This is a genomic window from Tsukamurella sp. NPDC003166, assembly GCF_040611135.1.
Classification (GTDB): Bacteria; Actinomycetota; Actinomycetes; order Mycobacteriales; family Mycobacteriaceae; genus Tsukamurella.
In genome coordinates this window covers 1-57,529 of sequence record NZ_JBEXNL010000007.1, presented here as the reverse complement: position 1 = coordinate 57,529, position 57,529 = coordinate 1, and the positions used below count along the sequence as shown (strand labels likewise).

Below are 57,529 nucleotides of genomic sequence, written 5' to 3'. Positions count from 1 at the left end.
AGAACAGTGACAACCCGGACCCGCGGGGGAGGAAGCGCGCGGCCTGCTCGAGGACGATCACTTCGGCGCCGGCGCGCTGCAGGCCCGAGGCGGCGGCCAGCCCGCCGATGCCCGCGCCGACGACGGCGACGCGCAGCGAGTTCGTCCTCCACATGACCTCGACGCTAGTAGTCCGGGCGCGTCCTGTCACCGAGGCGTGGGCCACGTGACATGCCGTGTTGTCACCGGGGTGCGCTGGTTTTGGGATCGCACCCGAATGCCGGTTATGCTTGAACGTCCCTCGAAGGTTGAAATGAGGGCTGGCGTTCAAGGAGTGGAGACGTGGCCGTCGCCGACGGGTGGGAGATCTGGTTCCCCGATGCCTACGAGATCGGTGCGGAATCGGTGCGGTCGTTCGCGCGCGCCATTCGCAGCTGGGACGTCCCGTACGCCGCCAGTCGCGTGCTGCCCGACGATGTCGCGGTGCCCGCGACGATGCTCGGCGCGCCCATGCTGCAGGGCGCCTCGGCGCTCGTGGCCAAGGTGATCCCCGGCTGCAACCTGTCGGCGATCATGCACGCCGGCCAGTCCTTCCGGTACCTGCGTCCGCTGCACGTCGGCGACGTCCTGAGCCTCGGCGTGCGCCTGACCTCGCACATCGTCAAGGCCGAGACGGACCTCGTCGTGGTCGAGTGCATGGTGTACGCGAACGGTGAGCCCTCGCTCGACGCGGAGATCTTCATCGTCCACAGCCAGCGCGAGACCGGCATCGACCTGGAGGCCGCCGACAGGTTGGCCGACGAGGTCATGATGACCGGTACCGGTCCGTCCAGCAGCGACGAGTACGCGGCGAACGTCGCGGCGTCGAGCTAGAAGATCGCCGGTGCGTCCGAGCCCAGGACGCCCTCGAGGGCGCGTGCCATGTCCGTGGCCTCGATCCGCATGAGCGCCGCCTCGTCGATGCCGGCCAGGTCGATCCCGGAATCGGCGAGCCGCAGTTCCCGCTCCTCCTCGGCGGCCTCGATCACGTTGCGCACGAACCGCCCGTTGCCCAGGCGGTCCAACCGGTCGACGATGCCGGCGCAGCACGCCTCGAGGACGGCCGCCGCGTCGCCCGTGAGGACGGCGTCGCGGGAGCGTGCCAGCGCCGCACCGATCTCCGCGAGCTCGCCGGGCGAGTAGCCGGGGAACCGGATGCGGCGCGCGAACCGTGATGCCAGGCCCTCGTTCGAGGCCAGGAACCGATCGATCTCGGCGTCGTAGCCGGCCACGATCACGACGAGGCGGTCGCGGTCGTTCTCCATCCGGGCGAGCAGGGTGTCGATCGCCTCCTGCCCGAACGCGTCGCCGCCCGTGAGCCCCTCCTGGACGAGCGTGTAGGCCTCGTCGATGAACAGCACACCGTCGAGCGCGGAGTCGATCACCGCCGAGGTCTTCTGCGCCGTGGCGCCCAGGTACTGGCCGACGAGGTCGCGCCGCGAGCACTCGACCACGGTGTCGCTCGCGAGCAGGCCCAGCCCGCAGTACATCCGCGCGACGATGCGCGCCACCGTCGTCTTGCCGGTGCCGGGCGGACCGGTGAACGCGAGGTGCAGCGACCGGCTGCCGCTGGCCAGCCCGCGGTCCGCGCGGACCCGGGCCAGCTGCATCGTGGTGCGCAGGCGCGTGACCTGCTCCTTGACGTCCCGAAGTCCCACCTGCCGGTCGAGTTCGGCCGCCGCCTCGGCGAGCAGGCCGGCGCCGTCGTCGGGAGCGGCGCGGACGGCCTCCTCGGCTGCGGCGGGGCCCTCCACGACCAGGCGGTGGCCCGGGTCGCGGAGCGCGGCCTCCGCGGGCGGGTACGACGGTGCCGCCCGCTCCAGCAGCTCGCGGGCGCGGTCCTCCTCGCCCTGTTCGCGCAGCACCAGGGCGTGGCAGTACCGGGCCGCGGCGGCGGCGCCGGGCACCGGTCCCGCGGCGGCGGTGGTGAGCAGCCGGGCCGCTTCGGCGAACCGACCCAGTTGCGCCGCAGCGGAACCGGCGACGGTGGCCGCGGCGGCGGCGAGCACGGGGTCGTCCCAGCCGGCGTGCCCGTCGAGCGCCGCCAGGACGTCGGGCCACCGTCGGGTCCGGGCGGCCGTCACGGCGCGCTGATACCGCTCGATCGGACACCTCGGCGCAGCGTCGAGGACCCGCACGGCCTCGTCGGGCGCATCGTCGGCGAGGAGCCGCGCGGCGTACGCCACGTGCGCGGTGGCGGCGTCGCGCAGCGGATAGTCCACGTACAGGCCGGTGCTGAAGACGGTGGACAGCGCGCCCGGCGGCAGCCCGACCCGCCGCGACGCGGCGCCGATCGCGTCCGCCGAGCGGTGCAGGGCCGCGAGCACCTCCGCGGTGGACTCGCCGGTGGCCGCGCGGCCCAGCCAGGCGTCGGCCATTGCCGGGTCCGCGGCGGTGGCGGACTCGAAGGCGCGCCGGGCCGAGGCCGGGTCGCGCGGGGCGGCCTCGAACTCGCCGAACCCGATGCCCAGCGCGGAGACGCCCGCCCGGAACGCGTGCAGTGCTCGCAGCGACGGATGCGCCGCCGGCGCTGATCTGGTCATGGTCCCCCCGAACCCGGAGGATCCCCCGATCCCCCTGTGGACCACGGTAGCCGCGGTCAGCGCGCGAGGAGCGCGATCTCGCGGATCTCCTTGAGATCGGGCCCGTACTCGTCGGAGGACCAGAACCGCAGCCGCCACGTGTCGGCGCCCTCGCCCGCGTGTCGCGCCGCGGCCTCGACCTCGTAGAAGCCGCGGGCCATGGGGAACTCGATCACGTCGTCGGGGGCGGCACCGTCGTGCTCCGGGCCCGGGGAGAACCACTCGACCGATCCGGAGGTGTCGACGCAGAGCTGGGTGCGCAGCACCGTGTCCCAGACGCCGTCGTCGGGCGGCACGCCGTCCCAGTGCTCGAGCTCCACGGGCATCGCCGACTGCGCCCGCGAGGGCGAGGCGAAGCCGGCGGTCGCCCGGTTGGTCGCGGCGCCGTGCACCGTGACGGCGGCGAGCAGGTCGTCGGGCACGCGATGGCCGAAGCAGCTGCCGAAGAACTTCCCGTCGCGCAGGTCGAGGACGCCGGACAGGTGCACGAGGATGCGGGATTCGAGACGCATCGGTCCATCATCCCCGAGTCACGCGCTCGTGTCTCCGGGAGCGGTCCGCCCCGCAGCCGGCGGAGGGACCAGGGTTCTTCCCGATGTCACAGGCGACACATTTCTGGCATTCTCGTCTGTATGACACAGATGCCCGGCCAGGAGATCTCGACGGCGAACATCGCCGTCACCGGGGTCGCGGCGCGGGCCGCGAACCTGACCAAGGTGTACGGCGAGGGCGAGGGTGTGGTGCACGCGCTCGCCGGCGTCACCGTCGACTTCCTGGCCGGGGAGTTCACCGCCATCATGGGGCCCTCGGGCTCCGGCAAGTCCACGCTCATGCACTGCCTCGCGGGCCTGGACGCGGCGACCGGCGGATCGGTGCTGGTGGGCGGCACCGAGCTCACGTCGCTGAACGACAAGCAGATCACCGCGCTGCGGCGCGATCGGATCGGCTTCGTGTTCCAGGCGTTCAACCTGGTCCCCACGCTGACGGCGATCGAGAACATCACGCTGCCGCTGGACATCGCGGGCCGCAAGCCGGACCAGCAGTGGTTGGACACCGTCGTCGACCGGCTGGGCCTGCGGGACCGGCTCGATCACCGCCCCACCGAGCTGTCCGGCGGCCAGCAGCAGCGCGTCGCGTGCGCCCGTGCGCTGGTGGGGCGCCCGGAGATCATCTTCGGTGACGAGCCGACGGGCAACCTCGACTCGCGCTCCGGCGCGGAGGTGCTCTCGATCCTGCGCGCCGCGGTGAACGACTTCGGCCAGACCGTGGTGATCGTGACGCACGACCCGCGCGCCGCCGCCTACGCGGACCGGGTGGTCTTCCTCGCCGACGGCCGGATCGTCGACGAGGTGCGTCGTCCGACCGCGGAGCGCGTGGCGGAGAAGCTGATCCACCTCGACGAGCTCGTCGCCCGCTGATGGCGAATCCGATGCGGCGCGTCGCGCTGCGGAACCTCATGGCGCACAAGGGGCGCCTGGTGCTGACGGTGCTCTCCGTGCTGCTCGGGACATCCTTCATCGCCGGGTCGATGGTGTTCACGGGCACGCTGTCGAAGGCCTTCGACGGGATCTCCGACAAGATCGCCGTCGGCGTCGATGCGCGGGTCTCCCCGAAGAACGCCCAGGGGCAGGGCGGATTCGGCCCCGCCGGGCCGGGCGTGCCGCTGTCGGTCGTCGACCAGATCAAGGCGGTCCCCGGTGTGCGCGTGGTGGTCCCGGCGATCACCGGCACCATCGCCCTGCGCGACGGCAAGGGCGAGGTCGTCTCGCCCACCGGCGCCCCGCAGGTCGGCGGCGCGTACCTGCCGCCCGGCGAGAACCTCGACCCCGACGGCCTGAAGCTCACCTCCGGCAGGGCACCGACGGGCCCGAACGAGATGGTGCTCAACGAGTCCGCCTCCGACCGGCTCGACCTGCCGGTGGGCGCGAAGACCACGGTGGTCGCGCCGCACTCGCCGGGCCCGATCGACGTGACGATCGTCGGCGTGTACACGATCTCCACCGATTCCGGCGGATACCTGGGCGCGCTGTTCGCGAAGGACGAGGCGCAGAAGCTGTTCGGTGACGGGGCCACCGCCCCGTACATCGAGGTCGGCGCCGCGTCCGGCACCACGCCCGAGCAGCTGCGCGACGCGCTCGCCGCCCGCCTGCCCGACCTGAACGTGCAGACCGGTGCGCAGGTGCGTCGGCAGTTCTCGGACACGATCGACCAGGGGCTGAGCTTCGTCAACTACTTCCTGGTCGCGTTCGGTCTGATCGGCCTGCTCGTGGGCGTTTTCATCATCTACAACACCTTTTCGATGCTGGTCGCGCAGCGCCTCAAGGAGCTCGCGCTGCTCCGCGCTATCGGCGCCGGCCGCGGCCAGGTGCGCAACTCCGTGGTGCTCGAGGCGCTCGTGGTCGGCATCGTCGGCAGCGCGCTCGGCCTGGCCGTCGGCATCGGCCTCGCACTGCTGCTGCGGGTCGGCGTGACGGCAGCGGGGGCGGGCTTCCCCGACGGCGGCCTCGCCGTCAGCCCCGCGGTGGTGATCACGGTGATGGTCGTCGGCACCGTCGTCACGGTGGTCTCCGCCCTGATCCCCGCGGTGCGCGCCTCGCGGGTGCCGCCCGTCGCCGCCATGCGCGCGCAGGACGGCGGCTCCGCGCAATCGGTCATGGTGCGCGGCGCGGTCGGCGCGGCGCTGCTGCTCTGCGCGATGGCGCTGCTGTTCGTCGCGACCACGGAGGTGGGCGCCGGTGCCGCGATCGTCGTCGGCATCGCCGGCTTCGGCCTGATCCTCGCGGTGGTGATCGGCGGGCCCGCGCTCGTGGCCCCGCTGCTCGGCGGCATCGGCCGGGTCATCGCCGCGCCCTTCGGCCCGGCGGGCCGCCTCGGCCGCACCAACGTGATGCGGAATCCGCAGCGCACCACCGCGACCGCGTTCGCACTGGTCATCGGCGTCGCACTCGTCGGCATCATCGGCACGCTGGGCGCATCGATGCAGAAGTCGATCGACGCGCAGGTGGACCAGGGCATCCGCTCCGACCTCGTGCTGCAGGCGCCGCAGTTGGGCATGCCGCCCGCCGCGTTATCCGCGATCAAGGACGTCCCGGGGATCGGCGAGAAGACGGTGCTGTACGGGGTACCGGTGCGGATCGGGGGCGATCGGGAGAGCACCCTCGCGGTCGACGGTGCCGTCGGTTCCGCCTTCAACCTGACCCGCGTGTCGGGCGACATGACGCTCAAGGCCGGCGGTCTCCTCGTCGACGACAAGGCGGCCCGCGAGCGGGGCTGGGAGGTCGGTACGAAGGTCGAGCCGATGTCCGCCGTCGGCGGCGCGAAGACCACCCTCACCGTCACCGGGATCTACGAGGCGAAGGGCGGCATGCTGTCCGGCCCCGTGATCACCGCCGCGGAAATGAACACGCTGTACCCGCCCGCGAGCGGGGCCACGGCGCCGATCGTCACCCCGCAGTCGGTGTTCGTGAACGCCGCCGCGGGCACCTCCGTGGGCGAGCTCAAGGACCGGCTGCGGGAGGCGGTCAAGCCGCTGCTGGTGGTCAACGTCGACGACCAGCAGGATCTCAAGGACCAAGCGGGGCAGGCGATCACGGCGCTCATGGGGGTGCTGTACGCGCTTCTCGGGCTGGCGGTGGTGATAGCGATCCTGGGCATCGTCAACACGCTGGCGCTGTCCGTGGTGGAACGGCGCCGGGAGATCGGCATGCTCCGTGCGATCGGTCTGATCCGTGCGCAGGTGCGCCGGTCGATCTACCTCGAGTCGATGCTGATCGCGATCTTCGGCGCGGCCCTCGGGCTCGTGCTGGGGGTGCTGCTGGGCGTTTCGCTCGTACACGCCCTCCGCGACCAGGGGCTCGGCTCGGTCGTGGTCCCCTGGTCGACGGTGATCGTGATGCTCGTGGCGTCGGCGTTCGTCGGCGTCGGTGCCGCGATCCTGCCCGCCATCCGCGCGGCCCGCACCCCGCCGCTCGCGGCCATCGCCGAGGGGTGATCGGGGAGCGCGGACCTCGCCGACGCGGCCACTGCCGAGGGGGCACGATCGCGCTAGAATTCTGTACATGACTACGTTGCCGCTCGCCGAGGTCCGGGCGAATCTGTCCAAGCTCGTCGACTCGGCCGTCCGCACCCACGAGCGGATCGAGGTCACCCGCCAGGGCCGGCGGGCCGCAGTGCTGCTCAGCGCCGAGGACTATGACTCCATGATCGAGACCTTGGAGATCCTCAGCGACCCCGAACTCGTGCGCGCGATTCACGAATCCGAGGCGGAGATGGACGAGGGCGAGGTCTACTCGCTGGAGGAGGTGGCTGAGGCCATGCGGGCCGCCGGAAGGCTGCCTCGTTGACCTATCGGATCGAGTTCTCAGCCGCGGCGCGGCGTGCGCTGGCAGAAGATCTGCCGGAAGCGGTGGCGGCGGCGTGTGTCGAGTTCATTCGTGGCCCGTTGGCGGAGAACCCGCGGCGTGTGGGAAAACCACTGCGGGCCGAACTGGACGGGCGGTATTCCGCGCGGCGCGGTGAGTTCCGGATCGTCTACTCCATCGTCGAGAGTCGAATCGTGGTCCGGGTGATCCGTATCGCGCACCGCCGCGACGTGTACCGGTAGCCGACCTGTCACAGATCGGGCGTGGCCGGTGTCCCATGTGCGGAAGAGAAGTTCATCGCATGAGGAGGCAATCATGAAGGTCGTCGTGATCGGCGCGGGCTACGCGGGCACCATCGCCGCGAATCGGCTGGTGAAGAAGGCGGATGTGGACGTGACCGTCGTGAACCCGCGGCGCGAGTTCGTTGAGCGGATCCGGCTGCACGAGCTCACCGCGGGCAGCGGGGCCGCCACTGCGCCGCTGGCCGACGTTCTCGACCCGCGGATCCGGCTGGTGGTCGGAGCGGTCGAGAAGATCGGAGACGGGGTGCTCGCTCTCGCCGGTGGCGGCGAGCTGGACTTCGACCGCGTCATCTACGCGGCGGGTGGGGCGATCACCGCCCCGTCCGGCACGGTCGCGATCGGCGGGCTCGAATCCGCGCGCGAGGCGCACCGGGAACTCGCTGCACTGCCCGACGGTGCCGCGGTCACCGTCGTGGGCGGCGGACTGACCGGCATCGAGACCGCCGCGGAGGTGGCCGAGGCACGCCCCGATCTGCGGGTGCGACTGCTCAGCGACGGCGAGATCGGGCAGTCCCTCGGGGCGGGCGCGCGGGCACGGGTCCGCCGGGAGCTCGACAGGCTGGGTGTGAGCGTCCAGCGCGGCCGCTACGCGGGTGCAGACGGTGCCGACCTCGTGCTGTGGGCGATCGCGACGCAGGTCAGCGATGTCGCGGCGCGCAGCGGGCTGCAGGTGGACGACGACGGCCGCGTGGTCGTGGACGGATTTCTGCGGAGCGTGAGCGACCCGCGGGTGTTCGCGGTCGGCGACGCCGCGGCGGTGCCGGGCTCGCGGATGAGCTGCCAGGCCGCGATGCCGCAGGGCGCGTACGCGGCGGACACCCTGGTGCGTGAGTTGGACGGGGTGCCGCTGATGAAGGCGTTCTCGATGGGGTTCACCGGGCAGTGCGTCTCGCTCGGCCGGGCCGCCGGCGTCGTGCAGGTGTCGCGCCGTGACGACTCGCCGACGGCGCTGTACCTGCGTGGCCGGGCCGCTGCGTTCGTCAAGGAGCGGGTGTGCCGGTTCACGCTCAGTGGCGCGCGCTCGCCGCGGTACTACGCGTGGCTGCCGGGGCCGAAGTGACCGACGCCGCAGAGGTCTTCGCCGAGCACCGTCCGCTTCTGTTCTCGGTCGCCTACGAGATCCTCGGCGGGGTCGCCGACGCCGAGGACGTCCTGCAGGAGAGCTATCTGCGCTGGCGCGACGTGGACCTCGGCACCGTCGGGAATCCTCGCGCGTACCTCGCGCGGATCGTCACGAGGCAGGCGCTCAACGCGCTGCGCAGCGCGGCCCGGCGGCGTGAGGAGTACGTCGGCCCGTGGTTGCCCGAACCGCTCGAGGCACCGTCGGGCGACGGGCCCGCGGAGCACGTGCTGACCGGCGAGGCGGTGACCACGGCCATGCTGCTGGTCCTCGAGTCCCTGACGCCCACCGAGCGGGCGGTCTTCGTGCTGCGCGAGGTGTTCGACTTCGGCTACCCGGAGATCGCGGAGGCGGTGGGCAAGTCGGAGGCGACCGTGCGGCAGACCGCCCATCGCGCCCGCGAGCACGTGCGCGCCCGGCGACCCCGGGAGGTGGTCGCACCGTCTCAGGCGCAGACCGCCGCGGAGAGCTTCCTGATCGCCGCGTCGACGGGCGACATCCGGACGTTGATGGAGCTACTGGCACCCGACGTCGTCTACTTCGGCGACGGTGGCGGTGTGGTCTCGGCAGCGCGCCGCCCGGTGACGGGGGCCGAGCGGGTCGCCCGGCTCATGGTGGGCTTCCTGCGCAAATCCGCGGACATGGGCGAGCTCGGCCTGAAGTTCGGGGTGTACAACGGCATGCCGTCGATGGTGGTCAGTTTCGACGGGGTGCTCGACCAGGTGACGTCGATCGAGGTGCAGGACGGCCTGATCTCCGCCGTCTACACCGTGCGCAACCCGGCCAAGCTGGCCCACGTGCGGTGACCGGCTCAACGTTTCCGGAACACCAGGACCAGGTTCGACACGAGGACCTCGCGCAGGATCGGCACCCGGACCGTCCACCACGCCCACGACGGGTGGTACCGCGGGAAGGCGGCGACGAGCTCGGCACCGTCGACGGTGCGGGCCCAGGCCAGGCCGTCGGCGGCGCCCACCTTGAACAGCGATGTGCCGTAGAGGTTCTTGGGCGGGTGCCCGTGCCGGCGCGTGTACCTCCGTGCGGCGCGCTCGCCGCCGAGGTAGTGGCTCAGCCCCATCTCGTGGCCGCCGAACGGCCCGTACCAGACCGTGTAGCTGAGGATCACCATGCCCCCCGGACGGGTCACCCGGAGCATCTCGTCGCCCATCGTCCGCCAATCGCGCACGTGCTCCGCGACGTTCGACGAGAGGCAGACGTCGACGGCGCCGTCGGCGATCGGGAGCGCGAGCCCGGAGCCCCGGACGCCCCGCGAGGAGGTGATGCCGGCGGCGTGCGCCTCGGACGGGTCGGGCTCGACGGGGACGTAGACGGCGCCGTGCTCGGCGAACGCGTCCTCGAAGTAGCCGGGGCCGCCGCCCACGTCGAGCACGAGGGCACCGTCGAGATCCCCGAACAGGTCGCCGGTCAGCTCGACGGTGTCCCGGGCGAGCGAACCGTAGAAGCGCGCGGGCTCGGACTGCTCGAACCGGAAGTCGGAGAGCAGCCCGACGGAGCGGCGCAGGGTGGCGCGCCGCCGCAGCCGTGCCGTCGCGTTCTTCCAGGTAGCGGGGTACACGTGACCGGACGGTACCCTAGAACGTGTGCGTGAGGTCCTCCTGCTGTGTTGGCGTGACACCCGCCACCCCCAGGGCGGCGGTAGTGAGCTGTACCTCGAACGCGTCGGCGAGGAGTTGGCCGCGCGCGGTGTGCGGGTGACGCTGCGCACCGCGATGTACCCGGGGGCGGCCCGTTCGGAGACCGTGCGCGGCGTGCGCATCTCCCGTGGCGGCGGCCGGTTCACGGTGTATCCGCTGGCGCTGGTGGCGATCGTGGCCGCGCGGTTCGGGCACGGCCCGCTGCGCGGCATCCGCCCCGACGCGGTGATCGACACCCAGAACGGCATCCCCTTCTTCGCGCGGCTGGTGGCCGGCGTGCCGGTGACGGTGCTCGTGCATCACTGCCATCGTGAGCAGTGGCCGGTGGCGGGGCGGCTCGTCGCGCGGGTCGGCTGGTTCATCGAGTCGCGGCTCTCGCCGTGGGTGCATCGCGCGTCGCAGTACCTGACCGTGTCGCTGCCATCGGCGGAGGAACTGGCCCTGCTCGGCGTGGGGGCGGAACGGGTCGCCGTGGTGCGCAACGGGATCGACGCGGTCGCACCCGGTGTCGCGGACCTGCGTGCCTCGTCGCCCCGGATCGTCGTGCTGTCACGGCTGGTGCCGCACAAGCAGATCGAGGACGCCCTCGACGTTCTCGCCCGCCTGCGCCGTCGCGTCCCCGACCTGCACCTCGACGTGATCGGTAGCGGCTGGTGGGATTCCGAGCTCTACGAGCATGCCGCGAAGCTCGGCGTGCTGGACCGTGTGACCTTCCACGGCCACGTCACCGAGGAGCGCAAGCACCGGCTGCTGTCACGGGCCTGGGTGCACGTCATGCCCTCCCGGAAGGAGGGCTGGGGCATCACGGTGATCGAGGCCGCGCAGCACGCGGTCCCCACCGTGGGATACACGTCGTCGCGGGGCCTCACCGATTCGGTGGTCGACGGTGCCACCGGCCTGCTCGTCCGTGACCTCGCGGGGCTGACGGAGTCGGTGCACCTGCTGCTGCGCGATGCGCTGCTCCGCGAGAAGCTGGGGGCGAAGGCGCAGGAGCGGGCGGGCGAGTTCTCCTGGCCCGCCACCGCCGACGGTGTCGCCCGGGTGCTGTCCGCGTCCGTGGCGGGGGAGCGCGTGGGCGGGCTGGTCTGATTCTGCGGCGTGCATCGGTCCGGACGTAGACAGACGTGGCTCCGAGAAGCGATGCGTGGGAGGCATCGCTGCATTTCTGCAGGTCAGTGCCCCCCACCACGTACAGGTCCGAGACATCGTTGAGTCGGGCCCGTGTTCGGGCACATGGGTCCGGCACCGCGGTCAGATCCATCCCCAGCGGACGCGCTCGGCGTCTGGTGGGGGAGCGAATGCCGCGCGGGGGTCGGTCGGTCCCCCACGGGACGCGCTCGACGTCTGGTGGGGGAGCGAATGCCGCGTGGGGGTCAGTCGGTCCCTCACTGTAAGACCGGCTTCCGGTAGGGGCTCGAATGTAGGGCGGGCGGATCGGCGTCGAGCGGGGGGCGACATCCGGTGGTGACCACCAGCCATCGGGAGTGGCGTCCGCCGGGCGTGACACCGGCGTTGCTGTCCAGAGGCTCGCCCGACGAGTTACTGCTGTCGGCCGGCCACCCGTCGATATCCATTATCATGAATTCGTGATCAGGCAACGCGAGGTGACGCAGCGGATGGCTGCGTAGGGCGAGGGGGAGGCGCGATGTCCAAGCCTGCTGAGACGGAGACCAGGGTGATTCCCGTCGCGGCGCTCAGAGCGGCGGCCGGGATGTTGCTCGTCGTCTGGGCGACCATGATGGTCGCGTTCGCGCTGCAGAAGTGGCCGTACGACGGGCCGTTGCGGCAGCGCATCGCATACGGGGCGATGCTGGCCGCGAGTTTCGCGCTCGCGGCGACGGTCGGCTGGACCTGGCGGATCGCCGTCGGCATGGAGACAGTCCCGAGCCCGCGGGATGCGCGGTACCAATTGGCGGGGTACGCGCTGGCGATCCCGGCGGTGACGGTCTTGTTCATCAGTACCCTCGATTGGGCACCGTGGCGGATCGTGGCGCTCGTGGTCCTGGCAGCGGCAATGATCGTGCTGACGGTGCTGAACCTCCGGGGTCGACGTCGACACCGGGGTGACATCACCTCTCCGATCGTGACGCGCGCGGCGCAGACGCCGCAGGGGGTGCGGATCGTGCGCGTGGCGCAGCCGGAACTCACCGTGGCGGGATGGGGGACGAGGTGGTCGGTGGGCGGGGCACCGTCGGGCACGGTGGAGAGGATCTCGTACGGTCCCGACGCGTGGGTTCGCTCACAGCTGCACTCGCCGACGTGGAGGCGGCCACCGTCGTAATCTGACAAGGTGACCGAACCCGAGAAACGGCGCCCCGCGATCCTGACCGTCGACGACGATCCGAGCGTGTCCCGCGCCGTGGCCCGTGACCTGCGGCGCAAGTACGGCAGCGACTACCGGATCGTGCGCGCGGAGAGCGGGCAGCAGGCGCTCGAGGCGCTGCGCGAGCTCAAGCTGCGCGGCGATGTCGTGGCGGCCATCCTCGCCGACTACCGGATGCCGGGCATGACGGGGCTGGAGTTCCTGGAGTCCGCGATGGACGTCTACCCGGGCGCGCGGCGCCTCCTGCTCACCGCCTACGCGGACACGGGTGCGGCGATCGAGGCGATCAACGTCGTCGACCTGGACCACTACCTGCTCAAGCCGTGGGACCCGCCGGAGGAGAAGCTGTACCCGGTGATCGACGCCGAGCTGGAGGCGTGGGCGCGCAGCGACTACCGGCCCGTGCCGGAGACGAAGGTCGTTGGCCACCGCTGGTCCTCGCGGTCCTCCGAGGTGCGGGAGTTCCTCGCACGCAACCAGATCCCCTACCGCTGGTACACCTCCGAATCGCCGGAGGGGCAGCGGCTGCTGGCCGCCGCGGGCAGCGACGGGCAGGATCTGCCGTTGGTGGCGGCGGCGGACGGGACGGTGTTGACGGCACCGTCGGACAGCGAGCTGGCGCAGCACGTGGGACTGTCCACGGCACCGTCGGAGGACTTCTACGATCTCGTCATCGTGGGCGGCGGCCCCGCCGGCCTGGGCGCGGCCGTGTACGGCGCGTCGGAGGGGCTGCGGACGGTCCTCGTCGAGCGGCACTCCACGGGCGGCCAGGCCGGGCAGAGCTCGCGCATCGAGAACTACCTGGGCTTTCCCGACGGGGTGTCCGGCGGGCAGCTCACCGAGCGGGCGCGCCTGCAGGCGGGCAAGTTCGGCGCCGAGGTGATCACCACCTCCGACGTGACCGCGCTGGAGATCGCGGGGGCGGGGCGCACGGTGCGGTTCGCCGACGGGACGTCCGTGGGGGCGCACACCGTCATCCTCGCGACGGGCGTGTCGTACCGGCGGCTCGACGCGCCCGGGTTGGACCGGCTCACGGGCGCCGGCGTCTACTACGGCTCGGCGCTCACCGAGGCCCCCGCGTGCGCCGATCAGCACGTCTTCATCGTCGGTGGGGCCAACTCCGCGGGCCAGGCGGCGGCCTACCTCTCGCGCAACGCCTGCTCCGTGACGCTGTTGGTGCGCGGGGCCTCGCTCGAGGCCTCGATGTCCTACTACCTGATCCAGCAGCTCGCGGCGATCGAGAACGTGCACGTGCGCACCGGCGTCGAGGTGATCGAGGCGCAGGGCGAGGAGCACCTGGAGGCGCTGACGCTGCGGGACCGCGCCGCCGGGACCGAGGAGACGGTGCCGGCGGACTTCCTGTTCGTGTTCATCGGCGCCGAACCGCGCACGGACTGGCTCGACGGCATCGTCGAGCGGGACGGCAAGGGCTTCGTGCTGACGGGGCCCGACCTGCGTCCCGAGGACGCCCCGTCGGTCTGGGAGCTCGACCGGCCCCCCTTCCATCTGGAATCCAGTGTGCCGGGCGTGTTCGTGGCGGGCGATGTCCGGTCCGAATCCGCCAAGCGCGTCGCCTCCGCGGTGGGCGAGGGCGCGATGGCGGTCATGTTCGTCCACCGCTATCTGGAGGGTATCGACTCATGACCGAGACCAGTGCGAACGCGCCGGCGGGCCTGACCGCGCGGGTGGACGGCACGCCGAGCGAGCACCCCTGCCTGGTGGACGAGCTGCGCACGCTGTTCCTCTTCGAGAAGCTCTCCGGCGAGCAGCTCGAATGGCTCTGCGAGCGGGGCCGTATCGAGGACTATCCGCAGGGTGTGGTGTACGGCGAGGGGGACACCGCCGAACTGCTGTTCGTCCTGCTCTCCGGCACGATCGCCCTGAGCCAGACGGTGGGCGGTCTGCCGGTGGAGACGACCCGTACGGACCAGCGCGGCGTGTACGCGGGGGCCTGGGCGAGCTTCCTCGGCGAGAAGATGGGCGGCAAGTACAACGCGTCGATGCGGGCGATCACGCCCGCGCGTTTCTTCGTGCTTCCCTCCGCCGACTTCAACGAGCTGATGCAGCAATGGTTCCCGATGGCGCTGCACCTGCTGGAGGGAGTCTTCTACGGCGGCAAGCGGCAGCAGCAGATGATCGGTGAGCGGGAGCGGCTGCTCGCGCTCGGCTCACTCTCGGCGGGGCTCACCCACGAGCTGAACAACCCCGCCGGAGCGGCGGTCCGCGCGGCCGACGAGCTGCGGCAACGGATCGCCGGCATGCGGGACAAGTTGGCGCACATCGCGAACGGCACCTGGCGGCACGAACAGCTCGTCGACCTCGTCGACCTGCAGCGGCAGGCCGTCGAACTGGTGGCGAAGGCCCCGTCGCTCAGCCCACTCGAGGCCTCGGACCGGGAGGACGAGATCACCGACTGGCTGGAGGACCACGACGTGGCGGACGCCTTCACGCTCGCTCCCGCGTTCGTGGCCGCGGGCGCCGACGAGGACTGGTTCGAGGGCGTGCTCGCCGAGGTGGGGCCCGAGATGCTGCCGGGCGCGCTGAAGTGGTTGTTCTACACGGTGGAGACGGAGCAACTACTCAATGAGATCACGGACTCCACGACCAGGATCTCCACGCTGGTCGCCGCGGCCAAGCAGTACTCGCAGATGGACCGCGCGCCGTTCCAGGAGCTGAACCTGCACGAGCTGATCGACAGCACGCTGGTGATCATGGGTAAGAAGCTGGGCAAGGGCATCACCGTGGTCAAGGAGTACGACAGCACGCTGCCGAAGGTCAGCGGCTACGGCGCCGAGCTGAACCAGGTGTGGACCAACCTCATCGACAACGCGATCCAGGCCATGGACGGCCACGGCACCCTGACGGTCCGCACCCGGCGGGAGGACGAGTGCGCCGTGGTGGAGATCGGCGACACCGGCTCCGGCATCCCGCGCGACGTGGTCGGGCGCATCTTCGAGCCCTTCTTCACCACCAAGGGCATCGGCGAGGGAACCGGTCTGGGACTGGACATCTCGTGGCGCATCGTGGTCAACAAGCACCAGGGGAACCTCTCCGTGACCTCGGAGCCGGGAACGACGGTGTTCACCGTGAAACTGCCCATCGCCGGTCCGCAGCGCGCGCCGGCCGCCCCCGAGGAGAAGGACGAGTCATGAGCGATCCCATCGATCCGAGCGTTCCGCCCAGCGGCACCGGATGCGTCGAGTGCGATGCCACCGGCGGCTGGTGGTTCCACCTGCGCCGGTGCGCGCAGTGCGGGCACATCGGCTGCTGCGACTCGTCGCCCTCGCAGCACGGCAGCGCCCATGCCCGCGCGGCCGGGCACCCGATCGTGCAGAGCTTCGAGCCCGGTGAGGACTGGTTCTGGGACTACGCCACGCAGGGCTACTACGACGGTCCGCGGCTGGCCGATCCGCAGGCCCACCCCGCGTCCCAACCCGTACCCGGCCCCGAGGGGCGCGTCCCGGACGACTGGATGGATAAGGTGCACTGATGCCGCAGACCGTCAGAGGAATCATCGCCCGCGCCCAGGGCGAGCCCGTCGAGCTCGTCCCGATCGTGATCCCGGACCCGGGGCCCGGCGAGGTGGTGGTCGCGATCCAGGCGTGCGGCGTGTGCCACACGGACCTGCACTACCGCGAGGGCGGCATCAACGACGAGTTCCCCTTCCTGCTGGGGCACGAGGCGGCGGGTGTCGTCGAAACCGTCGGTGCGGGAGTCGATCACGTCGCGCCCGGCGATTTCGTTGTGCTCAACTGGCGGGCCGTGTGCGGGCAGTGCCGCGCCTGCAAGCGGGGGAAGCCGCAGTACTGCTTCGACACCTTCAACGCCACGCAGAAGATGACCCTCGAGGACGGCACCGAGCTCTCGCCGGCCCTCGGCATCGGCGCGTTCGCGGACAAGACGCTCGTGCATCAGGGCCAGTGCACCAAGGTCGATCCCGAGGCCGACCCGGCCGTGGTGGGCCTGCTCGGCTGCGGTGTGATGGCCGGGCTCGGCGCCGCGGTGAACACCGGCGGCGTGTCGCGCGGCGACACCGTCGCCGTGATCGGTTGCGGCGGTGTGGGAGACGCGGCGATCGCGGGCGCCCGGCTGGTGGGAGCGCGCACGATCATCGCCGTCGACCGCGATCCGCGCAAGCTCGAACTCGCGCGCGGGCTCGGCGCCACCCACACCGTGAACGCCGCGGAGGTCGATGCCGTGGAGGCGATCCAGGACCTCACCGATGGCTTCGGCGCGGACGTGGTGATCGATGCCGTCGGGCGCCCCGAGACCTGGATGCAGGCCTTCTACGCCCGCGACCTGGCGGGCACCGTCGTCCTGGTGGGCGTGCCGACGCCGGACATGACCCTGGACATGCCGCTTATCGACTTCTTCTCGCGCGGTGGGTCGTTGAAGTCGTCGTGGTACGGCGACTGCCTGCCGGAGCGGGACTTCCCGCAGCTGGTGGACCTCTACCGGCAGGGTCGCCTCCCGCTGGAGAAGTTCGTCACGGAACGGATCGCACTCGACGAGGTGGAGCGGGCGTTCGAGACCATGCACCGCGGCGAGGTCCTGCGCTCGGTGGTGGTGCTGTGACGCTGCGGGTCGAACGTGTCGTCACCTCCGGCACGTTCAGTCTCGACGGCGGGAACTGGGACGTCGACAACAACGTGTGGCTCGTCGGCGACGACAGCGAGGTCGTGGTGATCGACGCCGCGCACTCGGCGGACCCGATCGTGGCCGCCGTGGACGGCCGGACGGTGCGCGGGATCGTCTGCACCCATGGGCACAACGACCACGTGACCGTCGCGCCGGAGCTCTCGGAGCGGCTCGACGCGCCGATCCTGCTGCACCCCGGCGACGACGTGCTGTGGGACATGACCCACCCCGGCGTCGCCCACGAGGACCTCGCGGACGATGCCCGGATCACCGTCGGCGGCACCGAGATCCGGGTGATCCACGCGCCGGGGCACTCGCCCGGGTCGGTGTGCCTGTATCTGCCCGAGGCGGCGCAGCTCTTCAGCGGCGACACGCTGTTCGCCGGCGGCCCGGGCGCCACCGGCCGGTCCTTCAGTGACTTCTCGGTGATCATCGAGTCGATCCGCGACCGCCTGTTCGCGCTGCCACCGGAGACGGTCGTGAACACCGGTCACGGCGACGGCACGACACTGGCCGCGGAATCCCCGCAGCTCGAGGAGTGGATCCGCCGCGGGCACTGACGTCTACGCGGCGGTGAGGGCCGGGCGACGCTCGGCGACCTCGACGATGCGGTCGCGGAGCAGGCGGAACACCGTGTCGACCGAGCGGGCGGCCTGCACGGTGTCGGGGTGCATCGCGTTGAAGTCGAGCCCCGACTCGTCGCGGTTGAGCCACACGAAGACCTCGCGGGAGGGCGTGGCGTTGGCGAACACCGAGAAATCGTGCTGCCGCGCCAGTTCCGCGCCGGGAACCCGCGTGACGTCGATGTAGGAGAGCATCGGCGAGCTGAAGCCGTGCTCCACGGGGAAGTCGGGGTCGTCGGCGAGTAGGTCGATGACCGGGAACACCGGCGTGCGCTCGAGATGCTTGGCCACGGATACGGCCTCGTGCGCGTTGCGGGCCACCTCGTCGAAGTCGCCACGTGCCGAGAACTGCACGGGGACCAGGGTGACGTACCAGCCGACGGCCATCGCGTCGCCCGCGCCGGACCGGTCGGCGCGCGGGATGAGCATGGTGAACAGCTCTTCGCCGGTCAGGTTGTGGTGCACCTGGCCGAGCACGGCCAGGAGGGCGCTGCTCATGTTCGCGCCCGCGCGCTTGGCCGCCGCGGCGAACCGGGCCGTCCGATCCGCGTCGATGAACGAGCCGTGCACGGCGATCCGGCCCGGCGCCGCCTCGCCCTCGGCCAGGCCCAGGGGGAGCGGGAAGCGCGGCATCCCGCCGGAGCGGCGGAGCGTCTCGCGCCACTGCACCACGTCGGGATGGGTCGGCGTGAGGGTCGCCGCCAGCGTGCGCTGCTCCCGCGTGAACTCGCTGTACGGCCGCACGGGCACCGCGGTGAACGGCCGGCCGGTGCGGGCGGCGGTGTAGCGAGTGAGGAGCTCGAAGAAACTCACGGCCTGCGAGACGCCGTCGGTGAACATGTGGTCCGAACAGACCACCACCTCGAAGCGCGGCGCCGGGGAGTCCGTCCGGGCCTGCTCGATGCCCGTGACCGCGAAGGCGAAGGCCGCCCAGTCGTGCAGCTCCGGCACGGACGCGAGTAGATGATCCTTCACGCTGACGCCCGGATGAGAATTCGATGAGGCCGTGATCGCGAGGTCGATCTGCTCCGGCGCGAGGGTGCGACCCCGCGGATCGGGTTGCGTCGACACCGGGAAGGCGGTGTGGAAGACATCGTGCGTACGGACGAAATCCGTGAACACGGCGGCGATCAACGATTCGTCGAAGACATCGTGAATCGTGAATGTGGTGAACACGAGCCGGCGCGTGCACGCCTCGCCGTCGATGCCGCTGCGGAGGTGGTCGGCCTGGATGAAGGACGATCTCACGCCCAGTTCGGGGGCGGTTCTCATCGCCTCCCTGGTGGTCGCGTCGGGGGCCCAGACGGCCCACTCGCCCGCCGGGCACTGCCACTGTTCCGAGAAACCCGAGATCATGCGCACCATGATCCCGAAGTGGATAGCGGCGCAAAAGACCCGGGAACAGTGAGATAACCGACATCGGTGAGGGGTTCTCATTTCGCCACAAAGGGTGCATCATGCGCGGCGCTAATTATATGAAGAAATAACAGACATGAAGCTACAAACGTAATCGCAAATCCATCGAACGTGTACGGAAAGTCGGGCGCGCTCAGCGGTCGTCGTCGCCGTCGACGGCCACGGAGCCGGCGGCGGACCGTCGGACCGGGGAGGCCGCAGCGGCGCCGCCCAGCAGCACCGCGGCCCACAGCAGGTGCGCGGCCCATGCTCCGGCGCGCTCCGACGGCGCTGCGGCCGCGGTCGTGATCGCGCCCGGGACGCGATAGAGCCGCAGCTCGGGCGTGTCGACGACGAGTGCCAGGCCCGGCAGGGGCACCGTCGGGAACACCGCTCCGTCGTCGCCGGACACCGCCTCCACGAGCACCCAGCCGACGCCCAGCTGCGCCAGCCGGCCCGCGAGGGCGCCGCCACCCGCGGCGAGCGCGTCCTCGGCGTCGGCCGCGATGCCCGGCACGCGGTCGATCGACCGGCCACCCACGCGCAGTTCACCGGTCTGCAGGACGGGCGCGCGTAGCATCCGCGGCGCCGGGTCCAGCACCGGCGCCGGCGGGCCGTAGGCGTACGTCCGGAACATTCCGGGAGGCAGCACCGCGACCGCCCCGCGGTCCGCCGGCACGGCCTCGGCGACGGCGCGCCACGACGCCGGGTAGGTCACCGGCGCGAGCGCCCCGCCGGCCCCCCACGCGAGCCCCGGCAGGACCGCGACCGGCAGCGCGACGGCCGCGACCGCCGCCGCCGCGCGGGCGGGCGCGGGCACCGCGGCGACCAGGGCGGCGGCGCAGGTCGCGACGAGCGGCACCGCGAGCGCCACCCACTTCTGGCCGTCGCGCAGCAGCCCGCTCCCTGGGATCGCCTGCACCACGGCCTCGAGCAAGGACACCCCCGGCCCGGTCGCCGCGAGCGCGGGCAGGACCACCGCACACAGCGCGAGCAGCGCGATCCGGCTCAGCGGCGGGGAGAACAGGCGCGCGCGCAGCACGATCAGCCCGCCCATTAGCACCGCGAGGGCGAGGACGGTCCAGAGCCACGGCGCACCGTCGGGGACGGCCTGCCGGTTCCAGATCCCCCCGAGCCCGACCAGCGACCCGATGGTGCCGAGTCCGGGCTCGGCCCGCGCGGCGAACACGGCGACGCTCGCCGGATCGGCGCGGACACCGTCGCCCGACACCAGCGACGGATACACCCACGGCGCGGCCGCGCACGCGAACAGGCCCAGCAGCCACGCCCAGCGCCGCGGCGCGGCGACGAGACCCGCGATCAGGGCGAGCACGGCGCCCGTCGGCGTGAGGCCGCCCGCGGCGAGGGCGGCGGCGAAGGCGCCCAGCTGCCGCCGGCCGGACAGTCGGAGTCCGGCGACGACCATCCACCCGATCGCCGCGTACCCGGCCAGCAGACTCCAATGCCCCTGCAGCAGGCGCTCGGCGACGAACGGGTTCCACAGCCCCACCGTCGCCCCGGCGAGCCCCGAGCCCAGACCGGCGGGCCGGCCCACCGCGTCCAGCACCGCGAGCGCGCAGCGCCCGAAGCCCCACCCCGCCGCGACCAGCGCGACGAAGAGAATGGTCGTGACCAGGAGGCCACCGTCGACGACCTGGGAGCCGAGCGCCAGCAGCCAGTCCTGTGGGGTCGCGCGCGCGGCGTTGCCGCCGAGGCCGAGCGCGGCGTCGGTGAGGTGCGAGCGCGGGGTGGACACGGCGTCGCGCAGCAGCAGGTACCGCCCGCCCACCGCCAGCGGGCCCAGGATCACGAACGCGAGCGCGGCCGACCAAGCGGCGAGGGCAGCGTCGCGCGATCTCACCTCCGCCACCCTACTGACAGAATGTGCGGGTGAGCGGTTTGGCGTGGGTGACGGTCGGCTCGATGCTGGCGAACCTCTGCTCCTACTTCGTGCACCTGCCCGCGAGCCGCTGGCTCGGGCCGTCCGGGTACGGCGAGTTCGCCGCCCTGCTGCAGCTCGTGCTCGTGCTCGCGGTGCCGGCACTCGCGCTGCAGACGGTGGTCGCGCGCCAGGTGGTGCGTGGCGCGGGTGCAGCGCAGATGCGCCGCCTCGGCCACGTGATCGCGGTCGGCGCGACGCTTCTCGCCGCGGTCGCGGTGCCCCTGGCCGCCGCAGGACTGCACACTCGGGCGATCACGGCCGCCGCCGCGCTCGCCGCCGCGCCCGCGCTCGTGCTGCTCGCCGTCGAGCAGGGCGTCCTGCAGGGGGAGCGGCGGTTCGGCCGGCTCGCGGTGCTGCTCGCCGTCGCGGGCCTGGGGAAGCTGGCGTTCAGCATGCCGGGGCTGCTGGTGGGACCGGGCCCCGCGCTGCTCGGCACCACGGTCGGCGCCCTCGTCGCGGCCGGGCTCGGCCGGGTGCTCGCCGGCTCGCCGCCCGGGTCCGACGGTGCGCCGCCCCTCGCCCCCGTCGCCGGGGTGCGGGCCGTGCTGGGCGCCAGCTCGGTGCAGCTGGTGCTCGCGGTGTTCGCGTCGCTGGACCTGCTGCTCGCCCGGCCCGTGCTGGGCGCGGCCGCCGGCGGCACCTACGCGCTGGGCGCGGTGGCCGCGAAGGTCGCGTTCTGGCTGCCGCAGGCGGTCGGGGTGGTGTTCTACCCGCAGCTCGCCACGCCCGAACGGGCCCGGGGCGCGCTGCGCACCGTGCTCGCCCTGCTGACCGGGCTCGGGCTCGTGTGCGCGGCGGGGGCGGCGGTCTGTGCTCCGCTCGCCACGGCGCTCGCCGGCGAGGAGTACCGGCCCGTGCAGGGGCTGCTGTGGCTGTTCGCCGCGCAGGGCGCGCTCATCGCGGTGCTGCAGGGGCTGCTGCTGTACGCGATCGCGATCGAGCGCACCCGCATGGCGGGTTACGCCTGGGTGGTGCTCGCTGTCGAGGCGGCCGTCCTGCTGACCTGGCCGCGCACGCCCGCCGAAATGATCACCGCCGCGGCGCTGTGTGCGCTCGCGGCGGTGATGGTGATCGGTGCTGTCGCGGCGATCAGCGCCTGTCGTCCCGTTTCCGGAAGTCGATCGCCTCGGTCCGGGACTCGTCCGGCCGCGGCTGAGCGCTGAAGGCCTCGGTGGCCGGGTCCGCGTCGGAACCCAGCGGCGCCGTCGGATCGTCGCCGCCGACGTGCGCGGTGGGCTCGTCGTCGAGCGGGGCGCTCGGGGCGGCGCCGTCGTAGCTCCCGCCCCCCGAGCGCCCGCCCGCCGCAGGAGCGGCCCGACGGCCCAGGACGAGCGCGAACGCGCCGAGCCCCAGGGCGATCACGCCGAGCACGCCGCCGGCCGCCGGAACCACGTACTTCGCGACCGCGATCCGGTTCTGGGCCGACTTCGCGGCCTCCGCCTGCGAGCGGACCGTCGCATCGACCCAGCGCTGCTGGGCGTCGAAGACCTCGAGGCGGAAGTCGCGGACCGGCTTCGCGGTGTTCGGCGAGACCTGCGCCGGGGTGCGGAACTGCTGCGTGTAATGCAGCGACTGGTCGACGATGATGCCCGACTTCGGGTCCACCCACAGGTCGACCGAGGTCTTGGCCCAGCGGTTGAGGGTGATGTCGTCCTTGGCGTCGACGCCCGGTCCCTCGATGCCCCACCAGCCGGCGGTCTTGGTGAGCACCGTGCCGAGGGTCGCGTCGCTGCCGTCGCGGATGGTCGAGAGGTCGACCCAGTCCTGGGTGCCTTGGAAGTGCAGCGTGTTGGTCCCGCTGACCTCCTTCTCCTCGACGAACTTCAGGCCCACGTTCTTGCGGGTGACGAGGTCGAAGAACGAGTACTGGCCGTCCTGCGTCGTGTCCGCGGGGAAGCGGTACTGCAGGCCTTGACGATCGGCGATCTTCACCGCGGGGGCGCTCTCGCCGGGCGAGTAGGTGGCCTCGGAGATCTTGTCGGTGGGCTTGCCCGTCTCGCGGTCCAGCGACACGCGGTCGAGCCACGCCTGCACCAGTCCGTCGTCGCAGGGGCGCTCGTTCTTCGCGGCGCCGGTCAGCTCGGGGTGCCGGGGCTCGCCCTTGGTCTTGATCGAGGGCACCACCATCGACATGCCGGACTGGACCGTCATCGTCTTCTTGTCCGACGGCGAGGTCACCAGCGTGCGGGTCTGCGTGGTCACCGAGACGTCGTTGACGACGGCCTTCGGCTTGGTGAACGAACACAGATCGAGTTGGCGCGCGGGGAACTGTGCGTCGGCCTGCGAGTCCGCGGGCTTCTCCGACCGCGCCACCGTGGTGATGTCCAGGTTCAGCGGGATCGTGGTCAGCTTGCCGGCCACGTAGACCGGTCCGGCGATCGCGGACGTGATCAGGAGCGCGCCCACGAAGATCAGGATCGGGCCGATAACGCGCGCCAGCCTGCTACGGCCTACCGCCATCGAAGTGTCTCCTCACATCTTCTACGGGGCGCATGCGTGGTCGCACGCGCCGGTTCGCTGTGAGGGCACGCACCGGCGCACCCGTCTACAAGTACCCGAGCCTACAGGTGCGTCCGGCGTGACACCGGTCGCGCGCGCGGGGCGAGCCGGAATCGCGGGTAGATTCTGTGGACGATGAGCACAGTCGGCACCAGCGATTTCGAGACTGCAAAGCCTGCGGGTGCGGCCGGTTTCGTGCCCGCACTCGAAGGAATGCGGGCGGTCGCGGCTGTCGCCGTCATGCTCACCCACACGGCCTTCCAGACCGGTCAGGTCGGACATTCGGTGATGGGCCGGGTGTGGGGCCGGTTCGACATGGCGGTCGCGCTGTTCTTCGGGTTGTCGGGATTTCTGCTGTGGCGCGCGCACGCTCGGGCCGCGTGGTCCGACGGTGCCGGGCCCGCGACGGGGCGCTACTACCGGTCGCGGATCGTGCGGATCGTGCCCGCCTACCTGGTGGTCGCGGTCGTGGCGCTGGCACTCCTGCCGCGGGCGGACCCGCCGTCCGGCTCGACCTGGCTCGCGAACCTGACACTGACGCAGGTCTTCGTGCCCTATTCACTCACCGACGGGCTCACTCAGATGTGGTCGCTCTCGGTGGAGATGCTGTTCTACCTGGTGCTGCCGCTCGCTGCGCTGGCACTTGTGCGGGTGCGCGGGGCGCGAGCGCCGTGGCGGATGCCGGTCCTGCTGGCGGTGGCGACGGCGTCTCTGTCGTGGGCCTGGGTGGGCGCCGCGTTGCCCCTGCCGCCCGGCGTGAACCACCACAACTGGTTGCCCTCGTACGTGGCGTGGTTCGTGGCGGGCATGGTGCTCGCGGAGATGGTCTGCGCTCCGGTGTCGCGGTACGCGCGTGCGCGGCGGCTGGCGCGGCGGCGGATCTGCTGGCCCGCGGCCCTGGGCGTGTTCGCGGTGATCTGCACGCCGCTCGGCGGTCCGGTGACGCTGGACACCCCCGAGTCCTGGCAGTTCGCGGTCCGGATGGGGCTGGGCGGGGTCTTGGCCTTCCTGCTGCTGGCCCCGCTCGTACTCGCGCCCGCGGGGGCGCCGTCGCGGTGGCTGGCATCGGGTCCGATGTTGGCGCTGGGGCGCTGGTCGTACGGGATCTTCATCTGGCACCTCGTGGTGCTCACCGCGATCTTCCCGCTGTTCGCGATCGTGCCGTTCCACGGGAACATGGTGACGGTCACGCTGCTGACCCTCGTCTTCTCGATCGCCGTGGCCGCGCTGAGCTACGCCTGGGTGGAGGAACCGGCCCGCCGCTGGTTGGCCCGGCACGAGGCCCGACGGTCCGCCACCGCGGTCGGGTCCGAAGGCGGGGTGGACGGTGCGGTGGGTGGCACGGCCGGGGCAGGGCCGGCCGGGGCGAGGGCGAGGTGTCGTTCGGAAAGGGTATGCACATAGCGTATATCCAAGTAAGTGCAGGTCAGGCGGGTATGTGTTGGTGGGGGATATGCGCGGGACGTATACCCCGCGGGTTTCGAGGTGGGTGCGTCGCGCGCGGCTCGCGCGTTCTCGAGCACTCCCGGCTCGCAGCTCCAGCCCCCGGCTTGCGGCTCGCGTCTGTGAGTTTGCGGCTCGCCGCTCCAGTCCTCCGCTCTCAGTCGGGGCCGAACGACTCCGCGCGGGTGTCGGCGATCGGCTGGATCCATGGCGCGCCCGACCGGGATATGCGTGAAGTGCATGACCCTCTGCGTCAAAAACATCATCTGAACTGCATGAATGTGGGGTATGCGTAAAGCGCATGCCCTTCTTGATCGACTACTGCTCCTCGTCGGAGCGGGGCTTGACCGCCGTCCCAGCCGTCGCTGCCTCACCGGATCGGGCGCGACGACGGCCCGGCAGGCGGAGGGGCGGCACCGTCGACCAGGCCATCAGCAGGACACCGACGAGGGCGAGGCCCTGGGGCCAGGGGCCGTGGCCGACGTAGCCGGTGTCGGCGTGCCAGGGGCCCGTCGCCAGGAGCAGCATCGCGGCGAGCACGAAACCCGCCGCGCCGAACACCCGCAGGGCGGCGCGGCGCTCGGCGGACACGTGCAGTGACGAGAGCACCCAGGTCGCCGCGCCGGTCGCGCCCAAGATCGCCAGTCCGGGCCAGCCGCTCAGTACGAACGCCGCCGCGCCCACACCGAGCCCCGCGAGCCACCCCGGCTGCCAGGCGCGCACGGCGGCGGAGGCGCCGGGCCGGTGACCCGGCGCCAGCGCCAGCGCGGCGAGGATCACGAGCAGGAGCAGCCCGCCGAACAGCCCGATGCGGTACGGCGCGTTCAGCGAGAACCGCAGCGTCACAGCGCCGTCGGTCCCCGCGGGAACCACCCAACCCTGCTGCCACCCGTTCACGGTCACGGCGCGCAGCGGCGTACCGTCCGGTCCGGTCGCCGTCCAGCCGGGGTTCCGGCTCTCGGGCACGACGAGGACCTGGTCGGCGGCCGCGCCGCTGACCGTCACGACGCGACGGTCGGGGGTCCAGCTTTGCACCTTCACGCTCTCGTCCCGCGGCGCGCGGCCGGGGGAGTCGTCCGCGGACGCCGAAGCGGGTGTGTTCAGGGTCAGCGTCTCCACGCTGAACGCGAGCCCGGGCTCCGCAACGATCCGCGTCCGCCCGGCAGGCAGAGGCAGCGGGGCCGAATCGCACGCCACCGCCCGGACCGGCGCACCGTCGCGCAGCTCGCGGGCGCCCGCCTCGAGCCGGAACCGGACCTCGCGGTCACCGATCCGGACGGTCGGACCCGTCTCGCACGGCACCACGATCGGACGGTCCGCGGGTGCGGGCTCGGAGCCGGGTACGGGCGCACCGTCGGGCCCGACCGCCTGGACCTCGGCCAGCCCGGGCGGCATCTTCTCCGGGAAACCGAGGGCGTTGATGTTGAGCCGCTCGTCCCAGTCGAGCAGGGAGATCGAGATCGAATCGGTCACGGCGGGATCGACTTTCACCGTGACGGAATCGCCCGCCGGCACGTCGCGCACCTGCCGCCCGGTGCCCAGGTCGATCCCGACCCGCGTGGGCCGGGCGGGCGCCTCACCGCGGGGCATCGTCAGCGTGAGCCCCGCGACCAACTGCGCCGACGGCAGCCGCAGCCGCAGGATCGGCCTCGGCGAGGTGGGCTGCGTCACCGACTGGGGCGCGGTCCAGGTGGTGTTCGGGTCGCCGTCCGTCACCGCCGCCGAACTGCCCCGGCCGTCGCCGACCGCCGACTCCGCGTAGGCCGACGGGGCCGCCGGATTCGCGAGCAACGTCGACAGCGCCTGACCGGGCCGGGCGCGCACCGTCAGGGCGGGCAGCACGGCCGGGGCACCGGGACCGTCGACGGTCCGCCGCAGCGGGCCGGGCTCCTCGGGCCCGATCGCGATATCGGCGCACTGCACCGGGCCCGGCGCGCCCCTCTCGCCGGGCGTCACGACGCAGCCCGAGCGGCCCATCGTGTCCTGCCCGAAGACCCAGCTCTCGGCGGGGCCGGACCGGGGCAGGACCACGTCGTGACGGGCGGGGATCGCGCGCGAAGTCCGGGCGTCGGTGAGCTGCGCCTCGGAGATCGCGAACTGGTTGCCCCAGGTGTGATCGGTCGTATCGGCGGCGGTGATCCGTACCCAGCGCGTCGGCTCGGACGGCGCGACCAGCGTGATCGGGGTGTTCGCCGTGACCGGATCGGAGTAGACGGTGCCCGCCTCGGTCGAGATCAGTAGCCGGGTGACCGCGGGGCCGAGCGCCCGCCCGACGGTGACCGTCACGGCGAGGTCGCCGCGCGCCTCGGGCAGCGTGAACTGCAGCCACTGGCCCAGCGCGTGGTCCAGGCCCGACGACACCCAGGACGTGTTCTTGTCGCCGTCGACCGCCGCGGCCGGTCCGGCGCCCGGCAGTACCGTGCCGAGCTGCGTCGCGTCGGCCGCCGAGCTCGACGCCGTGACGCTCGCGCCGCCGTCGCTGTTCCAGGCCCCGTCGACCAGGCCCGCGCCCGCGACGGGGTAGTCGGGCAACCGGTTGAGCGTGCGACGGGGGTCGTCGGCGGAACGGATCGCGGAGCTGTGGTCGTCGACCCGGCCGTAGTCGGTCTCGCGGTTCTTCGGCGTGTCGGTCACGGTCAGCGGGCCGTCGGGCAGGCCGGCGGCGGCCGCGTCCGCGGCGAGCAGCGCCGAGCCCAGTTCACGCCTACCCGCGGCTGCGGCGTCGGCCTGCAGCGTGAGCAGCGATTCCGGGCCGCCGGCGATCCGCGGCATCGACGCCAGGTCGGTGACGTACGGACCGGTGGGGGCGGCACCGTCGACCCGGTAGATCGTGATGGCGGGCAGGGGCGGCCGGAGCCCCGAGTCCACGACCACCTTCTCGACGGTCGGCGGCGCGACCTCGGGCCCGAACGTGGCGACCTGCGTGATCCCGGGCGAGCCCTCGATCGCCGCGCGGGCCAGCGCCGGGCGCGCCGAGCGAGAGGTGTCGGGGTCGAGGTCGGCCCGCAGCACCAGGTAGGAGATGCCCTGGCGGCGCAGCGTGGCCGCGAGCCCCGGTGAGGGGGTTCCCGCGCTGAACAGGCGCTGCACCGAGTCGAGGGCCCGGATCGCGCCGGGCGGGTTGAGCGGGATCGCGTCGCGCACGGCCCACGGCGTCTGGGCCAGGGGCTGGAGCGGCTCGTCGCGGGTCAGGCCCCACAACTGCGCGCCGAACGGGGCGCCCGGCACGACCAGGGCCCGTTCGGCGCGGGCCTGCCCCGGTGCGGTGCCCGAGGCGTGCGCCGACAGCCAGTCCGCCGCCTGCGACCAGTAGTCGGGGATCCGGTCGTACGGGCCGCGCGGCGCGAGCTTGCCGGTCCAGGCCATGCCGCCCGCCAGCGCCAGCACCACGACGACGGCGAGCGCGCCCGCCGCGAGCCGGTCGTGCTCGGGGTGCGCCAGCGCCCGCCGTACGCGGGCCAGTCCGACGGTGCCCGGCAGCGGCGCCCGGGCCAGCAGGTGCGCCAGGCCCATGACCAGCGGCAATCGCAGGAAGGGCTCGAGCTTGTAGACATTGCGCAGCGGCGCGCCGACGCTGTCGAGGAAGACGCGCACCGGCTCGGCGAAGGGGGAACCCAGCCCGCTCGCGTAGCCCGCGCCGATGCCGGCCAGCCCGATGAGGAGCACCGTCGCCCAGACCCCGCGCTCGGGCATGCCGCGCATGGTGAGCCCCGCGATGCCGGCCGCGGCGAGCAGGCCCGTGACGACCACGGCGGCGGGGGCGGTCGTCAGCATCGCGCCGGCGGCGCGTTCGTCGGAGATGAAGGGGCTCCACGACGTGGTGCCGCGGAGGACCTCCGGCAGCGACGCCCATTGCGTGGTGGCGCGGGAGGACTCGATGAACTCGAGGAACGGCGGGCTGACCCGGCCCATGATGAGCAGCGGCACGATCCACCAGGTGGTGGCCAGCGCGACGCATACCGCCCACCAGGCGCTGAAGGTCCAGAACCGTCTCGTGCCCCTGCCGACCCGGGCGTGCAGGAGCCACCACAGCGCGGCGACCGCGCAGGCGAAGCCGGTGGCCACGGCGTTGACCGCGCCCATCAGCGCGACCGCGACCGCGGACCGGCCCGCCAGGTTCCGCAGCGGGACATCGCTCCCCCGCACCATCTGGACCAGCGGCAACAGGACCCACGGCGCGAGCATCACCGGTGCGGTCTCGGAACTGATCGCTCCGAGCGTGGTGAGCACCTGCGGCGCCAGCACGAACGCGGCCGCTGCCACGATCCGGCTGCCGCGCGACCCGGTGGCCAACGCCTCGGTGAGCCGGACGATCCCCCAGAACCCGGCGAACAGCAGCAGCGCCCACCACAACCGCTGCGTGATCCACGGCGGAACGTGCAGGAGCTGACCCAGGGCGAAGAAGGCGCCGTGCGGGAAGAAGTAGCCGTAGGCCTGGTTCTGCACCTGCCCCAGCGGCGACTGGCTGGACCAGATGTTCGCCGCCCGCGCCAGGAAGCCGAGGGGGTTCGCGGTGAGGTCGAGCTTGGTGTCGGCGACGACCTTGCCGGGGGCGCTGAGGAAGCTCAGCGCGAGCAGGGCGACGAACGCCCACGCGCCTGCGCGGCGGGTCAGGGGTTCGTCGGAGAGCTGGGGGCTACTTGTTGGCACCCGAGTCGTCGCGCTCGCCGTAGTTCGACGAGCCCTGCAGGAAGCCCTTGTCGGGGTTCACGGCGCCGACCTCGGTCGACGGCGTCGTCTGGCCGACGGCCGCGCCGCTCACCAGTGCGAGGGCCACGGCGACGACGATGCCGGCGAGCGCGGCGGTGGCGCTGGCGATGATCGAGGTGCGGTCCATGCCGGCGAGTCTACAGGCTAGAGGTCGGCGCAGCCCGAGGGCACGATCATCACGGGCCGCTGGCAGCCGCGCAGGACGTGCTCCGAGACCGACGAGTGCCAGAGCGCCTTGATCCCGGAGATGCCGCGGCTGCCGGACACGATCACGTCGACGTCGTCGGTGTCGGACGCGGCGATCAGCGCGGCCCAGACCGTGGTGGACACCTCGACCAGCTCGCCCCGGGCGGTGAACCCGGAGGCGGCCGCGAGATCGACGCCCTCCTGGTTGGTCTTGCGCGCCTCGTCGTGGACGATGTCGCTCTCGCGGGTCAGGGCGGTCTCGGCGGCCCCGGCCCCGGCGACGCCCGACATCGCGGACAGGCGGGCGGCCTGGTGGATCGTGGACTCCCATGCGGTGACGACGATCGCCTCCGCGTCACGCCCCTGGGCGAGCACCTTGCTGGCGTACTTCACGGCGCGCTGGGAGGACTCCGAGCCGTCGTACGCGATCAGAACCTTCACGGGAACAGTCATGGGGATCACCTCGATGTTCGCGGTTACCTGATACCTCCAGATTACGCCGAAACCGCCGAGTTGCAAGATGCAAGTACGGGTGTGTCAGCGGCGGTACCGGCGGGCCAGTTCGGGGTCGGACTCCCACCACAGGCCGTTCGACGGTGCGCCCCGGCCCGCCTGCTCGTCGTCGGCGCGCGTCGCGTCCCGGGCGTCCTCGGCCGCGTCCACCCGGACCTGCCGGGCGGCGTCCTCGCGGCGCAGCGCGAACATGAGGATCACCAGGAAGGGCAGGCCGAACAGGTCCGCGAGCAGCCACAGCATGCCCGCCCCGACGGTCTGCGACAGCCGCATCTGGTCCTCGCCGAATCCCAGCGCCGCGTAGTGCGCGGTGTACAGCACCGGTCCGAGCCACACGACGATCCCGAGGACCCCGTCGGCCAGCGACTCGACCAGCGTGATCAGTAGCGACACGCCCTGCGGGTAGCGGCGCGGCACCGGATCCGCCTGGATGCGGGTGTAGAAGTACCCGAAACCGGCGAGGACGAGCAGGCCGCGCGTGAGCAGGTCGAGCGCGGGATCCCGCATCGCCGCGAGGTTCCAGCCGGAGAAGAGCAGCACCCACGGCGTGACCAGCAACAGGCCGGAGCCCACGGCGGGATGCCCGAGGGCCCGCGCGAGCGGGCTGCGCAGGGCCCGGAGCGCGGCGGACCGTCGGGCGGCCGGCAGGCGGCTGCCGAACACCGTGACCGGCATCCCCGACGCCAGGCCCAGCGGCACCACGTACAGCAGCAGCGTGATCTGCAGCGCCCGCACCCAGAACAGGCGCGGCGCGTAGTCCGTGATCGGGCCGCACGCGAGCACCGCTGCCGCCGCGCATCCCACGACCACGAACGCGACCCGGCGCACGAGCGGAACCGGGCAGCCCCGCGCGGCTCCCAGATAGGCCGCGGCGAGCAGGACCGCGGCGACGCCCAGGGCGTCGATGTGCCAGTCGCCCAGCCAGGCGGAAGTGGGAACAGCGATACTCACCGGTGAACGGTACGTCCGCCGGGCGTACTCAGGCACGTTCAGCGGGCGCTGGACCTGCAGAAATCGGGAGAAACCATGACGAAGCTCATCCGCCTCACCGGCGTCGCGACCACCGCACTGACCGCCGCCGCGCTCGTCGCCGGCTGCGGCGGCGGGAACTCGACCGAGACGACGGACCACAGTGGTCATTCCGCCACCGCCACCGCCACTGCCACTGCGGCGGAGACGGCGGCGGCCGCCACGAAGCCCGCGAAGGACCTCGCGCTCACCGCCGCCGAGCTGCCGGCCGGCATCACGGCCGTGCCCGTCGGCCAGGCGCAGCTCCAGCAGTCCGTCGACCAGTTGTCGGGCGCCGCCAACGGCGCCACGATCACGCCCGCGTCGTGCGGGTCCGGCACGGCCGTCGTCGACGCGGCGAAGAAGCTGAACGTCTCGCAGCTGGGCATGGCGGTCGGCACCGTCGGGAGCGGCGTGGCGAGCGAGTCGGTCATCGCGCAGAAGCCCGACGTGCAGAAGCTGCGCGATTCCTACCGGGGTGCGTGCACGTCGGTCACCGCGGAGATGTCGGTGCAGGGTCAGAAGGTGCGCACGCAGATGGAGACGACCGTCGCCTCCGACGCCCCGAAGACGCCGGCGGACGACCTCCTCGTGATCGAGCAGACCGCCACCTCGCAGGTCGCGGGGCAGAGCACGAAGCAGCGGTCCATCGTCGGCATCGCCCGGGTCGGGGCGTACGCCGTCTCCGTGGTCGTGATGTCGATGGACGGCACCCCCGACCGCGCGCTGTTCGACAAGCTCCTCGTCGCCTCGATCGACAAGGTCGCCAAGGGCTGACGGTCGATCTGACACACTGATCCCGATGCGACTGAACCGGAACCTCACGATCGTGGTGATCGCCGCGGCCACGGTCGCCGCGTGCGGCACCTCCACCCCCGACGCGCCGTCGGCGACCGCGACGGCCGCCCGGGCGGCGAGCTCGACGGCCTCCGCGGCACCGTCGGGCCCGGGACGCCCGGCGGCCTGCGCGACGGACTTCCTCGCGAAGATGACGGTGCGCGAGAAGGTCGGGCAGCTGCTCATGGTCGGGGTGAAAGACGCCGCCGACGCCCGCCGCGCCGTGCAGCAGGGCGCGGGCGGGGTGTTCATCGGTAGCTGGACCGACAAGGGCGTGTTCTCCGGCGGAACCCTGCAGTCGGTGGCGAAGGCGGGCAAGGTGCCGGCGATGGTGTCCGTCGACGAGGAGGGCGGCCGCGTCTCCCGCGTGCCCGGCGCGAACCTCGTCTCGGCGCGGGAGCTGGCGCGCACGATGACCATCGCGCAGGCGCGGGCCGAGGGCGCGCGGGTCGGCAAGCTGATGAAGTCGATGGGCATCACGGTGGATTTCGCGCCCGACGCCGATGTCTCCGCGCAGCCCGACGATTCCGTCATCGGTGACCGCTCGTACTCCGACGATCCCGCCGTGGTCACGAGGTACTCCCAGGCCTTCGCGGCCGGCCTGCGCGACGGCGGCGTGTACCCGGTGTTCAAGCACTTCCCGGGCCACGGCAGCTCGTCCGGCGACTCGCATCAGGGCGGCGTCAGCGTGCCGGCGCTGAACAAGCTCAAGACGAAGGACCTCATCCCGTTCCGCGCGGCCGCCGCGTCCGGCGACGCGGGGATCATGGTGGGCCACCTGACGGTGCCCGGGCTGACCGAGCCCGGCCTGCCCACCAGCCTGAGTCCCGCGACCATGCACCTGCTGCGCACGGGATCCGGATACGGCGCCAAGCCCTTCGACGGCCCGATCTTCACCGACGATCTGTCCGGCATGAAGGCGATCACCAACGAGTTCACCGTGCCGCAGGCGGTGACGAAGGCGCTCCTCGCCGGGGCGGACATCGCACTGTGGATCTCGACCGACCAGCTGGGCGCCGCGCTGGACGCGGTGGAGGCCGCCGTGAAATCGGGGAAGCTCACGCGCAAGCAGCTCGACGACTCGGTGCTCCGGGTGGCCCGCGCCAAGCACGTCGTGACCTGCTGAAACCGGTTGGTTTTCCCGGAACTTACTTGCGGGTAACCTTGTGGGATAGGATCTGACTCGAGAGTAAGGAGGATGCCGATGGCCGGTGGAACGAAGCGTCTGCCCCGCGCGGTGCGCGAGCAGCAGATGCTGGACGCCGCCATCAAGGTGTTCTCGCGCAACGGCTTCTACGAGACGTCCATGGATGCCGTGGCTCGTGAGGCGCAGATCAGCAAGCCGATGCTGTACCTGTACTACGGGTCCAAGGACGAACTGTTCGGCGCCTGCGTCACCCGCGAGGCGGGCAAGTTCATGCGCAGCATCGAGTTCGACGCGAGCCCCACGCTCCCGCCGCTGCAGCGCCTGCGCTCGGTGATCGCCGGGTTCCTCCAGTACGTCGACCAGAACCGCGACGCCTGGCGCGTGATGTACCGCGAGGCCACGGGCCAGGCGGCCTTCGCCGCGCTGTCGGAGAACAGCCGCGAGCGGGTGGTCGAGATGACGGCGGTGCTGCTCCGCGAGGCGGCGAAGTACGCGCCCGAGGACACCGATTTCGAGCTCTACGCCGTGGCGCTGGTCGGCTCCGGTGAGGCGATCGCGGACCGTCTGGCCACCGGGAAGGTCGAGCTCGACCGCGCCGTCGAGATCATGACCTCGTTCCTCTGGGGCGGCATCCGCGGCGAGCGCCCGGAGTAGTTCGCCGACGGTGCGCTCGGGCTCGGCGGGGCCGGCCGGCGTTCAGGGGGCCGAGAGGAGAGGCTCGGGCTCGGCGGCAAAGCAGAAGTCGGCCCGGATCCGCGCCGCGACCATGCGCTGAGTGCATAGCTCTGATCGCCGAAATGGTCTTTGAACTGCGAATTTACGGGGGCATGCGCGGGGCGCATAGGTTGTCGGAACGACACATGACTCTTTCGCGTCCGCCTGATCACCCCGTACGCGCCGGCCCAGCCGATCCCCCGGACCTCCTGCTCCCGGAACGCACGGTGCCCCGCCGGGCCGAAGCCGGGCGGGGCACCGTGAGCGCCGGGAGCGGAGCGAGCGGGCTCGGTCGTCGCCGGTGGGGACTACAGCGGGGTGACGGTGGCCGTCACGTGCGGGAAGCCCTTCTTGAGGTCCTTCGCCACGATCTCGGTGCCGCCGGTGGCCTCGTCGCGCGCGACGTAGAGGCCGATGCGGGCCGGCAGAATCACCGGCTTGCCGAAGCGCACGTGGTGCACGACCGCGTCGGGGATGTGGCCCTCGACGACGCGCAGCATCGCCGCGGCCGTCCACGCGCCGTGCGCGATCGAGGACGGGAAGCCGAAGGCCTTGCCGCCGATCGGCGACATGTGGATCGGGTTCCGGTCGCCGCTGACGCCGGCGTACTGCCGGATCAGCGAGCCGTTCACGGACAGCAGCGCGTCGGGGGCGCCGGGGCGGCCCTCCTTGGGCGCGCTGCCGCGGGCACCGTCGTCCCCCGACAGCGACGTGCGCTGCTGGATGAGCATCGTCGACACCTCGGACGCGACCGATGCGCCGGACGCATCGGTGAACTCCGTCGTGAAGTCGATGAGCATGCCCTTGCGGTGCTCGCGCAGGTTGCCCACCGACGTCCGCAGCGTCAGCGACTCGCCCGGCACCACCCGGCGACGCCGCGTGATGGTGTTCTCCACGTGCACGGAACCCACTGCGGCGGCGGGGAAGTCGTCGGCCAGGAACAGGTCCATGATCAGCGGGAAGGACAGCACGTAGAGGTACATCACCGGCACCTCGCCGGTGTTGCGCAGCCCCACGACCTCGCAGTACTCGCCGACCCGCGCGGGATCCACGTCGACGGTGAGCTCGACGGTCCGGTCCGGCAGTGCGGTCTCCAGCTTGAGTGGGCCCTGCTTGCCGACGACCGGCAGGATGCCGCGCAGCCCGCGGGTGAGCACCGACAGGCTCGACGGCGGCGCCTGCAGCACGGTCACGTTCTTGGCCATGTCAGGCCCCCAGCAGGCTCTGACCGCAGACGCGCACGACGTTGCCGGTCACGGCGGCCGACGACGGCGCCGCGAAGTAGGCGATGGTCTCCGCGACGTCGACGGTCTGGCCGCCCTGCTGCAGCGAGTTCATCAGGCGGCCGGCCTGCCGCGTGGCCAGCGGGATCGCGGCGGTCATGGCGGTCTCGATGAAACCGGGCGCGACGGCGTTGATGGTGATGTTCTTCTTCGCCAGGACCGGGGTGTAGGCGTCGACGAGACCGATGACGCCGGCCTTGGTGGCGCCGTAGTTGGTCTGGCCGCGGTTGCCCGCGATGCCGGCGATCGACGAGACGTCGACGACGGCGCCGCCCTCGTTCAGGGCGTCCTCCGCGAGCAGGGTGTCGACCAGCTGCTTCGGCGCCTTGAGGTTGACGGCCATGACCGAGTTCCAGCGCGACTCGTCCATGTTGGCGAGCAGCTTGTCGCGGGTGATGCCGGCGTTGTTGACGATGATGTCGAGGCCGTTGTGCCGCGACTTCACCAGCTCGGCGATCTTCTTGCCCGCGTCCTCAGCGGTCACGTCCAGCGGCAGCGCGGTGCCGCCGACCTTGTTCGCGACCTCGGACAGCGCCTCGCCGGCGGCGGGGATGTCGGCGGCGATGACGTGGGCACCGTCGCGCGAGAGGACCTCGGCGATGGTGGCGCCGATGCCGCGGGCGGCGCCGGTGACCAGCGCGACCTTGCCGGCGAGCGGCTTGTCCCAGTCGGCGGGGGCGGTCGCGTCCTTGTCCGTGACGCGGATGACCTGTGCGTCGACGTAGGCCGACTTGCCGGACAGGAGGAAGCGCAGCGTCGAGGCCAGACCCGAGGCGCCGGTCGCGGCCTTCGGGTGCACGTAGACGAGCTGGGCGGTGGCACCGTCGCGCAGCTCCTTGGCGACGGAACGCGTGAAGCCCTCGAGGGCGCGCGCGGCGATGTGCTCGTCGAGGTCCTCGATCAGCTCCGGGGTGGTGCCGAGCACCACGAGGCGCGCGCTGTTGCCCAGCGAGCGCATCTGCGGGGCGAAGAACTCGTACAGGCCGACCAGCTCGTCGATCGACGTGATGCCCGTGGCGTCGAAGACCGCGCCGCCGAGCTTCTCGGCGCCGCGGGCACCGCCGTTGTTGACGACGAGGTCGTAGTCGGCGAGCAGCTCGCGGACGGGCTCGACGAGGCGGCCCTTGCCGCCGAGGAGGACGGGGCCGGCGAGCGCGGGCTTGCCGGCTTGGTAGCGGCGCAGGACGGGCGGCTGGGGCAGGCCGAGGCGGCTGGCCAGGAAGGAGCCGGGGCCCGACTTCACGAAGGCCGCGTAGAAGTCCGTGCTGGGTGCATCAGGCATGTGGGGTACCTCATCCGTGTGGGGTTCCGATAGGCTATCGACAAGCAACTTACTCCAGAGTAAGAATACTCGGTAGTAGCAACCCTCGATCACTGGGAGAAACCCGTGGCAAACATCGAAACCCGCCCGGTCGCCATCCTCGGCGGAAACCGGATCCCCTTCGCCCGTTCGGACCGTGCGTACGCGAAGGCCAGCAACCAGGACATGTTCACCGCCGCCCTCAATGGTCTCGTGAGCCGCTTCAACCTGCAGGGCGAGCAGCTGGGCGCCGTCGTCGGCGGCGCCGTGCTCAAGCACAGCCGTGACTTCAACCTGATCCGCGAGTCGGTGCTCGGCAGCCCGCTCTCGCCGTACACCCCCGCGTTCGACGTGCAGCAGGCCTGCGCCACCGGCCTGCAGGCGATCAACGCCGCGGCCCAGGGCATCCAGCTCGGCCGCTACGACGTCGCCGTCGGCGGCGGCGTCGACACCACCTCCGACGCCCCGATCGGCGTCTCCGAGGGCATGCGCAAGGTGATGCTCGAGCTCAATCGGGCGTCGAGCACCGTCGACCGCCTCAAGCTGCTCGGCAAGCTCCCCGCCAACCTCGGCATCGACATCCCGCGCAACGGCGAGCCGCGCACGGGCATGTCGATGGGCGAGCACGCCGCCATCACGGCCAAGGAGTTCGGCGTCTCCCGCGCCGAGCAGGACGAGCTGGCCTACCTCAGCCACACGAAGATGGCGGCCGCGTACGACCGCGGCTTCTTCGAGGACCTGATCACCCCGTACCTCGGCCTGACCCGCGACGACAACCTGCGCCCCGGCAGCACCGTCGAGAAGCTCTCCACCCTCAAGCCCGTCTTCGGCGTCGCGCTGGGCGATGCGACGATGACCGCAGGCAACTCGACGCCGCTCACGGACGGCGCGTCGACGGTGCTGCTGTCCTCCGACGAGTGGGCCGCCGAGCGCGGCCTTCCCGTGCTCGCCTACCTCAAGGACGTCGAGTACTCGGCCGTGGACTACGTCGGCGGCAAGGACGGCCTGCTCATGGCGCCGACCTACGCGGTGCCGAAGCTGCTGGCCCGCAACGGCCTCACGCTGCAGGACTTCGACTTCTACGAGATCCACGAGGCCTTCGCCTCGGTCGTGCTCGCGACGCTGCAGGCCTGGGAGTCGCCCGAGTACTGCAAGGACCGCCTCGGCCTGGACAAGCCGCTCGGCTCGATCGACCGGAGCAAGCTCAACGTCAACGGCTCGTCGCTCGCGGCCGGGCACCCGTTCGCCGCGACCGGCGGCCGCATCGTGGCCTCCGCCGCGAAGCAGATCAAGGAGAACGGCGGCGGTCGCGCGCTGATCTCGATCTGCGCCGCCGGCGGCCAGGGCATCACCGCCATCATCGAGGGCTGATGTAGCAGGCCCCGGCCGCCTACAGTGGTGGGTATGAGCACGACGGACGACGTGGTCGAGAAGATCCTTCGCGACTACGACACCATCACAGTGGTCGGGGCCAGCGCCGATCCGGCGAAGGCGGCACACGACGTGCCCGCCTACATGCAGCACCGCGGATGGCGGATCATCCCGGTGAACCCGCACGCCGACGAGATCCTGGGCGAGAAGGTGTACCGCACACTGGCGGACGTCCCGGAGCAGGTCGGGCTGGTCGACGTCTTCCGGCCTTCGGAGTTCACCCCGGACATCGCCCGGCAGGCCGTCGCCGCGGGTGCGACCGCGCTGTGGTTGCAGTTGGGGATCCGCTCGGCGGAGGCCCGCGAGATCGCCGAATCCGCAGGGCTGCTGTACGTCGAGGACCGCTGCCTCATCATCGAGCAGCGGCGTACGCAGTTCTCGCGGAGGAAGGCATGAGCGTCGGCCTCGTGATCGTCCTCGTGGTCGCGGTGGTCGCCGTGCTCACGCTGGTCGGAGTCCTCTGGTTCGTCCGCGACTCCAACAAGCGGATCCGGGCGTTCGCCGATTCCGCCGACCTCATCCCCGGCCGGCCGGGCCGCGCGCCGGCGGAGTGGACCTCGTCCACGGCGCCCGAGGCGCTGCTGCATCAGCGGGTCCGCTACGCCATCGCCGACGTCCACCGCGGCGCTGTCGCCCCCGCGGTGCCGCCGCCTGCTGACTCGGCCGTACACGGACCCGAGTCGGACCTCGCCGCGCTCGACGACGCGGTTTTCACCCTCGACGACGCGATCATCGCCGCGGCGCAGTTGTCCGGCGAGGAGCGCACGACGGCGCTGGCGGAGCTGGAGCCCAAGGTCGCGGCGCTGGAGTCGCTGACCGGGACGCTGTGGGACGCACCGTCGGGCCGGCGTCGCGAGTTGATCGACGGGGTCACGGCCGCCTTGCGCCCGTAGCCCGGGCCCGGAGCACCGCGGACGCGACCGCTCGGAGGCGTACGCAGTCTCCCGGTCGGTCAGTCCTTGATCACCTGGATCTTGCTGCTGATACTGGTCTCGGTGGTGCAGATGCTCAGGAGCCCGTCGCTGCTCACGATGGATGGAGTGGAATTCGAGCAGCTCCATCCGCCGGCGGTGGTCACGAGCGAATTCGAGGTGGTGTACGAAGGGGCGCTCAGGTAGTCCTGGACGACCTTCTCCGCGACGTCGCACGACGACACGTCCTTCATCGTGACCCGGCCCGTCAGCCCGGAGAGGAAGTACGTCTGCGCGGTCCCCGACTGCGGGTACGTCACGGTGCCGCAGCGGGTGTAGCCCGCGGGGACCGTCGCGGTGGCCGTCGACCCGGCCGCGCTCGTGGTGGGCTGCGCGGCGGTCGTCGACCACGACCGGTCGTCGGCCGTGGCCGGAGTGGACGACGGTGACCCGATGACGCCGGTCGCCAGCAGGATGCCGACCCCGGCCGCCAGCGCGACGACCGCCACGCCACCGGCGACCAGCGCGGTGCGCTTGCCGCGGGATGCCCCTGCGGGTGCGGGCCCCGGAGACGGCCGGCGGACGGTCGTTGCGGCACCGGCAGGAACCGTGGGATCGGCGGGGACCGCGGGAACGGTGGGCGCGGGCGTCGCCGGGGTGGGCCCGGCGCGGAGCAGCGTCTCGGCCGCGGGATCGACCGGCTGTGCGGGACGATCCGCGGGCCGGGCCCGCGCCGGTGCGGTCGGCCCGGCTGGTGCGGTCGGCCCGGCTGGTGCCGCGGGACGGTCGGTGGGCCCGATCGCGGCGGCCAGGCCGGCGGCGAAGGCGGAGCAGGTGGGGTAGCGGTCCGCGGGGTTCTTGGCGAGCGCGCGTTCGAAGACGGCGTCGAGCTCGGCGGGCACGCCGGGGCGCCGCGCGGAGATCGGCGGGACGGGCGAGTTCAGGTGGTCGTTCATCAGCGCCGGGGCGCTCGGCTTGGTGAACGGTCCGGCCCCGGTGAGCAGGGCGTAGGCCGTGGCGGCGAGGCTGTATTGGTCGGCCGCACCGGTGATGCTCGCGGGGTCGGTGATGGCCTCGGGGCTGATGTAGGCCATGGTGCCGATCGTCAGCCCGGTCGACGTCAGGCTCGTGGACTCCCCGGCCGCCTTCGCGATGCCGAAGTCGGCGAGCTTCACGGCGTCGACGCGGCCCTGGTGGAAGGCGAGCAGGATGTTCGCCGGCTTCACGTCGCGGTGGGTGATCCCGCGCCGCTGGTACGCGTAGTCGAGGGCCGACGCGGCGCCGGTCACGATCTCGGCGACGAGGCCGAGCGGCAGCGGCCCCTCGCGCCGGAGGAGCTCGGCGCCGTCGACCCCGTCGACGTACTCCATCGCCAGCCACAGCATCTCGCCGGAGCTGCCGCGATTGTGCAGCGTCACGATGTTCGGGTGATTGAGGCCGGCCAGGAGGCCGGCCTCGCGGTCGAACCGGGCGCGGAAGTCGGCGTCGCGGGAGAGGGCACCGTCGAGCACCTTGAGCGCCTCCTGCCGCGGGAGGTGCGGATTCCGGACGAGGAAAACCTCGCCCATGCCACCCGCGCCCAACCGCCGGACGACGGGGTAACCGGCGATCTCCGAGCGGTCTGCGCCGGTCATGTTCCCCCTCGGTCACGGCATACTTCAGGCTGAAGATATCAATCCGCGCGGCGGTTGTCTGTCGTCCGATCGGCCGACACGACGGCGGGTCCCGCCGCCGGTTCGTGCTCACGTCGCGGTGGCTCAGGATGTCGGGTTGCGGTGAGGTGGAGCGTCTTCCACGCGCCCGCGACCGCGCAGGACCCGAAATCCTGAGCGGCTCTGCCGCGGTCCGCCCCAGAGAGGCTACGGCGCGACACGTGCGGCAAGCGAGGGTATGCATGGGATGTATGTCCTCTTCCGGATAGATAGGCCTTGACCTGCGACGACGCAGGGTATGCGGCGGGTGCATACCTTTTCGCGCCGGCGACCTGCCTATCGACGACCTACCTTGGGGGACGCCCGGGCCCGCAATCTTTCCACCGCGCGGCTGAGCACCCAGGCCAGGGGTACGGTGACCAGGGAGGTCACCACGACGATCGTCCACGTCGAGCCCTGGAACAGCGGGTAGTGCAGCACGTTGAGCACCACGACGTCCATCGCGATCACGTGGATCAGGAAGTACTCGTAGCTGATCGACCCCAGCCACATCATCGGCCGCGAGCCGAGCACTCCCGGCCTGCCGACGGCGAAGGCCGCCACCAGGAGCCCGCCGATCAGCGCCTCGAGCACGTACTTCGTCACGCCCTGTGGGGCGGTGGGCAGACGCAGGTCGAGCGGCCCAGCGGAGGGCGTCAGCAGCACCGCGAAGGCAGCCGCCGCGCCGAGCAGCAATGCCGGACGCGCCCACCGCTCCCACGACGCCGTCCGCACCCGGTCGATCATCAGCGCGACGACGATTCCGGCGGCGAAGGCTGCGGCGTAGGCGGGTGGCCAGGTGCGGGTGGTCTTGCCGAACAGGTTCGTCTCGATGACCAGCACCAGCCACCCGACGGACACCGCCACCATCGCCGCGGGCACGATCCACGCCAGCTGCCCGTACCGGACGATCGCGAACCCCAGCAGCGGCAGCACCAGGTAGAAGGCGAACTCGACGCACATGCTCCACATCTGCGAGAGCCCCGTGTGCACGTACCCGACCCCGTAGATCTGGGTGAAGGTCAGGTGCCGCACGTACCCGACCCAGCCCCGGCCGTGGGTGGAACCGTCGGGGCGCCACAGGTAGATCACGTAGACGACGGTGACCACGGTCCAATAGGCGGGCAGGATCCGCCACGCGCGATGGGCCGCGTAGCGCCGCACGTCGGGCCCTCGCCGCCCGGCGGCGGCCCCGCCGTCGCGCCCGTCGGGCCCGTCGCGCCCGGCGCGTACCGTCGACCGCGCTGCGGCGACCCAGGGCCGCACCAGCAGGAACCCGGACAGGGCGAAGAACACCGGCACCGCGGCCTGCAGCCGGGAGTAGGCGGCTCCCCAGACGTCGGGGGTGTAGTCGCCCGCCCAGAACGCGGCGTGGGTGACGCACACGGCGAACGCGGCGACCGCCCGCAAACCGGTGAGGGCGGGGAACTGCTGGGTGCGGGTAGCGGTGTCGATACGCGATTCAGATCTTGATCGCGGGCATGAGCCGGTCGAGGTTCCACAGTCGGTTGCGCCGCGCGGACAGGCACGAGACGGTGATCGAGATGACCCAGATGAACATCATCACCCCGATCGCGACCCAGAGCCGGTGGTCGATGCCGCCGAGCACGAGTTGCCGGAGACCGTTGACGCCGTAGGTCATCGGGTCGTACTTGTGCAGGACCTGGAACGGTCTGGCGGTGGTCTCCACCGGATACATGCCGCCGGAACTCACCAACTGCAGCATGAGCAGCGCCATGATCAGCACGCGCCCGACCGCAGGCCCGACCAGCGCGTTCACCGCCTGCGTGAACGCGATGAAGGCGAGCGAGACACCCATCATGAAGAACACCATCGCGATCGGATGGGCGACCTCCAGACCCAGCGCGAACCGCACCACGCAGTACAGGATCACCGCCTGGCACAGGCCGATCGCGGCGGCCGGGAGGTAACTGGCCATCACCACGCGGATCGCCAACACCTCCGCGGCGATGGCGCGGTTCTGCAGGGGCCGGAACACCATCCACAGCACCAGCGCACCGAAGAACAGCGCCAGCGTGAGGAAGAAGGGAGCCATGCCCGAGCCGAAGTTCGGTGCCCGGTTCTCGTGCGACGCGTCCAGCTGGACCGGCCCGCCGATCGTCTCGGCGACCTGGGAGGCCTGCTCGTCCGTCCACTTGGGTACTGAGCCCGCGCCCTCGTGCAGCTTGGTGGCCAGCTCGCGGCCGCCGGTGCGCAACTGCCCCGTCCCGTCCGAGAGCTTGCCGGCACCGTCGGACAGTTGGGTGATGCCGTCGTCGAGCGTGGCGTTCCCGGCCGCGAGCTGCGCCGCGCCGGAGCGCAACTGCGTGATCTTCGCGGTGAGGTCGGTGCCGGTGGTGCCCACTTGCCCGAGCATCGTCGCCAGGGGACTGCCGGGGGTGCGGAGCTGCTCGGTGAGCGTGGCGGCCGCGGACGACGCCGCGACGACCTGCTGCTTCGCGGCGGCGGGCACCGAGGCCTGCGCCAGCTGTGCCCGCACCGCCCGCAGGCCCTCCGCGGCCTGCCGGGCCGCCGGATCGGGACTGGCGGTGAGCTGCTTGATGGCGGCGTCGATGCCGGCGAGCGCGGCGTCCTGCGTCTTGATGAACACCCCGGCCTTGTCGGCGGCGTCGGCGAGGGCGGTGGCGCTCTGCTGGAGCTGCGCGGTGTTCCCGCCCAGCCCGGACAGCGCCCTCGTGATGGCGAGGATCGGGTCGGTGGCCTGGTTGATGCCGTCGGAGAGCTGCTGGGACCCGGTCCGCAGCTGCGCCGAGCCGGTCTTCGCGGTGGTCAGGCCCGTGGCGAGCTGTTTGGCGCCGTCGTCGGCGGTGTCCAGGCCGTCGGCGAGCTTGCCGGCACCGTCGGCGGCCTGTTCGATGCCCGCGCCGGCGGAGATGACCATCGACAGGACCTGATTGACGGCCTGTCCGGAGATCCGCGTGGACACCGCGTTGAGGACCTGCGCCATCGCCGACTGGCCGATGGTCGAGCTGACGTAGTTGTTGGCGTCGTTGTAGACCGCGCGCAGCTGTGCCTTCTCCGGCTTGCCGGACATGGGCGAGGCGATAGCAGAGGAGAAGTTCTCCGGCAGCTCGAGCATGAAGTAGTAGGTGCCGTCCTTGACGCCCTTCGCGGCCTCCGCGGGGGAGACGATGTGCCAGTCGAGGCTCTTGTCGTCCGCGAGGGACTTCTCCACCTCGGCGCCCGCGTTGATCTTCTGGCCCTTGACCTCGGTGCCCTTGTCGGCGTTGACCAGCGCGACCGGCATCTTGTTGACGTGGCCGAAGGGATCCCAGAAGGCCCACAGGTACAGCGCGCCGTACACCAGCGGCAGCAGCATGATCACGACGATCGCGGCGCGCGTGAGCCGGCTGCGCCCGAAGCGCTTGATCTCGGAACCGAAGGCCAGTCCGGCGACGATGGGAATGAGGCGGCTCTTCTTCTCGGACACGAGAATCAGTCCTTCCGGGTCAGGGCGCGTCGATCGTGCAGGGTGTGCTGGGGCGCGGTCCCGCCGAGGGGATTGGTCACCCCGACGATCACGGTGTACTGCTCGGCGATCGCCCCCAGCCGCTGCACGGCGTCGGCGCGGCCGGGGTTGTCGCGGACCTGCTCGAGGTCGCCGACGATGAGGATCGGGTGATTGCTGAGCAGGGCCAGGGTGATCCGGAGCAGGAACAGCTGCAGGTCCGTCAGCTCGACGATGCGGGTCCGCGGTCCGGGACGGTCGAGGTCGCCGAACACGCGGTCCATCTCGAGCCGCCCGGCGCTGAGCGGCACCATCGAGTACCAGGGCGCGAGCCAGCGCCGCTGTTCTGCCAGGACGGTCTCGACGGTGACCGACTCGTCCAGGTCGTCGATGCCCTCGAACGCCGCGACGGCGCACTTCTTGCGGATCGCGCCGGGGCTCCTCGCGCCCAGGGCGTCGACGGTGCCGTGCGTGGGCTTCAGGCGCCCGGCCAGCGTCAGGAGCAGCGCGTTCTGGTCCGGCCCCGCCGGCATCTGCACGGCGTGCAGGCCGCGGTCGAACTCCAGGTCGATGCCGCGGAACAGCGGTCCGTGCTCCCCGTCGACACCGAGGTCGTGCGCCGCGAGCACGACGTCAGTAGGGCGTGATTCGTCCATGGGCTCGGCTCTCCGTCTGTCGGGCGCGGGTCGTCACGAAGTTTACGGACCGGGAGGGGCGGCGGAGACGGAAGCATGGGTGGCACGGCGTGGGGACAGCGGAGGGCACCGCCGGGACGATTCCCGACGGTGCCCTGTGGTCCCGGCTGCGTTCTACGGGGTGGTGGTGTGAGAGGTCGTGCCGTCGGAGCGGACGGTGTCGCTGGTCACCGTCTTCTCGGTCGGCAGGTTCTTCGTCACGGCGTCGTCACCGGTGCCGGTGGTCTCGGTGCCCGTCGTGGTGGTCGTGGTGGTGGAGTTGCCGCTGACGACGGGGACGGAGGAGCTGGAGCCGGTGCCCGACAGGGTCAGCTGGTTGTTCGTCTCCGTGGTCTTCGTCGTGGTGACGGGCTCGGTCGGGTCGGTGTTGTCCGTGTTCGAGGTGGTCTTGGTGGTGGTCGTGCCACCCGTCACGCTGCCGGTGGTGCCGGTGACACCGGTGCGGTCGACAGTGCCACCGTCGAACGACCCGCCGACGTTGATCTTCCCGACGGGTGCCAGGTCGTTCGACTCCGCGCTGACCGACGCCTTGGGGGCGGTGAGCTTCGAGTTCGCACCGTTGAGCTCGAGGCCGCCGGTGTCGAATCCGCCGGTCACCGTGCCGTAGCCGGGGGAGGTGATCGACGCGGGGCCGTTCCAGTCCTCGTTGGTCAGCGCAGGTCCCACGAGGACGACCTTGCCCGACTTGTCGATGGCGATCTGCCCGGTGACCAGCCCGAAGTCCACCTTGCCCAGGCCGGGAATACTGGGGCCGCCGTAAATGGTTGGGCCGGCGAGCTTGAACCCGTTGTTATCGAGACTGACGTCGAACGGACCGTAGAACCCGGCGTCGCCGCCGAGGAGGTTCTTCACTGTGCCATCGACCCAGGCGCCTCCACTCGCCAAGCCGAAGCCGCCGTTGCCGATGTTCAGCGTCGGGGCCCAGCCGCTTGCTGCGGTCGAGGTGATGCCAAAGGGATCGACATACCTGGTGAGCTCGAAGAATGGGGCGCCACCGACGCCGCCGGAGCTACCCCAACTGAAGCCGGTCACGGTGCGTAGATCGCCGAAGAGGCCCTTGTACTCGATGACCCGGTCGTACACGCCCCACGGCCCGTCGGGGCTGGTGCCGGTGTAGGCGATCGGCTGGTTGTACAGCGACCCGAAGACGGGCGCGCTGATTCGGATCTGGTCGAAGGACTGCGTGCTCCCGAGCGACGCGTTCTGGGCCACTTTCACCACCGTGCCGACGACGGGGATGCCTTTCCAGGTCCCGATCACCTTGCCGATCACGGGCGCGCTCGCGTTGATCGCGTTGATCGCGCCCACCGTCCCTTGATTCAGGATCTTGGCGTACTGGGCCCCCGCGGCATCCGAACCGGGGATGACCTCGGCGTGGGCAACGCCGGTGCCGACGGTGAGGGCGGCTCCGGCGGCGACGACGGATGTGGCTGCGCTCGCGCGCTTCGCAGCGCGGGTGAGTGCGGTGGGTGCGGAATGACGACCCATACTAATGACCTCCGATAATTAGCCTGTGCCCCAATGGCTTTCGGGCTGTTTGAGAAGATCTTCGCATCTGAGGCTGACAAGTACGGAATCGCAGGGGTCGGTCCGGGCCATATTCATCCGTTCGGATGACAGACGACGGTGCCTCGCCGACCGTGAACCCAGAGCGGTCCGCGCCCTCCGCGCCGGCCGCGGGCGGCGCACCGTCGAACCCGGGAACGGGCGAGGGCGCCCCGACCGGTGGTCGGGGCGCCCTCGAGGTGCTCGGTGTTACGGAGCGACGATCAGAACGCGGCCTCGTCGAGGTCCATCGCCTGGTTGTCGACGGCCGCGACGACGTCCTTGACGGAGGTCAGCAGCGGCAGCATGTTGGCAGCGAAGAACTTCGCGACGCCGACCTTGCCCTCGTAGAAGGACTTGTCGGCGCCGGTGGCGCCGCCGTCGATCGCGGCCTGCGCGATGACGGCCTGGTGCAGCAGGCGCCAGCCGATCATCAGGTCGCCGAAGGCCATGAGGAAGCGCACCGAGCCGAGGCCCACCTTGTACAGCTCCTTGGGCTCCTGCTGCGAGGCGAGCGCGAAACCGGTGAGCGTGGCGGCCATGGCCTGCACGTCCTCGGCGGCGGTCTTCAGCAGCGCGACATCGGCGGCGAAGGCGCCGCCCGCGTTGGCCTCGATGAACGCGGTGATCTGGCCGGCCACGTGGCCGAGCGCGGCGCCACGGTCGCGGAGGATCTTGCGGAAGAAGAAGTCCTGCGCCTGGATGGCGGTGGTGCCCTCGTACAGCGAGTCGATCTTCGAGTCGCGGACGTACTGCTCGATCGGGTAGTCCTGCAGGAAGCCGGAGCCGCCGAAGGTCTGCAGCGACTCGGTCCCGAGCAGCGTGAAGGCGCGCTCGGAGCCGACGCCCTTGACGATCGGGAGCAGCAGGTCGTTGACCTTGTAGGCCATCTCCTCGTCGGCGCCCGACACGGGCGTCGCGGTGCGGACGTCCTGGTGCGCGGCGGTGTACAGGTACACGGCGCGCAGGCCCTCTGCGTAGGCCTTCTGCGTCAGCAGCGAGCGACGCACGTCCGGGTGGTGCGTGATGGTCACCCGCGGCGCGGTCTTGTCGGCCATCTGGGTCAGGTCGGCGCCCTGGACGCGCTGCTTGGCGTAGTCGAGCGCGTTGAGGTAGCCGGTCGAGAGGGTGCCGATGGCCTTGGTGCCGACCATCATGCGGGCGTGCTCGATGACCTTGAACATCTGGGCGATGCCCTTGATCTCCTCGCCCACGAGCCAGCCCTTGGCGGGCTTGCCGTGGCCGCCGAAGGTGACCTCACAGGTGGTGGAGGTCTTGATGCCCATCTTGTGCTCGACGCCGGTGACGTAGACGCCGTTCTCCTCGCCGAGGTTGCCCTGCTCGTCGAAGTGGTGCTTCGGCACGAAGTACAGGCCCAGGCCCTTGGTGCCCGGCGCGCCGCCCTCGGGGCGGGCGAGCACGAGGTGGAAGGTGGACTCGAACATCCCGTCCATGACCGCCGAGGTGATGAAGCGCTTCACGCCCTCGATGTGCCAGGAGCCGTCCTCCTGCTTGACGGCCTTGGTGCGGCCCGCGCCCACGTCGGAGCCGGCGTCCGGCTCGGTGAGCACCATGGTGGCGTTCCAGTTGCGCTCGGCGGCGATCTTCGCCCACTTCTTCTGCTCGTCGGTGCCCTCGTCGAAGAGGATCTGCGCGAAGCCGGGGCCCGCGGCGAACATGAAGACGGGCGGGTTGGCGCCGAGGAACAGCTCGCCGATGCCCCAGTACAGCGAGCGGGGCACGTCGGTGCCGCCCAGCTCGTCGTTCAGGCCGAGGTAGGCCCAGCCGCCGTCGGCGAAGATCGCCTGCGACTTCTTGAAGGCCTCGTTGATCTTGACCTCGTGGGTCTCGGGGTCGAAGACGGGCGGGTTGCGGTCGGCCTCGGCGAAGGACTCCGCGATGGGGCCCTCGGCCTGACGGGCCGCCTCGTGCAGCATCTCCTTGGCGGTGTCCTCGTCGAGGTCGCCGTACGCACCGGAAGCCAGCACCTCGCCGACGCCGAGATCCTCGAAGAGGTTGAACTCGATGTCGCGGACGTTGCTCTTGTAATGGCCCATGGGGCTGTTCCACCTTCTCAGATCAGGCTGTCGGGGTGTTACCTCTCGGTAAGTTACCGCTCGGTAATATCCATAGGATAACGCGCTCCCCGCGTGCGAACAAGTGCAAGCACCCTACGGTGTGATCACGTCGGCCCGGCGGCGCCGCGCCCGAACCGCCAGGTCAGTGCCGGTGCCGTGGTACGGGTCACTCTCGCGCCATTCCACGTGCTCCACCACCATGTCCTCGGGGAGAGCCTCGGAGACCTCCGCGGCGCCGAAGACGGGCAGGCCGGGATGCGAATCCGCCTGCTCGTGCGCGAGCAGCAGGAGCAGGCCGCCCGGCGCGAGGGCCTCCGCGGCGCGGGCGATCGCCGCCGCGCGGTGCTCGGGGGCGGGGTGCACGTACGCCCAGACCACGAGGTCGTAGGGCTGGTCCGGGACCTCGTCGGCGGTGATGTCGAGCGGGGTCCAGTGCAGCCGGGCCCGGACGGTGCGCGGCGACCGGGCCGCCACCGTGGCGGCCTTGTCCAGGCCGACGCGCGAGTAGTCGACCGCCGTCACGTCCCACGCCCGCGTTGCGAGCCACAGCGCGTGCCGCCCCTCGCCGGTGCCGACGTCGAGGGCACGGCCGGGCGGCAGGATCGTCACCTGCTCGACGATCCACGGGTCCGGTGGTGCGCCCCAGACCAGTTCGCTGGTGCGGTAGCGGTCGTCCCAGTCATGGGCGTTCACGAGGGCACCACCTGACGTGCGGTCGCGTCGGAGTCCGGGCGACAGTGTTGGTCGGCGATCAGCACAGCGCCTCCTTGAGGTACGCGACGTCGTCGGCGAGACCGTCGGCGGGGGTCTCGAGGATGATCGGCGCGCCGGCGGCGCGGGCCACATCGGCGAGCAGGTCGGGGTCGATCGTGCCGTCCTGCAGGTTCGCGTGCCGGTCCCGCGCGGAGTCGAACTCGTCGCGGGAGTTGTTGAGGTGCACCAGGTCGATGCGCCCCGTGATCGCCATGACCCGTTCGACGATGCCCAGCAGATCCTCGCCGCCGGCCCAGGCGTGGCAGGTGTCGAGGCAGAAGCCGGCGCCCTGGTCGCCCACCGCGTCCCACAGCCGGTCGATGGCCTCGAGCTGCCGCGCGATGGCGCCCTCGCCGCCGGCGGTGTTCTCGATCAGGATCGGTACGCCGAACCCGCCCTTCTCCGCCTGGCGCGTGAACAGCTTGCGCCAGTTCGCGATCCCCTCGTCGAGCGCCTCGCCCTCGCGGAGGTGGCCGCCGTGCACGACCAGGCCGAACGCGCCGAGGTCCGCGGCCGCTTGCGCCTGCAGGGCGACGGCGTTGCGGCTCGGCATGCGCAGCCGGTTGTTGAGGCTGGCGACATTGATCCGGTACGCGGAGTGCACGACGATCTCCAGCGGTGACGCCTTGAGTGCCTCCGTCTGCGGGTGCGGCTGCGGTTTGTCGAAGGACTGCGGGTCCTGCACGAACATCTGGATCACGTCCACGCCGAGTTTCTCGGCCGTCTCGACGGGGTGGGTGTCGCTGCGGACATGGGCACCGATTCGCATGGGTCTCAGCGTAGTGGCTCGGCGCCTGCGGGTCGGTGTGTCTCCTGCGGAAGCCATGCGTGGAGAGCATGGATCGGTTTTCGCAGGTAGGGGTCGATTTCCGTGAGGCAGGCCGTGCGTGGCGCGCATGGCACCCGGGCGCTCGGCCGCGTAGTCCGACGGTGCGCAGATCTTTCGAAGCGTTCTGCGACGGGATCTGCCTTGGGTCCAAGGGGCTAGCGCAGCACCCAGTCTGAAGGGTGATGCGCCCGAGAAGGACCGCGGCTCTCCCCTGTGGAGGACCGCGGTCCTGTGGATAACACGCGGTTCCCCGTGTCCCGGCAGGGCGGCTGAGGGAGGGCAGGGGCCTACCGTCGGGCCATGGAGACGGGGGTGTGGCGGGGCGAGCCCGCGACGGCGTACGCGCGGTGGGCTGCGCTCGAGGAACGGGCGGCGCGGGAGCTGGCGTCGGCGCTGGAGCGGGCGTCGGCGGAGATCCGATCCGGGGGAGGGGAACTCGCCGCGCGCCTCGCAGCGATCGAGCTGCCCGCCGCGGTCGTGGCGGGCGCACCGTCGAGCCCGGTGCGTTTGCCGACGCGCCCGCGCACCGCGGCGCAGCGCGACCTGGAGAACCGGGCCCGGCTGGCCGTCGATCTGGGCGGGAGCGGGCCTCACCGGAAGATCGCGGCGATCATCGCCGGCCGACTCGCCGAGCTCGCCCGGGGCGGTGAAACGGTGCAGCTCATCGAGTACGACCCGGCGGCTTTCGGAGGCGACGGTGCCGTCGTCGTCGCGATCGGCGACCTCGACGCCGCGCGCAACATCGGCGTCGTCGTACCCGGCATGGGGACTACGGCGGCATCCATCGGGTCGGTCACCCTCGATGCCGCGCGACTTCAGGTCGCGGCCCGCCGCGCCGACCCCACCACCGCGACGGCGACAGTCGCCTGGATCGGGTACGACGCGCCGTCGGGCCCCGCGGCGGCCGGACAGGTGCTCACCGGCGTCCACGCGCGCCGGGGCGCAGCAGAACTGCGCGCCGACCTCGCCGACCTGAGGCGGATGCGTCCGGACCGCCCGCGCGTGGTGGTGTTCGGGCACAGCTACGGATCCACGACGGTGGCCACGGCGGCTGCGGATGGGGCGCTCGCGGGCACCGTCGATGCGCTGGTCCTGCTGGGTTCGCCCGGCGCGGGGCCGGTGCGCTCGGCGGCGGAGACGGGCGTGCCGGTGTACGTGGCCCGCGACCGCGACGACCCGGTGCCGGCGGCGGGCGGGTTCGACGGTGCCGGGCGTGCCCTGCGGCGCCTCTGGGGTGTGGAACTCGGCCTCGGGGCGGACCCGTCCGCGCCCTCGTTCGGGGCGACGGCGCTGCCCGCGGGCGGGCCGGCCGGATTCGGCGTGGCCGCACACTCGGGGTACTTCGACGAGGAGTCGTCGTCGCTGGGGGCGTTCGCGGAGGTGCTGGTGGGCGCACGATCCGCTGCACGGTGACGAGGTACGGCAGGACGGGGGACCGGATGACCGGTGGCAAGGTGCATCGACGGAGGTGGTGGGAACGGATGCGCGGCGATGAGGTGGATCTGGTTGCGGTGGAGCGGATCGCCGCGAACTGGGAGAAGACGGCCGTCGGGTTCGCCGCGCAGGCCGCGGCGTGGCGAGCGACCACGGGACCGCCGGAGGTGATCGACTTCGCCGCCCGAGCAGCCACGACGCTCGCCGGCCACGCGGAGGCGGCGAGCGCCGCGGCGCGGCGGCTGCGGGACTACTGCGCGACGGTCGTGGCGACCGACGAGGACGGCGCCCGCAGCGTGCGGTGCGCGATCCAGGCTGCGGCCAGCATGAGTACCACGCCGATCGCGGAGGTCACGGAGACGCCGGCGTCGAACGCCTGACCGGCGGCCCGGACCAGGGCGTCGGCGGCGTCGGCGGGCAGCTGCGTGGCGACGTGATGCGCGCCCGCCAGGGTCTCGGTGGCGGGCGCGGCCTGCGCGCCGGTGACGCCGGCGGGGAGCACGAGGTTGGCGGCGTACGCACCGGCCAGGATCGAGCCGAGCACCGCGGTGCCCAGCACGGAGCCCAGCTCGTACGCCGTCTCGGACACCGCGGATGCCGCGCCGGCCTTCTCCGCGGGGACCGAGGAGACGATCATGTCGTTCGAGAGTGTCTCCGCGGCACCGATTCCCACGCCGAGCATCGCGAACGCGATGAGCACGGCGAGCGTGGACTCGGGCGAGGCGAACGCGGCGACCACGGCGTACGCCGCGGCGGAGGTGAGCATGCCCCAGACCACCACGGTCGACGGCGCGATCCACCGCACGGCGCGCACCACGTACAGCCCGGCGACCATCATGGTGATCAGGCCCGGGACCAGCGCCCAGCCGGCGTCCATCGGGCTCATCCCGACCACCAACTGGAGGTGCTGGCTGACGAAGAACATGAAACCCACCAGCGAGAACACGCTGAGCAGGTTCACGGCGACCGCGCCGGAGAAGCGGCGGTTCGTGAACAGCCGGACGTCGAGCATGGGGTCCGCGCGGTGGAGCTGGCGGTGGATGAACAGCGCGGTCGCGACCACGCCCACGGCGAGCGGCACGACGACCGACAGTGCATCGCCGCCCTTGGCGAGGCTCTTCACGGCGTAGACGATCGGGGTCAGTGCGAGCAGCGACAGCGCGATCGACACCGGGTCGATGCGGCCCGGGTTCGGGTCGCGCGACTCGGGCACGAAGATCGGGGCCAGCACGAGCAACGGGATCAGCACGGGCACAGCCATGAGGAAGACCGAGCCCCACCAGAAGTGCTCGAGGAGGAAGCCGCCCACGATCGGGCCGAGCGCCGCGCCGGCGGCAAAGAAGGACGCCCAGACCGCGATGGCCAGCCGGCGCTGCTGCGGATCGGCGAAGATGTTGCGCAGCAACGACAACGTGGACGGCATGAGCATCGCACCGAAGAAGCCGAGGCCTGCGCGGGCGGCGATGAGTGCGACTGCGGTCGGGGAGTAGGCGGCCACCACCGACATCGCGGCGAAGCCGGTTGCGCCGAGCAGCAGCAGCCGGCGGCGGCCGAACCGGTCACCGAGGCTGCCCATCGAGACCAGCAGTCCGGCCAGCACCAGCGGGTAGACGTCGATGATCCACAACTGCTGGGCCGCGGTGGGGTCGAGGGTGGCGGCGATCGAGGGCAACGCGAAGCCGAGCACGGTCCCGTCGATGGACACCAGCAGCACCGGAAGCATGAGGACCGCGAGCGCGCCCCAATCGCGCACCGTGGCGCGCGAGGACGCGGTCGTGGTGGGGAGCGTGGTGGTCATGGCGGCACTTCCTGAGGTGTCGTGGCTTTTCGAGTTCGCCGTTACTGTACCAGCTGGACGGTACAGAAACGAGAGACCGCGATCACCCCTACGATGCGAGGTGTGCCACCCCCTCCCGCCGCCCGCGCCAAGCTTCTCGACGCCTTCGTGAAGATCCTCATCGAGCACGGCGAACGCGCTGCGACGCTCGAGGCCGTCGCCGCCGAGGCCGGGGTCAGCAAGGGCGGCCTGCTCTACCACTTCGGGTCGAAGAAGGCCCTGGTCGATGGGCTCTGCGACTGGCTCGACGAGCTCGTCACCGCCGACGTGGAGCTGATGGCCGCCGCGCCCGAGGGGGCCGTGGAGTACTACGTGCGCACCTCGAACTACGACGACTCGCCGCTCGACCGCGCGATCGTCGCGGTGCTGCGGCTGAGCCAGGCCGCGAACGACCGTGCCGAGCGTGCGATCCGCTCGATGCAGGACCGCTTCCTCGCGACGGTGCAGGAGCAGGTGCCCGAAGAGGCCACCGCCCGCGCGGTGCTCCTCCTCGGCGACGGCCTCTACTACGACGCCGCCCTCAGCGGCGGCCGCCGCCGCGCCACCGACGAGCAGATGGCAGGCCTGCTTGCCGTCGTCGCCCGCATGGTCGACGGGGCGCCCTGACGTCCCGATAGACGGTCGTCCTGTCTGTGTGTCGCGAGCGGGTGACGCTGTTGCGGACACGGGGCGTGTTACACCTGCGACCTGGGCGAACGGATCAGTCCTCGGGTTGTCTCAGGAACGATCCAATGTAGACACTCCTTGCCTTGTCGCGGCCGGAGGGCGGAAGTTCCGCCGTGTCGTAACCGGACTGATCTGAGGTTCAACATCGCGGATCGTTCGCGAATGAAGTAGCGTACCAAGAGTGAAGTCATTGCTGTCGCAGCTTCTAGGCGTAATGGGAATATTCTTCGTGGCTCTGATCAGCTTCGCTGTAAGCGTCGGTCTGGCACGGTGGATCGGTGGCCTATTGCAGTTGGACCTTCCGTCAGGAGCTTCAAAGCTCGCAATCTGTCTCACAGCAATTCCGATCGCCTACTCGGCGATGGCTATAGCAGAGGCAATACGATCGGGTAGCGGTCCGCGCAGCCGCCCACGCCCCTGGCCTTACTTCGTCATCTTGGTTAGCTGGATAATCAGTAGTGTGTCTGCAGTTTGGGTCGCCACTAGGCAGCCATTTAGCAGTTGGAATGACTGGGCTCAGATCACTCTCGGATTCGCATTAGCAGCAGCGATATTTACAACACTAAGCCTAGCCGCCTATCTTTCTGCGAGACATAAAGATAGATAGGCGTGCCACACAAAAGGGATGGATACCGGAGAGCCTAAGAGGGGATCACGCAAACAGTGAATTTCCTAATAGGATGGAGATAGTTCTTTTCTGTCGATCGACACAGCGAGGGGTCCGCGGTGCCTGCAATCACTCGACTAAGTTGCCAGCGATCTTTGGAGCTTACCTGGCACGGTTGGGAGTAGTTGTCTGCAACGCTTACGCACTTTCTTGGCGTCCAATTGATATCCATGCATGCGGTCCATCCGTCTTTATGGTTCGCATAGCCGCGAAACAGTTTTTGATCGACGTCACCGGTGCATTCGCCAGGCCACTTTACCAGTTGGACCACCTTGACCACCGCCTGCGCACTCTTACAGTCCGTGGCGACGAACTCGGCCGTCGGGGACTGCCCCCTAACCCTCCCGCATACGCCTGGCCTGGGCGCATCCGTAGTCTCATCACTACGTACTGACGGGGCAATAATCTGCCCCGGGATGAGGTCATATGGGCCATAGAAATTTGGCGTCGAAGAGGATGGACTCGCCTCGGGGCTCGGTGCGGACCCGGGGGTGCCGCAAGCACTCAGAGAGACTGTCATGCACATTAGTGCTGCTGACACAGCAACACCTCTTGTTACTCGCTTCTTTGGAGAAGCTGTAGCGCAACTATCGCTGGTTCGCATAGCGATGACGTCTCCTCTTATTCTCGACAGGCGCACAAGCTACTACTTACTGCTCATCAGGTATGCCGTGCAGACTTTCCATTGATTGTCCTGCTTACCCTTAAGCAGGGTGAAGGATGCAACAAATTCGCGCGCAGCAGAATCATTCGGGTAGCGAATTTTGGCCTGTGCATAGATTTGGCCTACGAGGCCAGCTTCGGAGAAGTATCTGAAATTTCCGATATTATCTACGTGATATCGGGTAGCAGATGGTGCTCCGTCTCCGGCGAAGTCCATTAGGCCACCAAGATCTGTGATGGCGCGCGCCTTCAATTCGCCGCAGCTGTTGTCCGCAATGTATTTGTAGTCGTTGCTGTTGTAGCGTTCTATTAGATTGCTGACTGCCTCAATAGAGCGCTTTTCAGAGTCTGAAACAGTGGTCTCAGACGGGTTGTTTCGACCGAAACTGTATCCCGAGAACGCTGCAACTGCCACTATTGCGACGGCTAACAAGGCGAACGCCAAGATCATTCGCTTCGATGTCCGATCCGCTGTAGGCGGCGACTGAGTGCCCTCCTGATCGCTCCGATCAGTCTCTTCTTCACTCATTGACGAGTGCTCCTCTCTTCTGGTCGGCGGAGTTCAGAGCGGACGAGGACGCGCTAGCGGCATTCATCATAGCGCCACTGACCTTCTTCTTTAACCCATGATCGAGGGCTCTTGTCATCATTGTAAGAATTAGGTACATCCTGGAAGATCGCCTGAATTTTCGCAGTGCTTGGCGTCTGTTCCGTTAAGACGATGATAAACGGTTCGCGGTATTTGGACAGCTTTCTCCACGAGTACAATGATGTGGCGGCGGCTATGTATTTGTCTTCCGCAACAGCTTCTCGACATTTTTGGGATCTGTACCCATATGCCTTGCGGTAGTCGCCTGCAACGACTGCGCTGTACATCCCCACGGCGGCGTCGTGCGCCTCTTTCGAACTGTCACTAGTTGGTGCGACTGTGGACGACACCGTGGGGCCGAGATCCTTATTACCCGTGCAGCCTGCTGCGACGAGCGAAATCGATGCGGTAACGATAATCGCTTTTGACAGGCGCGTCGAGGCGGCGCATGAAGCCAACATTCCTCGGTTTACGCGGCGCCGCATGTTGTTCACGTTCACTTCCTCTATTCGTTGACTGATCGGACTAAACGATGCACGCCGGATAGGGAGAGCAGCTCGGCGCTGGAGCCGGAGTGGTTTCCGGCTGGGGCTCAGTAACAGGAGGGACAGGCGGCGTGGGTTCGCTAACGGGTGCTGGCTCTGCGGGTGGCGCGGGCACTGGGCTTGGGGCCGGGTTTGAACCTCCAGTACCCTGCTCGCCTCCGCTATCGCTGCCCTCGCCGCTGTCGCCGCTGTCGCCGCTGTCGCCGTCGCCGTCACCTTCGTCTTCGCCGTCCCCAATCTTGGGCAGATCCAGTCCGAACGCATCGTTTAGGAATCCGACGCACGAATCATAGAGATCCGAGATCCCGAGTATGCTGAGGATTAGGAGGAGAACCTTCTTGTTTGTTGCAATCTTACCGAGTATTTTGCCTATCTTCTCGGCGTTGCTCTTGCGTTCCTTTTCGGCTTCCTTGAGGTAGTCTGCAACCTCGTCCGCGATCTTCTTGATAGCTTTGCTCTTCTTGGCCAATCGACGGAGGACGTCGAGGATCTTCGCTACTCCGCCGATCATGCCGATCATTTTGGCGATATTCATTAGGCAGTCAGCTGCTGAATCCCAGCGGTCCTTTAGGCACTTGAGGTTGTAGGGAGCGCAGCCAAAGATTCCGAGATTGGTTGTTTCGTTCGAGGCGCCTGGGCTGGCAACAGGGCTGATGCAGGCGCACCCGTCGGCGGGGAAGGAAATTGGAGCCCGAGAATAGGGTCCGACTGCCCCGCCGCCTCCGCCAAGGCCCGTGGAGATCGCGGGAAGACCGTTCTGCCAGTCTTCGACGCATTGCGTGTAGCGCAGTACTTGTTGGGGCGTTACTTCGTTCCCATCAGAAGGCTGTTGCTGCGGTACATCAGGGGACGAAGGAGGACGCGATGGGCTGCTCGGCGGAGCCAATGTGGTTGGCGAAGGCGAAGCCGGCTGTGTCGAAACCCCAGGAGCCTGAGTCGGACCGAAGATACCGTTTGGGTTGGTGGTGGGTTGGTTCGGGGTTTGGACGTTCATGCCGTTGCCGCCCTGGTTGGGGGTGGGGTCGGACGGCGTGAACCGCCCCGGGGTGTCCGGAGACTGACTCAAACAGTCACCGGCACCTGGTGGTGGGGTGTCCTCGCAGCGTAGTACGCGGCCTCCAACTCCG

49 protein-coding genes (1 of these 49 cut by a window edge) are annotated in these 57,529 nt (G+C 70.7%); 24 read left to right on the top strand and 25 right to left on the bottom strand.

The features are described from left to right. A protein-coding gene (locus ABZX10_RS10445) for an FAD-dependent monooxygenase (RefSeq protein WP_355538398.1) crosses the window boundary here: on the bottom strand, positions 1–154 show its beginning. Its footprint begins 998 nt before the window's first position; the window shows 154 of its 1,152 coding nt (coding positions 1–154); the start codon lies at positions 152–154; the stop codon falls past the left edge of the window. Between the two features lie 167 nt (positions 155–321). Here ABZX10_RS10445 and ABZX10_RS10440 point away from each other — a divergent pair, with 167 nt between their 5' ends. Then, positions 322–852, top strand: a complete 531-nt coding sequence (locus tag ABZX10_RS10440) for a MaoC family dehydratase N-terminal domain-containing protein (RefSeq protein WP_355538395.1) — start codon at positions 322–324, stop codon at positions 850–852. Here ABZX10_RS10440 and eccA read toward each other — a convergent pair. Both eccA and ABZX10_RS10430 read right to left on the bottom strand, forming a co-directional pair. Next, entirely contained in the window at positions 849–2,561 is a 1,713-nt protein-coding gene (eccA, locus tag ABZX10_RS10435) for a type VII secretion AAA-ATPase EccA (protein ID WP_355538392.1), read from the bottom strand. The two genes, ABZX10_RS10440 and eccA, sit on opposite strands and share 4 nt — an antisense overlap. Positions 2,562–2,617: 56 nt before the next feature. Further along, positions 2,618–3,112, bottom strand: coding sequence for a hypothetical protein (locus tag ABZX10_RS10430; protein ID WP_355538389.1), 495 nt, complete (start codon positions 3,110–3,112; stop codon positions 2,618–2,620). 120 nt (positions 3,113–3,232) lie between these two features. Between ABZX10_RS10430 and ABZX10_RS10425 the strand changes: the two genes are divergently transcribed. From ABZX10_RS10425 to ABZX10_RS10400, 6 genes are all read left to right on the top strand, one after another. Next, the gene (locus ABZX10_RS10425) at positions 3,233–4,018 is read left to right on the top strand and encodes an ABC transporter ATP-binding protein (RefSeq protein ID WP_355538386.1); all 786 of its coding nucleotides are present in this window, start codon (positions 3,233–3,235) and stop codon (positions 4,016–4,018) included. After that, on the top strand, positions 4,018–6,591 hold the full coding sequence (locus ABZX10_RS10420; protein ID WP_355538383.1) for an FtsX-like permease family protein: 2,574 nt from the start codon (positions 4,018–4,020) through the stop codon (positions 6,589–6,591). The genes ABZX10_RS10425 and ABZX10_RS10420 overlap by 1 nt, the downstream gene beginning before the upstream one ends. 67 nt (positions 6,592–6,658) lie before the next feature. Beyond that, positions 6,659–6,943, top strand: coding sequence for a type II toxin-antitoxin system Phd/YefM family antitoxin (locus tag ABZX10_RS10415; RefSeq protein WP_355538380.1), 285 nt, complete (start codon positions 6,659–6,661; stop codon positions 6,941–6,943). Then, entirely contained in the window at positions 6,940–7,203 is a 264-nt protein-coding gene (locus ABZX10_RS10410; RefSeq protein WP_355538377.1) for a type II toxin-antitoxin system RelE/ParE family toxin, read from the top strand. Before ABZX10_RS10415 ends, ABZX10_RS10410 begins: the two co-directional genes overlap by 4 nt. Positions 7,204–7,276: 73 nt before the next feature. Continuing rightward, on the top strand, positions 7,277–8,323 hold the full coding sequence (locus ABZX10_RS10405; RefSeq protein WP_355538374.1) for an FAD-dependent oxidoreductase: 1,047 nt from the start codon (positions 7,277–7,279) through the stop codon (positions 8,321–8,323). Further along, positions 8,320–9,189 carry an RNA polymerase sigma-70 factor gene (locus tag ABZX10_RS10400; protein ID WP_355538371.1) on the top strand — a complete coding sequence of 290 codons (870 nt, stop codon included), beginning with the start codon at positions 8,320–8,322 and terminating at the stop codon, positions 9,187–9,189. Before ABZX10_RS10405 ends, ABZX10_RS10400 begins: the two co-directional genes overlap by 4 nt. A 5-nt stretch (positions 9,190–9,194) precedes the next feature. Here the strand turns inward: ABZX10_RS10400 and ABZX10_RS10395 are convergent, their stop codons facing one another. Continuing rightward, positions 9,195–9,959, bottom strand: coding sequence for a class I SAM-dependent methyltransferase (locus tag ABZX10_RS10395; RefSeq protein WP_355538368.1), 765 nt, complete (start codon positions 9,957–9,959; stop codon positions 9,195–9,197). A 25-nt stretch (positions 9,960–9,984) separates the two neighbouring features. Here ABZX10_RS10395 and ABZX10_RS10390 point away from each other — a divergent pair, with 25 nt between their 5' ends. The 7 genes from ABZX10_RS10390 to ABZX10_RS10360 all read left to right on the top strand — a co-directional run bounded on the left by ABZX10_RS10390 (position 9,985) and on the right by ABZX10_RS10360 (position 17,559). Next, entirely contained in the window at positions 9,985–11,127 is a 1,143-nt protein-coding gene (locus tag ABZX10_RS10390; protein ID WP_355538365.1) for a glycosyltransferase family 4 protein, read from the top strand. Positions 11,128–11,683: 556 nt separating this feature from the next. After that, the gene (locus tag ABZX10_RS10385; RefSeq protein WP_355538362.1) at positions 11,684–12,319 is read left to right on the top strand and encodes a hypothetical protein; all 636 of its coding nucleotides are present in this window, start codon (positions 11,684–11,686) and stop codon (positions 12,317–12,319) included. Between the two features lie 9 nt (positions 12,320–12,328). Further along, positions 12,329–14,005, top strand: a complete 1,677-nt coding sequence (locus ABZX10_RS10380; RefSeq protein ID WP_355538359.1) for an FAD-dependent oxidoreductase — start codon at positions 12,329–12,331, stop codon at positions 14,003–14,005. Further along, a complete protein-coding gene (locus tag ABZX10_RS10375) occupies positions 14,002–15,513 on the top strand; it encodes an ATP-binding protein (RefSeq protein ID WP_355538356.1) in 1,512 nt (503 codons plus the stop codon). Before ABZX10_RS10380 ends, ABZX10_RS10375 begins: the two co-directional genes overlap by 4 nt. After that, positions 15,510–15,851, top strand: coding sequence for a UBP-type zinc finger domain-containing protein (locus tag ABZX10_RS10370; protein WP_355538353.1), 342 nt, complete (start codon positions 15,510–15,512; stop codon positions 15,849–15,851). Before ABZX10_RS10375 ends, ABZX10_RS10370 begins: the two co-directional genes overlap by 4 nt. After that, complete coding sequence (locus ABZX10_RS10365; RefSeq protein ID WP_355538350.1) at positions 15,851–16,936, top strand: S-(hydroxymethyl)mycothiol dehydrogenase; 1,086 nt, start codon at positions 15,851–15,853, stop codon at positions 16,934–16,936. The genes ABZX10_RS10370 and ABZX10_RS10365 overlap by 1 nt, the downstream gene beginning before the upstream one ends. Beyond that, positions 16,933–17,559 (top strand): MBL fold metallo-hydrolase, encoded by a 627-nt coding sequence (locus ABZX10_RS10360; protein ID WP_355538347.1) that lies wholly within the window; start codon positions 16,933–16,935, stop codon positions 17,557–17,559. Before ABZX10_RS10365 ends, ABZX10_RS10360 begins: the two co-directional genes overlap by 4 nt. A 3-nt stretch (positions 17,560–17,562) precedes the next feature. On the opposite strand, the gene ABZX10_RS10355 is transcribed toward ABZX10_RS10360, so the two are convergent. After that, on the bottom strand, positions 17,563–18,978 hold the full coding sequence (locus ABZX10_RS10355; RefSeq protein WP_355538344.1) for a condensation domain-containing protein: 1,416 nt from the start codon (positions 18,976–18,978) through the stop codon (positions 17,563–17,565). A gap of 193 nt (positions 18,979–19,171) precedes the next feature. After that, on the bottom strand, positions 19,172–20,878 hold the full coding sequence (locus ABZX10_RS10350) for a hypothetical protein (protein ID WP_355538341.1): 1,707 nt from the start codon (positions 20,876–20,878) through the stop codon (positions 19,172–19,174). 29 nt (positions 20,879–20,907) lie between these two features. Between ABZX10_RS10350 and ABZX10_RS10345 the strand changes: the two genes are divergently transcribed. Continuing rightward, complete coding sequence (locus tag ABZX10_RS10345) at positions 20,908–22,122, top strand: polysaccharide biosynthesis protein (protein WP_355538338.1); 1,215 nt, start codon at positions 20,908–20,910, stop codon at positions 22,120–22,122. Here ABZX10_RS10345 and ABZX10_RS10340 read toward each other — a convergent pair. Further along, entirely contained in the window at positions 22,049–23,419 is a 1,371-nt protein-coding gene (locus ABZX10_RS10340) for a DUF3068 domain-containing protein (protein WP_355538335.1), read from the bottom strand. The two genes, ABZX10_RS10345 and ABZX10_RS10340, sit on opposite strands and share 74 nt — an antisense overlap. Before the next feature lie 174 nt (positions 23,420–23,593). Here ABZX10_RS10340 and ABZX10_RS10335 point away from each other — a divergent pair, with 174 nt between their 5' ends. Next, positions 23,594–24,862 carry an acyltransferase gene (locus ABZX10_RS10335; protein WP_355538332.1) on the top strand — a complete coding sequence of 423 codons (1,269 nt, stop codon included), beginning with the start codon at positions 23,594–23,596 and terminating at the stop codon, positions 24,860–24,862. 357 nt (positions 24,863–25,219) lie between these two features. Here the strand turns inward: ABZX10_RS10335 and ABZX10_RS10330 are convergent, their stop codons facing one another. From ABZX10_RS10330 to ABZX10_RS10315, 4 genes are all read right to left on the bottom strand, one after another. Further along, entirely contained in the window at positions 25,220–29,551 is a 4,332-nt protein-coding gene (locus ABZX10_RS10330; protein WP_355538329.1) for an alpha-(1->3)-arabinofuranosyltransferase, read from the bottom strand. Beyond that, positions 29,538–29,738 (bottom strand): DUF2613 family protein, encoded by a 201-nt coding sequence (locus tag ABZX10_RS10325; protein ID WP_355538326.1) that lies wholly within the window; start codon positions 29,736–29,738, stop codon positions 29,538–29,540. Before ABZX10_RS10325 ends, ABZX10_RS10330 begins: the two co-directional genes overlap by 14 nt. A gap of 17 nt (positions 29,739–29,755) precedes the next feature. Continuing rightward, positions 29,756–30,250 (bottom strand): universal stress protein, encoded by a 495-nt coding sequence (locus tag ABZX10_RS10320; RefSeq protein WP_355538323.1) that lies wholly within the window; start codon positions 30,248–30,250, stop codon positions 29,756–29,758. Positions 30,251–30,334: 84 nt separating this feature from the next. Further along, positions 30,335–31,261, bottom strand: coding sequence for a cytochrome c oxidase assembly protein (locus tag ABZX10_RS10315; protein ID WP_355538320.1), 927 nt, complete (start codon positions 31,259–31,261; stop codon positions 30,335–30,337). A 75-nt stretch (positions 31,262–31,336) separates the two neighbouring features. Between ABZX10_RS10315 and ABZX10_RS10310 the strand changes: the two genes are divergently transcribed. The 3 genes from ABZX10_RS10310 to ABZX10_RS10300 all read left to right on the top strand — a co-directional run bounded on the left by ABZX10_RS10310 (position 31,337) and on the right by ABZX10_RS10300 (position 33,956). Then, positions 31,337–32,095 carry a hypothetical protein gene (locus ABZX10_RS10310; protein ID WP_355538317.1) on the top strand — a complete coding sequence of 253 codons (759 nt, stop codon included), beginning with the start codon at positions 31,337–31,339 and terminating at the stop codon, positions 32,093–32,095. A 25-nt stretch (positions 32,096–32,120) separates the two neighbouring features. Then, positions 32,121–33,281 (top strand): glycoside hydrolase family 3 N-terminal domain-containing protein, encoded by a 1,161-nt coding sequence (locus ABZX10_RS10305; protein ID WP_355538314.1) that lies wholly within the window; start codon positions 32,121–32,123, stop codon positions 33,279–33,281. Positions 33,282–33,359: 78 nt separating this feature from the next. Further along, positions 33,360–33,956 (top strand): TetR/AcrR family transcriptional regulator, encoded by a 597-nt coding sequence (locus tag ABZX10_RS10300; protein WP_355538311.1) that lies wholly within the window; start codon positions 33,360–33,362, stop codon positions 33,954–33,956. Positions 33,957–34,324: 368 nt separating this feature from the next. Here ABZX10_RS10300 and ABZX10_RS10295 read toward each other — a convergent pair whose 3' ends face one another. Both ABZX10_RS10295 and ABZX10_RS10290 read right to left on the bottom strand, forming a co-directional pair. Further along, positions 34,325–35,221 (bottom strand): MaoC/PaaZ C-terminal domain-containing protein, encoded by an 897-nt coding sequence (locus ABZX10_RS10295; RefSeq protein WP_355538308.1) that lies wholly within the window; start codon positions 35,219–35,221, stop codon positions 34,325–34,327. 1 nt (position 35,222) lies between these two features. Further along, entirely contained in the window at positions 35,223–36,581 is a 1,359-nt protein-coding gene (locus tag ABZX10_RS10290) for a 3-oxoacyl-ACP reductase (RefSeq protein WP_355538305.1), read from the bottom strand. 105 nt (positions 36,582–36,686) lie between these two features. Between ABZX10_RS10290 and ABZX10_RS10285 the strand changes: the two genes are divergently transcribed. From ABZX10_RS10285 to ABZX10_RS10275, 3 genes are read left to right on the top strand one after another with little or no spacing between them, the layout of a single operon-like run. Continuing rightward, entirely contained in the window at positions 36,687–37,970 is a 1,284-nt protein-coding gene (locus tag ABZX10_RS10285; protein WP_355538302.1) for an acetyl-CoA C-acetyltransferase, read from the top strand. A gap of 33 nt (positions 37,971–38,003) precedes the next feature. Next, positions 38,004–38,426: a CoA-binding protein gene (locus tag ABZX10_RS10280; RefSeq protein ID WP_355538299.1), complete on the top strand. Its 423-nt coding sequence runs from the start codon at positions 38,004–38,006 to the stop codon at positions 38,424–38,426. Continuing rightward, positions 38,423–38,923: a hypothetical protein gene (locus tag ABZX10_RS10275; protein WP_355538296.1), complete on the top strand. Its 501-nt coding sequence runs from the start codon at positions 38,423–38,425 to the stop codon at positions 38,921–38,923. Before ABZX10_RS10280 ends, ABZX10_RS10275 begins: the two co-directional genes overlap by 4 nt. 59 nt (positions 38,924–38,982) lie before the next feature. Here ABZX10_RS10275 and ABZX10_RS10270 read toward each other — a convergent pair whose 3' ends face one another. The 8 genes from ABZX10_RS10270 to ABZX10_RS10235 all read right to left on the bottom strand — a co-directional run bounded on the left by ABZX10_RS10270 (position 38,983) and on the right by ABZX10_RS10235 (position 49,941). Next, entirely contained in the window at positions 38,983–40,575 is a 1,593-nt protein-coding gene (locus ABZX10_RS10270) for a protein kinase (protein ID WP_355538293.1), read from the bottom strand. A 354-nt stretch (positions 40,576–40,929) separates the two neighbouring features. Continuing rightward, positions 40,930–42,042: an acyltransferase gene (locus ABZX10_RS10265; RefSeq protein WP_355538290.1), complete on the bottom strand. Its 1,113-nt coding sequence runs from the start codon at positions 42,040–42,042 to the stop codon at positions 40,930–40,932. A gap of 52 nt (positions 42,043–42,094) precedes the next feature. Further along, the gene (locus tag ABZX10_RS10260) at positions 42,095–44,053 is read right to left on the bottom strand and encodes a YhgE/Pip domain-containing protein (protein WP_355538779.1); all 1,959 of its coding nucleotides are present in this window, start codon (positions 44,051–44,053) and stop codon (positions 42,095–42,097) included. A 35-nt stretch (positions 44,054–44,088) separates the two neighbouring features. Beyond that, positions 44,089–44,757: a hypothetical protein gene (locus tag ABZX10_RS10255; RefSeq protein WP_355538287.1), complete on the bottom strand. Its 669-nt coding sequence runs from the start codon at positions 44,755–44,757 to the stop codon at positions 44,089–44,091. 153 nt (positions 44,758–44,910) lie between these two features. Continuing rightward, positions 44,911–46,284, bottom strand: coding sequence for a hypothetical protein (locus ABZX10_RS10250; protein WP_355538284.1), 1,374 nt, complete (start codon positions 46,282–46,284; stop codon positions 44,911–44,913). Positions 46,285–46,565: 281 nt separating this feature from the next. Next, a complete protein-coding gene (locus ABZX10_RS10245; RefSeq protein ID WP_355538281.1) occupies positions 46,566–48,398 on the bottom strand; it encodes an acyl-CoA dehydrogenase in 1,833 nt (610 codons plus the stop codon). Positions 48,399–48,512: 114 nt separating this feature from the next. After that, a complete protein-coding gene (locus ABZX10_RS10240; protein WP_355538278.1) occupies positions 48,513–49,112 on the bottom strand; it encodes a methyltransferase domain-containing protein in 600 nt (199 codons plus the stop codon). Between the two features lie 58 nt (positions 49,113–49,170). After that, complete coding sequence (locus tag ABZX10_RS10235) at positions 49,171–49,941, bottom strand: deoxyribonuclease IV (protein WP_355538275.1); 771 nt, start codon at positions 49,939–49,941, stop codon at positions 49,171–49,173. A 360-nt stretch (positions 49,942–50,301) separates the two neighbouring features. Here ABZX10_RS10235 and ABZX10_RS10230 point away from each other — a divergent pair, with 360 nt between their 5' ends. Next, positions 50,302–51,414 carry an alpha/beta hydrolase gene (locus tag ABZX10_RS10230; protein WP_355538272.1) on the top strand — a complete coding sequence of 371 codons (1,113 nt, stop codon included), beginning with the start codon at positions 50,302–50,304 and terminating at the stop codon, positions 51,412–51,414. A 271-nt stretch (positions 51,415–51,685) separates the two neighbouring features. On the opposite strand, the gene ABZX10_RS10225 is transcribed toward ABZX10_RS10230, so the two are convergent. After that, the gene (locus tag ABZX10_RS10225; protein ID WP_355538269.1) at positions 51,686–53,233 is read right to left on the bottom strand and encodes an MFS transporter; all 1,548 of its coding nucleotides are present in this window, start codon (positions 53,231–53,233) and stop codon (positions 51,686–51,688) included. A gap of 102 nt (positions 53,234–53,335) precedes the next feature. On the opposite strand from ABZX10_RS10225, the gene ABZX10_RS10220 reads away from it, so the two are divergent. Then, the gene (locus tag ABZX10_RS10220; protein ID WP_355538266.1) at positions 53,336–53,878 is read left to right on the top strand and encodes a helix-turn-helix domain-containing protein; all 543 of its coding nucleotides are present in this window, start codon (positions 53,336–53,338) and stop codon (positions 53,876–53,878) included. 1,373 nt (positions 53,879–55,251) lie between these two features. On the opposite strand, the gene ABZX10_RS10215 is transcribed toward ABZX10_RS10220, so the two are convergent. Genes ABZX10_RS10215 through ABZX10_RS10205 form a run of 3 tightly spaced genes read right to left on the bottom strand, consistent with a single transcriptional unit; the run spans position 55,252 to position 56,922 of the window. Then, positions 55,252–55,797: a hypothetical protein gene (locus ABZX10_RS10215; RefSeq protein WP_355538263.1), complete on the bottom strand. Its 546-nt coding sequence runs from the start codon at positions 55,795–55,797 to the stop codon at positions 55,252–55,254. A gap of 53 nt (positions 55,798–55,850) precedes the next feature. Then, positions 55,851–56,351 carry a hypothetical protein gene (locus ABZX10_RS10210; protein WP_355538260.1) on the bottom strand — a complete coding sequence of 167 codons (501 nt, stop codon included), beginning with the start codon at positions 56,349–56,351 and terminating at the stop codon, positions 55,851–55,853. Between the two features lie 31 nt (positions 56,352–56,382). Further along, positions 56,383–56,922: a hypothetical protein gene (locus tag ABZX10_RS10205; protein ID WP_355538257.1), complete on the bottom strand. Its 540-nt coding sequence runs from the start codon at positions 56,920–56,922 to the stop codon at positions 56,383–56,385. Between the last annotated feature and the right edge of the window lie 607 nt (positions 56,923–57,529).

Excerpts from the sequence above, each read along its gene's own strand:
- eccA (WP_355538392.1), bottom strand. The coding sequence starts at position 2,561 with ATGACCAGATCAGCGCCGGCGGCGCATCCGTCGCTGCGAGCACTGCAC.
- ABZX10_RS10430 (WP_355538389.1), bottom strand. The coding sequence starts at position 3,112 with ATGCGTCTCGAATCCCGCATCCTCGTGCACCTGTCCGGCGTCCTCGAC.
- ABZX10_RS10425 (WP_355538386.1), top strand. The coding sequence starts at position 3,233 with ATGACACAGATGCCCGGCCAGGAGATCTCGACGGCGAACATCGCCGTC.
- ABZX10_RS10420 (WP_355538383.1), top strand. The coding sequence starts at position 4,018 with ATGGCGAATCCGATGCGGCGCGTCGCGCTGCGGAACCTCATGGCGCAC.
- ABZX10_RS10415 (WP_355538380.1), top strand. The coding sequence starts at position 6,659 with ATGACTACGTTGCCGCTCGCCGAGGTCCGGGCGAATCTGTCCAAGCTC.
- ABZX10_RS10405 (WP_355538374.1), top strand. The coding sequence starts at position 7,277 with ATGAAGGTCGTCGTGATCGGCGCGGGCTACGCGGGCACCATCGCCGCG.
- ABZX10_RS10385 (WP_355538362.1), top strand. The coding sequence starts at position 11,684 with ATGTCCAAGCCTGCTGAGACGGAGACCAGGGTGATTCCCGTCGCGGCG.
- ABZX10_RS10375 (WP_355538356.1), top strand. The coding sequence starts at position 14,002 with ATGACCGAGACCAGTGCGAACGCGCCGGCGGGCCTGACCGCGCGGGTG.
- ABZX10_RS10370 (WP_355538353.1), top strand. The coding sequence starts at position 15,510 with ATGAGCGATCCCATCGATCCGAGCGTTCCGCCCAGCGGCACCGGATGC.
- ABZX10_RS10365 (WP_355538350.1), top strand. The coding sequence starts at position 15,851 with ATGCCGCAGACCGTCAGAGGAATCATCGCCCGCGCCCAGGGCGAGCCC.
- ABZX10_RS10355 (WP_355538344.1), bottom strand. The coding sequence starts at position 18,978 with ATGATCTCGGGTTTCTCGGAACAGTGGCAGTGCCCGGCGGGCGAGTGG.
- ABZX10_RS10340 (WP_355538335.1), bottom strand. The coding sequence starts at position 23,419 with ATGGCGGTAGGCCGTAGCAGGCTGGCGCGCGTTATCGGCCCGATCCTG.
- ABZX10_RS10335 (WP_355538332.1), top strand. The coding sequence starts at position 23,594 with ATGAGCACAGTCGGCACCAGCGATTTCGAGACTGCAAAGCCTGCGGGT.
- ABZX10_RS10325 (WP_355538326.1), bottom strand. The coding sequence starts at position 29,738 with ATGGACCGCACCTCGATCATCGCCAGCGCCACCGCCGCGCTCGCCGGC.
- ABZX10_RS10320 (WP_355538323.1), bottom strand. The coding sequence starts at position 30,250 with ATGACTGTTCCCGTGAAGGTTCTGATCGCGTACGACGGCTCGGAGTCC.
- ABZX10_RS10310 (WP_355538317.1), top strand. The coding sequence starts at position 31,337 with ATGACGAAGCTCATCCGCCTCACCGGCGTCGCGACCACCGCACTGACC.
- ABZX10_RS10305 (WP_355538314.1), top strand. The coding sequence starts at position 32,121 with ATGCGACTGAACCGGAACCTCACGATCGTGGTGATCGCCGCGGCCACG.
- ABZX10_RS10300 (WP_355538311.1), top strand. The coding sequence starts at position 33,360 with ATGGCCGGTGGAACGAAGCGTCTGCCCCGCGCGGTGCGCGAGCAGCAG.
- ABZX10_RS10295 (WP_355538308.1), bottom strand. The coding sequence starts at position 35,221 with ATGGCCAAGAACGTGACCGTGCTGCAGGCGCCGCCGTCGAGCCTGTCG.
- ABZX10_RS10290 (WP_355538305.1), bottom strand. The coding sequence starts at position 36,581 with ATGCCTGATGCACCCAGCACGGACTTCTACGCGGCCTTCGTGAAGTCG.
- ABZX10_RS10280 (WP_355538299.1), top strand. The coding sequence starts at position 38,004 with ATGAGCACGACGGACGACGTGGTCGAGAAGATCCTTCGCGACTACGAC.
- ABZX10_RS10275 (WP_355538296.1), top strand. The coding sequence starts at position 38,423 with ATGAGCGTCGGCCTCGTGATCGTCCTCGTGGTCGCGGTGGTCGCCGTG.
- ABZX10_RS10270 (WP_355538293.1), bottom strand. The coding sequence starts at position 40,575 with ATGACCGGCGCAGACCGCTCGGAGATCGCCGGTTACCCCGTCGTCCGG.
- ABZX10_RS10255 (WP_355538287.1), bottom strand. The coding sequence starts at position 44,757 with ATGGACGAATCACGCCCTACTGACGTCGTGCTCGCGGCGCACGACCTC.
- ABZX10_RS10250 (WP_355538284.1), bottom strand. The coding sequence starts at position 46,284 with ATGGGTCGTCATTCCGCACCCACCGCACTCACCCGCGCTGCGAAGCGC.
- ABZX10_RS10245 (WP_355538281.1), bottom strand. The coding sequence starts at position 48,398 with ATGGGCCATTACAAGAGCAACGTCCGCGACATCGAGTTCAACCTCTTC.
- ABZX10_RS10235 (WP_355538275.1), bottom strand. The coding sequence starts at position 49,941 with ATGCGAATCGGTGCCCATGTCCGCAGCGACACCCACCCCGTCGAGACG.
- ABZX10_RS10230 (WP_355538272.1), top strand. The coding sequence starts at position 50,302 with ATGGAGACGGGGGTGTGGCGGGGCGAGCCCGCGACGGCGTACGCGCGG.
- ABZX10_RS10225 (WP_355538269.1), bottom strand. The coding sequence starts at position 53,233 with ATGACCACCACGCTCCCCACCACGACCGCGTCCTCGCGCGCCACGGTG.
- ABZX10_RS10215 (WP_355538263.1), bottom strand. The coding sequence starts at position 55,797 with ATGAGTGAAGAAGAGACTGATCGGAGCGATCAGGAGGGCACTCAGTCG.
- ABZX10_RS10205 (WP_355538257.1), bottom strand. The coding sequence starts at position 56,922 with ATGATCGGCATGATCGGCGGAGTAGCGAAGATCCTCGACGTCCTCCGT.